This is a genomic window from Devosia sp. MC532, from assembly GCF_016461625.1.
In the GTDB taxonomy this organism is placed as follows: domain Bacteria; phylum Pseudomonadota; class Alphaproteobacteria; order Rhizobiales; family Devosiaceae; genus Devosia.
In genome coordinates, this window is the sequence record NZ_JAEMNZ010000009.1 from 111751 (window position 1) to 166564 (window position 54814).

Annotated in this window: 51 protein-coding genes, 1 rRNA gene and 2 pseudogenes (1 of these 54 cut by a window edge); 34 read left to right on the forward strand and 20 right to left on the reverse strand. The window is 58.5% G+C overall.

All coding sequences use genetic code 11. The features are described from left to right. The 5 genes and pseudogenes from JHC09_RS12470 to JHC09_RS12490 form a co-directional block, all read right to left on the reverse strand. Positions 1-299 carry the 5' end (the start) of a hypothetical protein gene (locus JHC09_RS12470; protein ID WP_199532183.1) on the reverse strand. Its footprint begins 415 nt before the window's first position, so 299 of the gene's 714 nt are visible here — the first part of the coding sequence; the start codon lies at positions 297-299; its stop codon lies beyond the left edge, outside the window. A 325-nt stretch (positions 300-624) separates the two neighbouring features. Continuing rightward, positions 625-1218 (reverse strand): annotated as a pseudogene (locus JHC09_RS16970) (murein L,D-transpeptidase family protein); the annotation flags it as partial. Positions 1219-1586: 368 nt separating this feature from the next. After that, positions 1587-2540 carry an acetyl-CoA carboxylase carboxyltransferase subunit alpha gene (locus JHC09_RS12480; RefSeq protein ID WP_199532223.1) on the reverse strand — a complete coding sequence of 318 codons (954 nt, stop codon included), beginning with the start codon at positions 2538-2540 and terminating at the stop codon, positions 1587-1589. Positions 2541-2682: 142 nt separating this feature from the next. Beyond that, on the reverse strand, positions 2683-3591 hold the full coding sequence (locus JHC09_RS12485; RefSeq protein ID WP_169195504.1) for a site-specific tyrosine recombinase XerD: 909 nt from the start codon (positions 3589-3591) through the stop codon (positions 2683-2685). Between the two features lie 101 nt (positions 3592-3692). Then, positions 3693-3815 (reverse strand): annotated as a pseudogene (locus tag JHC09_RS12490) (histidine kinase); the annotation flags it as partial. A gap of 169 nt (positions 3816-3984) precedes the next feature. On the opposite strand from JHC09_RS12490, the gene JHC09_RS12495 reads away from it, so the two are divergent. Continuing rightward, positions 3985-4572 (forward strand): shikimate kinase, encoded by a 588-nt coding sequence (locus JHC09_RS12495; protein ID WP_169195503.1) that lies wholly within the window; start codon positions 3985-3987, stop codon positions 4570-4572. Continuing rightward, positions 4572-5684, forward strand: coding sequence for a 3-dehydroquinate synthase (aroB, locus tag JHC09_RS12500; RefSeq protein WP_199532184.1), 1113 nt, complete (start codon positions 4572-4574; stop codon positions 5682-5684). Before JHC09_RS12495 ends, aroB begins: the two co-directional genes overlap by 1 nt. 3 nt (positions 5685-5687) lie before the next feature. On the opposite strand, the gene JHC09_RS12505 is transcribed toward aroB, so the two are convergent. Continuing rightward, positions 5688-5951 carry a BolA family protein gene (locus JHC09_RS12505; protein ID WP_169195501.1) on the reverse strand — a complete coding sequence of 88 codons (264 nt, stop codon included), beginning with the start codon at positions 5949-5951 and terminating at the stop codon, positions 5688-5690. 96 nt (positions 5952-6047) lie between these two features. Here JHC09_RS12505 and JHC09_RS12510 point away from each other — a divergent pair, with 96 nt between their 5' ends. The 4 genes from JHC09_RS12510 (at position 6048) to JHC09_RS12525 (ending at position 10773) form a co-directional block, all read left to right on the forward strand. Next, the gene (locus JHC09_RS12510) at positions 6048-6674 is read left to right on the forward strand and encodes a DnaJ domain-containing protein (RefSeq protein ID WP_169195500.1); all 627 of its coding nucleotides are present in this window, start codon (positions 6048-6050) and stop codon (positions 6672-6674) included. A gap of 105 nt (positions 6675-6779) precedes the next feature. Next, the gene (cobS, locus tag JHC09_RS12515) at positions 6780-7763 is read left to right on the forward strand and encodes a cobaltochelatase subunit CobS (RefSeq protein WP_169195499.1); all 984 of its coding nucleotides are present in this window, start codon (positions 6780-6782) and stop codon (positions 7761-7763) included. A 134-nt stretch (positions 7764-7897) separates the two neighbouring features. After that, positions 7898-9787 carry a cobaltochelatase subunit CobT gene (gene cobT / locus JHC09_RS12520; protein ID WP_169195498.1) on the forward strand — a complete coding sequence of 630 codons (1890 nt, stop codon included), beginning with the start codon at positions 7898-7900 and terminating at the stop codon, positions 9785-9787. After that, a complete protein-coding gene (locus JHC09_RS12525) occupies positions 9784-10773 on the forward strand; it encodes an esterase-like activity of phytase family protein (RefSeq protein WP_199532185.1) in 990 nt (329 codons plus the stop codon). Before cobT ends, JHC09_RS12525 begins: the two co-directional genes overlap by 4 nt. 38 nt (positions 10774-10811) lie before the next feature. Here the strand turns inward: JHC09_RS12525 and JHC09_RS12530 are convergent, their stop codons facing one another. Together JHC09_RS12530 and rpmB are read right to left on the reverse strand one after the other, a co-directional pair. Next, positions 10812-11447 carry a queuosine precursor transporter gene (locus JHC09_RS12530; protein ID WP_199532186.1) on the reverse strand — a complete coding sequence of 212 codons (636 nt, stop codon included), beginning with the start codon at positions 11445-11447 and terminating at the stop codon, positions 10812-10814. 110 nt (positions 11448-11557) lie between these two features. Beyond that, complete coding sequence (gene rpmB, locus JHC09_RS12535) at positions 11558-11842, reverse strand: 50S ribosomal protein L28 (RefSeq protein ID WP_169195495.1); 285 nt, start codon at positions 11840-11842, stop codon at positions 11558-11560. A gap of 235 nt (positions 11843-12077) precedes the next feature. Between rpmB and JHC09_RS12540 the strand changes: the two genes are divergently transcribed. Both JHC09_RS12540 and JHC09_RS12545 read left to right on the forward strand, forming a co-directional pair. Then, a complete protein-coding gene (locus JHC09_RS12540; RefSeq protein ID WP_199532187.1) occupies positions 12078-12860 on the forward strand; it encodes a DUF3108 domain-containing protein in 783 nt (260 codons plus the stop codon). 565 nt (positions 12861-13425) lie between these two features. Beyond that, on the forward strand, positions 13426-15648 hold the full coding sequence (locus JHC09_RS12545; RefSeq protein ID WP_199532188.1) for an EAL domain-containing protein: 2223 nt from the start codon (positions 13426-13428) through the stop codon (positions 15646-15648). Positions 15649-15853: 205 nt separating this feature from the next. Here JHC09_RS12545 and JHC09_RS12550 read toward each other — a convergent pair whose 3' ends face one another. Then, positions 15854-16270, reverse strand: coding sequence for a helix-turn-helix domain-containing protein (locus JHC09_RS12550; protein WP_199532189.1), 417 nt, complete (start codon positions 16268-16270; stop codon positions 15854-15856). Between the two features lie 53 nt (positions 16271-16323). Between JHC09_RS12550 and JHC09_RS12555 the strand changes: the two genes are divergently transcribed. Next, on the forward strand, positions 16324-16932 hold the full coding sequence (locus JHC09_RS12555; RefSeq protein ID WP_199532190.1) for an NAD(P)H-binding protein: 609 nt from the start codon (positions 16324-16326) through the stop codon (positions 16930-16932). Between the two features lie 141 nt (positions 16933-17073). Here the strand turns inward: JHC09_RS12555 and JHC09_RS12560 are convergent, their stop codons facing one another. Next, complete coding sequence (locus JHC09_RS12560; protein WP_199532191.1) at positions 17074-17718, reverse strand: glutathione S-transferase family protein; 645 nt, start codon at positions 17716-17718, stop codon at positions 17074-17076. Positions 17719-17913: 195 nt separating this feature from the next. Between JHC09_RS12560 and JHC09_RS12565 the strand changes: the two genes are divergently transcribed. Both JHC09_RS12565 and JHC09_RS12570 read left to right on the forward strand, forming a co-directional pair. Further along, positions 17914-18525, forward strand: coding sequence for a glutathione S-transferase family protein (locus JHC09_RS12565; RefSeq protein ID WP_199532192.1), 612 nt, complete (start codon positions 17914-17916; stop codon positions 18523-18525). 52 nt (positions 18526-18577) lie between these two features. Continuing rightward, positions 18578-19525, forward strand: a complete 948-nt coding sequence (locus tag JHC09_RS12570; RefSeq protein ID WP_248309009.1) for an esterase — start codon at positions 18578-18580, stop codon at positions 19523-19525. 78 nt (positions 19526-19603) lie between these two features. Here the strand turns inward: JHC09_RS12570 and JHC09_RS12575 are convergent, their stop codons facing one another. Together JHC09_RS12575 and JHC09_RS12580 are read right to left on the reverse strand one after the other, a co-directional pair. Beyond that, on the reverse strand, positions 19604-19858 hold the full coding sequence (locus JHC09_RS12575; RefSeq protein ID WP_199532193.1) for a hypothetical protein: 255 nt from the start codon (positions 19856-19858) through the stop codon (positions 19604-19606). A 228-nt stretch (positions 19859-20086) separates the two neighbouring features. After that, on the reverse strand, positions 20087-20302 hold the full coding sequence (locus JHC09_RS12580; RefSeq protein WP_169195487.1) for a cold-shock protein: 216 nt from the start codon (positions 20300-20302) through the stop codon (positions 20087-20089). Between the two features lie 436 nt (positions 20303-20738). On the opposite strand from JHC09_RS12580, the gene JHC09_RS12585 reads away from it, so the two are divergent. From JHC09_RS12585 to JHC09_RS12610, 6 genes are all read left to right on the forward strand, one after another. Beyond that, positions 20739-20882: a hypothetical protein gene (locus JHC09_RS12585; RefSeq protein ID WP_169195486.1), complete on the forward strand. Its 144-nt coding sequence runs from the start codon at positions 20739-20741 to the stop codon at positions 20880-20882. A 67-nt stretch (positions 20883-20949) separates the two neighbouring features. Continuing rightward, positions 20950-21921, forward strand: coding sequence for a ribosome small subunit-dependent GTPase A (rsgA, locus tag JHC09_RS12590; RefSeq protein WP_199532194.1), 972 nt, complete (start codon positions 20950-20952; stop codon positions 21919-21921). Positions 21922-22610: 689 nt separating this feature from the next. Continuing rightward, the gene (locus JHC09_RS12595; RefSeq protein WP_199532195.1) at positions 22611-25496 is read left to right on the forward strand and encodes a helicase-related protein; all 2886 of its coding nucleotides are present in this window, start codon (positions 22611-22613) and stop codon (positions 25494-25496) included. A 6-nt stretch (positions 25497-25502) separates the two neighbouring features. Then, positions 25503-25910 (forward strand): RNA-binding S4 domain-containing protein, encoded by a 408-nt coding sequence (locus tag JHC09_RS12600; protein ID WP_182394420.1) that lies wholly within the window; start codon positions 25503-25505, stop codon positions 25908-25910. A 152-nt stretch (positions 25911-26062) separates the two neighbouring features. Further along, complete coding sequence (gene fdxA / locus JHC09_RS12605) at positions 26063-26401, forward strand: ferredoxin FdxA (RefSeq protein ID WP_169195483.1); 339 nt, start codon at positions 26063-26065, stop codon at positions 26399-26401. Between the two features lie 361 nt (positions 26402-26762). After that, positions 26763-27332: a CarD family transcriptional regulator gene (locus JHC09_RS12610; RefSeq protein WP_169195482.1), complete on the forward strand. Its 570-nt coding sequence runs from the start codon at positions 26763-26765 to the stop codon at positions 27330-27332. Between the two features lie 299 nt (positions 27333-27631). Here JHC09_RS12610 and JHC09_RS12615 read toward each other — a convergent pair whose 3' ends face one another. After that, positions 27632-28462 (reverse strand): SAM-dependent methyltransferase, encoded by an 831-nt coding sequence (locus JHC09_RS12615; RefSeq protein WP_199532196.1) that lies wholly within the window; start codon positions 28460-28462, stop codon positions 27632-27634. Positions 28463-28506: 44 nt separating this feature from the next. Between JHC09_RS12615 and JHC09_RS12620 the strand changes: the two genes are divergently transcribed. The 8 genes from JHC09_RS12620 to JHC09_RS12655 all read left to right on the forward strand — a co-directional run bounded on the left by JHC09_RS12620 (position 28507) and on the right by JHC09_RS12655 (position 34561). Beyond that, complete coding sequence (locus JHC09_RS12620) at positions 28507-29298, forward strand: ComF family protein (protein WP_199532225.1); 792 nt, start codon at positions 28507-28509, stop codon at positions 29296-29298. A gap of 27 nt (positions 29299-29325) precedes the next feature. Continuing rightward, positions 29326-29580 carry a glutaredoxin 3 gene (gene grxC / locus JHC09_RS12625; protein ID WP_199532197.1) on the forward strand — a complete coding sequence of 85 codons (255 nt, stop codon included), beginning with the start codon at positions 29326-29328 and terminating at the stop codon, positions 29578-29580. A 35-nt stretch (positions 29581-29615) separates the two neighbouring features. Beyond that, positions 29616-30446 carry a carbon-nitrogen hydrolase family protein gene (locus tag JHC09_RS12630; protein WP_199532198.1) on the forward strand — a complete coding sequence of 277 codons (831 nt, stop codon included), beginning with the start codon at positions 29616-29618 and terminating at the stop codon, positions 30444-30446. 57 nt (positions 30447-30503) lie between these two features. After that, a complete protein-coding gene (locus JHC09_RS12635) occupies positions 30504-30926 on the forward strand; it encodes a DUF1178 family protein (protein WP_182394418.1) in 423 nt (140 codons plus the stop codon). Between the two features lie 169 nt (positions 30927-31095). Next, complete coding sequence (locus tag JHC09_RS12640; RefSeq protein WP_199532199.1) at positions 31096-32178, forward strand: efflux RND transporter periplasmic adaptor subunit; 1083 nt, start codon at positions 31096-31098, stop codon at positions 32176-32178. A gap of 4 nt (positions 32179-32182) precedes the next feature. After that, entirely contained in the window at positions 32183-33388 is a 1206-nt protein-coding gene (locus JHC09_RS12645) for an FtsX-like permease family protein (RefSeq protein WP_199532200.1), read from the forward strand. Beyond that, the gene (locus JHC09_RS12650; protein ID WP_169195475.1) at positions 33385-34065 is read left to right on the forward strand and encodes an ABC transporter ATP-binding protein; all 681 of its coding nucleotides are present in this window, start codon (positions 33385-33387) and stop codon (positions 34063-34065) included. The genes JHC09_RS12645 and JHC09_RS12650 overlap by 4 nt, the downstream gene beginning before the upstream one ends. Positions 34066-34192: 127 nt before the next feature. Continuing rightward, positions 34193-34561: an MmcQ/YjbR family DNA-binding protein gene (locus JHC09_RS12655; protein WP_199532201.1), complete on the forward strand. Its 369-nt coding sequence runs from the start codon at positions 34193-34195 to the stop codon at positions 34559-34561. Positions 34562-34648: 87 nt separating this feature from the next. Here the strand turns inward: JHC09_RS12655 and JHC09_RS12660 are convergent, their stop codons facing one another. The 5 genes from JHC09_RS12660 to JHC09_RS12680 form a co-directional block, all read right to left on the reverse strand. Further along, on the reverse strand, positions 34649-35479 hold the full coding sequence (locus JHC09_RS12660) for a glycosyltransferase family 25 protein (protein WP_199532202.1): 831 nt from the start codon (positions 35477-35479) through the stop codon (positions 34649-34651). Between the two features lie 17 nt (positions 35480-35496). Further along, complete coding sequence (locus JHC09_RS12665; protein WP_199532203.1) at positions 35497-36303, reverse strand: glycosyltransferase family 25 protein; 807 nt, start codon at positions 36301-36303, stop codon at positions 35497-35499. A gap of 152 nt (positions 36304-36455) precedes the next feature. Then, a complete protein-coding gene (ilvD, locus tag JHC09_RS12670) occupies positions 36456-38300 on the reverse strand; it encodes a dihydroxy-acid dehydratase (protein ID WP_199532204.1) in 1845 nt (614 codons plus the stop codon). Positions 38301-38494: 194 nt separating this feature from the next. Next, positions 38495-39820 carry a hemolysin family protein gene (locus JHC09_RS12675; protein ID WP_169195470.1) on the reverse strand — a complete coding sequence of 442 codons (1326 nt, stop codon included), beginning with the start codon at positions 39818-39820 and terminating at the stop codon, positions 38495-38497. A 145-nt stretch (positions 39821-39965) separates the two neighbouring features. Further along, a complete protein-coding gene (locus tag JHC09_RS12680; protein WP_199532205.1) occupies positions 39966-40565 on the reverse strand; it encodes a hypothetical protein in 600 nt (199 codons plus the stop codon). 275 nt (positions 40566-40840) lie between these two features. Here JHC09_RS12680 and JHC09_RS12685 point away from each other — a divergent pair, with 275 nt between their 5' ends. Further along, a complete protein-coding gene (locus tag JHC09_RS12685) occupies positions 40841-41116 on the forward strand; it encodes a hypothetical protein (RefSeq protein WP_169195468.1) in 276 nt (91 codons plus the stop codon). 17 nt (positions 41117-41133) lie between these two features. Here JHC09_RS12685 and ubiG read toward each other — a convergent pair whose 3' ends face one another. Further along, positions 41134-41871, reverse strand: a complete 738-nt coding sequence (gene ubiG / locus JHC09_RS12690; RefSeq protein WP_199532206.1) for a bifunctional 2-polyprenyl-6-hydroxyphenol methylase/3-demethylubiquinol 3-O-methyltransferase UbiG — start codon at positions 41869-41871, stop codon at positions 41134-41136. 188 nt (positions 41872-42059) lie between these two features. Between ubiG and JHC09_RS12695 the strand changes: the two genes are divergently transcribed. The 7 genes from JHC09_RS12695 to JHC09_RS12725 all read left to right on the forward strand — a co-directional run bounded on the left by JHC09_RS12695 (position 42060) and on the right by JHC09_RS12725 (position 52007). Then, the gene (locus JHC09_RS12695; RefSeq protein ID WP_199532207.1) at positions 42060-43325 is read left to right on the forward strand and encodes an aspartate kinase; all 1266 of its coding nucleotides are present in this window, start codon (positions 42060-42062) and stop codon (positions 43323-43325) included. A gap of 67 nt (positions 43326-43392) precedes the next feature. After that, complete coding sequence (ptsP, locus tag JHC09_RS12700; RefSeq protein WP_199532208.1) at positions 43393-45660, forward strand: phosphoenolpyruvate--protein phosphotransferase; 2268 nt, start codon at positions 43393-43395, stop codon at positions 45658-45660. Positions 45661-45795: 135 nt separating this feature from the next. Further along, positions 45796-46872, forward strand: coding sequence for a peptide chain release factor 1 (gene prfA / locus JHC09_RS12705; RefSeq protein ID WP_169195464.1), 1077 nt, complete (start codon positions 45796-45798; stop codon positions 46870-46872). Positions 46873-46886: 14 nt separating this feature from the next. Then, positions 46887-47735 (forward strand): peptide chain release factor N(5)-glutamine methyltransferase, encoded by an 849-nt coding sequence (prmC, locus tag JHC09_RS12710; protein ID WP_199532226.1) that lies wholly within the window; start codon positions 46887-46889, stop codon positions 47733-47735. A 343-nt stretch (positions 47736-48078) separates the two neighbouring features. Then, positions 48079-48702, forward strand: a complete 624-nt coding sequence (locus JHC09_RS12715; RefSeq protein WP_169195462.1) for a DUF4167 domain-containing protein — start codon at positions 48079-48081, stop codon at positions 48700-48702. Between the two features lie 258 nt (positions 48703-48960). Beyond that, entirely contained in the window at positions 48961-51558 is a 2598-nt protein-coding gene (gene clpB / locus JHC09_RS12720; RefSeq protein ID WP_199532209.1) for an ATP-dependent chaperone ClpB, read from the forward strand. Between the two features lie 110 nt (positions 51559-51668). Further along, positions 51669-52007, forward strand: coding sequence for a VOC family protein (locus JHC09_RS12725; RefSeq protein WP_199532210.1), 339 nt, complete (start codon positions 51669-51671; stop codon positions 52005-52007). A gap of 20 nt (positions 52008-52027) precedes the next feature. Here JHC09_RS12725 and JHC09_RS12730 read toward each other — a convergent pair whose 3' ends face one another. Continuing rightward, positions 52028-53998: a M23 family metallopeptidase gene (locus JHC09_RS12730; RefSeq protein WP_199532211.1), complete on the reverse strand. Its 1971-nt coding sequence runs from the start codon at positions 53996-53998 to the stop codon at positions 52028-52030. Positions 53999-54752: 754 nt separating this feature from the next. Here JHC09_RS12730 and JHC09_RS12735 point away from each other — a divergent pair. After that, positions 54753-54814: ribosomal RNA gene (locus JHC09_RS12735) — 16S ribosomal RNA — on the forward strand; the annotation flags it as partial.

The following is a 54814-nucleotide window of genomic DNA, read 5'->3' on the forward strand; positions in this document are numbered from 1 at the left end:
GCGTAAAGATCAAGGCTGACGCGGAGCTGCGCCAACTCGGTCGAGAGGCGCATAATCTCGTTTTGATTGGCGAGGTGCAGGGTCGCTGCCGCGCCGGCTACGCCAATGGCCACGATCATGCTGGCAATCGAGAGAACAATCGGAATTTTGGACGGCCGCGCCACAGGAGGCTGATGATCCTCGGAGGCAAAGTCTTCGGCTGGAACGATGGTTTCATCGATCAGTGTGGACGAAATATCGGGCTCAACACGGATGTCCTCGTCTCGGCGATCCGGCGTATCGGCTTTTTTCTCGTCCACGTCTGTCTCCTAAGGTCCCCTGCCATTGCAGCATAGTGGGGCCGGAATGCGGCACCAGCGCGTGTTATGGGCGCTGGGCTGCAGAGGTGGGCAGTGTAGCAGGCTTGCCGGTGAAGACCGGTGGAATGTTTGGGTTCTGGCCGGGGTTGCCAAGACCAATGGCGCTGCCGATGCCGGACACGAAGCCGGTGATGGCTTCGCTGCGCTGCTTGAGGGCGGCCTCGGTGGCTGCGGCGCGTTGGGCGGCGGTCATTTGAGCGTCCATCAACTTTTGCAGCGCGGCTTCGTCAGCGGCCACCTTCGACTTTACAGTGTCGCTCAAGCTTGTCGGCGGGCAGGCACCCATGGCGTCGAGTGGGCCCGAGCTTTTTGGGTTGAAGATGTAGCGACCTTCGCAAACGTCCCAAGTGGGTGGAACTTTGTTGATGTCGAAGGCTTCGTAGCCGACCTTGATGTTCTTCCAGAACTCAAGATGCGGGCTGGTGGCATGCTTGGCCATATTGGCCGTTGTCATGCGGAATGGATAGATTTGGAGCTGGAAGGTGGGGTTGCCACCCTTAAAGCTTTCGCGGGCCAGCGCATAAATTTCAGCGATGCCCTCGTCGGTCATGGCGTAGCAGCCGACAGATTTACAATCGCCATGGACCATCAGGTTCGAGCCGGTGCGGCCGTGGGCGCGGTCAAACTTGTTCGGGAAACCGGTGTTGAACGCGAGATAATAGTTGGACTTGGGATGCATCAGGCCAGGCGAGATGGTGTAAAAACCTTCCGGGCTCTGACGGTCACCTTCCTTGAATTTCGGGCCGAGATCGCCCGAATAGGAGCAGATCTCATAGGTCTTGAAGAGGCGATATGTGCCGTTGGCAGACTTCTTCCAAACCTCAAGAATTTCTTCTTCCTTGAAGATACGGATGACCATGCCGTCGCTGGGCGACGAGCTGATGTTGCGCAGCGCCTGGACCATTTCTCCGGTGAGCGGAATATTGTGGCGATTATCGCCACCTTTGACAAAGCTTGAGCACGCCGCCAGCGCTAAAGTCACAAGCGACAAGACAACGAAAGCGCCAAGACGGTTGAAGAAGGTGGACAATTGTCAGCTCTAGTTAGAAGCGCCGGAGACAGCGCACAAGGTTAGCGCATTATGACTTGTCGCGGTGAACGAAGCCTTATCAAGGCGCGCATTCTCCGCTCTTCGCTTTGGGCTCACGAGACTGTGTAGGAGGGGGCAGACACAAAAAAACGCCCCGGAAATCCGAGGCGTTTTTAGTTCGTGATGGGTGCCAGACCTTAGAGGTTGGTCCCAATGGCGAGGAATTTCTCGCGGCGGTGTTCGCGGGTTTCAAGGCGCGACTTGCCATCGAAATCCTTGAGGAAGGTCGCAATAGCGCGGCGGGTCGATTCCATGATCGCCGGATGGTGGCGATGGGCGCCGCCAGTGGGCTCGGTGATAATCCCGTCGATGACGCCAAAGCCCAGAAGGTCCTGTGCGGTGATCTTCTGTGCGGTTGCCATGTCCTGCGCGCGGGCTGCGTCGCGGAACAGAATCGATGCACCCGCTTCTGGCGAGATGACCGAGTAGATAGCGTTTTCGAGCATCAGCACGCGGTTGGCCGTGGCAATGGCGATAGCGCCACCTGAACCACCTTCGCCGATGATGATGGCAAGGTTTGGAACGCCCAGCTCAAGGCCCTTTTCGGTCGAACGGGCAATAGCTTCTGCCTGACCGCGCTCTTCAGCGCCGATGCCAGGATAGGCGCCTGCCGTGTCAACGAAGGACAGAACCGGAAGCGAGAACCGATCGGCCATGTCCATGATGCGAACGGCTTTACGATAGCCTTCCGGATTGGCCATGCCAAAATTGTGCTTGAGGCGAGTCTCGGTGGAGTTGCCCTTTTCCTGGCCAAGGATGGCCACGGGAACACCGTTGAAACGGCCGAAGCCTGCTTGCAAAGCTGCGTCTTCACCGAACTTGCGGTCGCCGGCGAGCGGGGTCCATTCGGTAATGAGGGTGCGCACATAGTCAGAAAAATGCGGACGCTGCGGGTGACGCGCGACCTGTGTCTTCTGCCAAGGGGTGAGCTTGCGATAAATCTCCACCAGCGCTTCGTCGGCGCGTTGGGAGAGTCGCGTCACTTCCTCATCAATGGAGACAGCCTGATCGGTCTGCGCCAAGGATTTGAGTTCAGCGATCTTTGCTTCCAGATCGGCGACTGGCTTTTCGAAATCGAGATAAGACTGCATCCCACCGCCCGTAGGGGTCATTGTTTAAACGCAAAAGCGCCTGCGCTGCTGTTGCGCCTTAAAGTGGCCGGAAAGTGGCGGCGACGCAACGCAGAGTCAAGCTTAGCGAGAGAATTGGTTCCAATTTCGTGAGGATGGAGCATCACGAGTTGGCCAAAGGGTGATGCGTTTCGACCAGATCGCGCAGTTTTTCGTCCAGAACGTGGGTGTAAATCTGGGTTGTCGAAATATCGGCGTGGCCAAGCAGCGTTTGGACAATGCGCAAATCTGCCCCACCGGCGAGCAGATGGCTGGCAAAGGCGTGGCGCAAAACGTGGGGTGCGACTCGGTTTGCGGAAATGCCGGACCGGGCCGCCAGCGCCTTTAAATCGCGGCCAAAGACCTGACGGGCCAAATAGCCATCCTCACCTTTGGCGGGAAAAAGCCAAGGACCGGGCGGCAGTTGCGTAAGCCAAGAGCGCACAGCATCTCGTGCACGGTCGTTCATAGGAACAACGCGCTCTTTTTTGCCTTTGCCCACGACGGTGATGTAGGCGGCTTCGCGCAGAACAGCTGCGCGGCGCAGACTGACCAGCTCAGAAACGCGCAGGCCGGTGGCATAAAGCAGTTCGAGCAGCACATAAAGGCGCTGGGCATTGAGCTGTTTTGCCGGCTCCTGGGAGGCGTTTGCTTCCTCTTCGGCGAGCGAGAGCAGTTTATCCACTTCTTCCACAGAGAGCACTTTGGGTAAGGCGCGCGCCGTGCGCGGAGAGGCGACAATGCGTGTAGGATTATCGCCGCGCAGATTGTCGGCGCAGAGGAATTTGTGGAACTGGCGAATGGCCGAGAGGCGGCGCGCGGCGGAGGAAGCTGACAGGCCCGTGGCATGCAGCCAATCGAGATAGGCCGTCACACTGTCGCGCGTGCAGGTGAGTAGGGTCTCGCTGCGGTCGGCAACGAAATCGGCATAGTCATTGAGATCGCGGCGGTAGGCATCGAGTGTATTGGCCGCCGCGCCGCGTTCGGCGCTCATCATTTCAAGAAAAGCGCCGACGAGATGGGTCCCACTCATTGGGCAGCTGGCTGGCTGGTAACATTGGGCTGCGGCAGCATCGACCCTGCGCCCGTGCCGCCGTTTGTGCCTGCGCCGGTTGGCCCGAGAAGGTCACGCGTCGGCACGCGCTGGCTAACCTCTTTCGGGGTTGGCTCGACAAAGCTGATGAGGGCGAACATGCCAGCATAGACCAAGCCGCCAAGGAAAATCAGCGTGATGAGCATCCGGAATAGTGTAGGCATTTTGGTCCTTCGCGCCGCGCGCCCGGCCTGATGAGTGCGCAAAATCTGCTGATGTGTTTCTGTGGTCAATCTGACCGATTTCACGCTGTTTAATCAACTGGTCCAAGGCTTCGCTTGACAGCTTGCGCGCTGATCGGTTGAAAGCGAGAGTGAATGCAGAGGGCCTCAGGTGAAAAACGGCGACGGCGGCGGTGCGAAGCAAGGCCGGGCGAAGGCCCTGGTGAACAGACTTGGGGGCAAGCCGATTGTGCTCGTGGGCATGATGGGCGCGGGCAAAACGACCGTTGGGCGGCGCTTGGCCAATCGCATGGGGCGCCTCTTTGTAGATAGCGACGAAGAGATCGAACGCGCGGCGCAAATGACCATTCCCGAGATTTTTGCTCAAAGGGGCGAAGTCGAATTTCGTGCTGGAGAGCTGCGCGTTATCTCGCGTCTTCTCAAAGAAAAAGACATTATCCTTGCGACCGGTGGCGGTGCTTTTGTGCAGCCAGAAACACGCGCCGCGATCAAGGACGAAGGTCTTTCTGTCTGGCTCAAGGCTGATGCGGATGTGTTGTTTGAGCGCGTCTCGCGCCGCTCCAATCGTCCGCTCTTGCAGACGCAGGACCCAAGAGGAACGCTTGAGAAGCTCATTGCTGAGCGCTACCCGATTTATGAAGCGGCAGATGTGACGGTGATGAGCCGTGATGTGCCGCAAGAAACTGTTGCGACAGACATTGTGTCGGCGGTTCTCGACTACCTCAGGACAAAGAAATAATGGCTCAAATCGACCACACCGTGCATGTCGCGCTGGGCGAGCGCGCCTATGACATCCTCATCGGGCCGGGCCTTCTGGATGATGCTGGTGCGATTCTGGCGGAAAAATTTCCGGGGCGTCGCTATGGCATCGTCACCGATGAAAACGTAGCGCGGGCGCAGCTGCCGCGTCTCGTCAAAAGCCTAGAAGACGCGGGCTTGTCGTACAGCACAGTGGTTGTTCCTGCTGGGGAAGCCAGCAAGTGCTATGCGGTGCTCGAAGATGTGGTCGAGGGATTGCTGTCGGCCAAGCTCGAGCGCGGCGACCTCGTCATTGCGCTCGGTGGCGGCGTGATTGGTGATCTGGCAGGCTTTGCGGCCTCGATCACCCGTCGCGGCATGGATTTCATCCAGATGCCGACATCGCTTCTGGCGCAGGTCGATTCTTCGGTGGGCGGTAAGACCGGGATCAACTCCCCGCACGGCAAAAACCTTGTCGGCGCTTTCCATCAGCCAAAGCTTGTACTCGCTGATCTCTCGACACTCGATACGCTTGATGCGCGCCAGTTCGCGGCGGGTTATGCCGAAGTGGTCAAATACGGCCTCATCGATGACCCTGAATTCTTCGACTGGTTGGACGCCAACCGGGTGGAGATTTTCAATGGCGGCGTCGCCCGTGGCGAAGCCATTGCGCGGTGCTGTGCGCATAAGGCGCGGGTCGTCATCGAAGACGAAAAAGAAATCGGCGTGCGCGCCTTGCTCAATCTTGGGCACACCTTTGGCCATGCGTTGGAAAAAGACACGGGCTATTCTGATCGGCTGCTGCATGGCGAAGGCGTTGCCATCGGCATGGTCTTGGCTCATGGGTTTTCGACCAAGCTCGGCTTGGCGCCGGGGCAGGACAAAACCCGGGTAGAGGCGCACTTGAAGGCCGTCGGCTTGCCCACCACATTGGCAGATATTCCCGGAACTCTCGGTTCGACCGAGACGTTGATGGCCGCCATCGCGCAGGACAAAAAAGTGAGCCGGGGTGCTCTGACATTCATTCTGACCCGCGGGATCGGACGCTCTTTCATCGAAAAGAATGTCGACCCCACGGTGGTCAGAGATTATCTCAACGAGATGCGCGCTTAGGCGTCACTCGGATTTCAGCACTTGGATGTTGAGCGCATGGATTTGCGTCTTCAACTCATCGTTAAGTGCTCCCATAACAGCGCGGTGTTGCGCAATCCGTGTCATCCCGTCAAAATTGCGGGTCGCGATTCTGACACGAAAATGAGTTTCACCGCCTTCGCGCCAGCCGGCGTGGCCCGCGTGGTGGTGAGATTCATCGATGACCTCAAGATGGGTGGGGTCGAATTGTTCTGTGAGCTTGGCTCGAATGGTGTCCACCATGGACATTGGGTCGGCTCCGCTTTGGTTTGAAGACGTAACTAGAGCATCGGGTTGAAAGAGGGAAACCGCTTTTCAACCGCTCCGATGCAACAAATGAGTGCAATGAAACCGCAATCTAAGCTCTTCGATAGTATCCGCATTAGTAAGCGTCAGGATGATAAGCCTGCCGCGATCGAGATCACGTGTGATTGGGAAGGCTGCCAAGAGGCCGGCGAATATAAGGCTCCTAAGGGCCCGCGCTCTGAAGGTCAGTACCATACCTTCTGTCTCGAACACGTCCGTCACTACAACAAGGCGTTCAACTATTTTGCTGGTATGAGCCCGGAAGAGCTCGACGAAGCGCTGCATACGCCGCCCAAGGCGGAAAGCCGTTCGACCTTTGCCACCGGCAATCCGGGGGCTGCACGCGCTGCGAGCACACAGATGCCGGGCCGCCCAGGCGACAAATATGGCGATCCGTTTGGTGTCTTCGCCCGCTACCGCTATCAGCAGAGCAAGAAGCCAGCCTCGGAACGCGTTAAGCCGCTGAGCGAGCTTGATCGTCGTGCGCTGGAAACCATGGGCTTTGCCGCCCGTGCAAGTTCTGACGAGATTAAGACCGCCTACAAGAACCTTGTAAAGCTGCACCACCCGGACGTTAACGGCGGCGACTCTTCGTCTGAAGAACGTCTTCGTGCGGTTATTGCAGCCTATTCTCAACTCAAGAAATCAGGTCTCGTGGTGCGCTAAGTCTAGGGGGAAATAGGGGTGATCGAACACCTACCCGCCTAGAGACGAAGCTGCTATAGACGCTGTGCCTAATTTGCCAGTTCAGATAATCGACGAGCCCAGACCATGACTGAATTTGCCAACCTGCCCGACACTGAATACAGCGCGCGGGAACTCTTCGGTATCGACACCGATATGAAGGTCATGGGCTATAAAGAGCGCACCGATCATGTGCCGCCGCTCGATCCCGATTATCTGTTCGACCGCAACACCACTCTGGCGATCCTTGCAGGCTTTGCCTACAACCGCCGCGTGATGGTGCAGGGCTATCACGGCACGGGTAAGTCGACCCACGTTGAGCAGGTTGCAGCGCGTCTGAATTGGCCGCTGGTGCGCGTTAACCTCGACAGCCACGTGTCGCGTATCGATCTCGTCGGTAAGGACGCGATTGTGCTCAAGGACGGCAAGCAGATCACCGAATTCCGCGACGGTATTTTGCCGTGGGCGGTGCAGAACAATGTGGCTCTGGTGTTCGACGAATATGATGCTGGTCGTCCGGACGTGATGTTCGTGATCCAGCGCGTTCTGGAACAATCGGGTCGTTTGACCCTACTCGACCAGAACCGCGTTATCGTTCCGCACCCTGCGTTCCGTCTGTTCTCGACCACCAATACCATTGGTCTGGGTGATACGTCGGGCCTTTATCACGGCACGCAGCAAATCAACCAAGGTCAGATGGACCGTTGGTCGATCGTCACTACGCTGAACTACCTGCCACACGACAAGGAAGTCGGCATCGTTCTGGCCAAGAACAAGGTCTATGCCGAAACTGAAAAGGGCAAGAAGACCGTGTCGAACATGGTTCGTCTGGCCGATTTGACCCGTTCCGGTTTCATCAATGGCGATATCTCGACCGTGATGAGCCCGCGTGGCGTGATCACCTGGGCTGAGAACGCGCAGATCTTTGGTGGCGATGTTGGCTTTGCCTTCCGTCTCACCTTCCTCAACAAGTGCGATGAGCTTGAACGCCCGGTTGTGGCGGAGTTCTATCAGCGCGTCTTCGGCGAAGATCTGCCGGAAAGCTCTGCCAATCTGGCAGTGTCGGCCTAATTTTTGAAACACCGCTCTTGGGGTTCTCCTCAAGAGCGGTGTTCTAAAAAGGTCATGGAACGAGGTTCTTGCCCACTGGCAGGAATGACGCCGGAATAGAACGGTGCGTCGGCGTCCGCACACCGGATGAAACCATGGCAACTCCTCCTCGCAGCAAAGCCAATAAGCCAGACCACACGCAGGTGTTCAAAAGCGCCATGGGCGCGACTGTGCGCGCCATTGCTGGCACTGCTGAGCTGGAAGTCACCTTCACCGCTGACCGTCCCCTTCTGACTTCGGATAAGGCGCGGATTGCCAATCTGCCGCGACTGCCGAGCAAGCGCGACATTGCTATTGCCCGTGGGCAGGGCGACGCCATGGCGATGCGTCTGGCCAGCCACAACCCCGAAACGCACCGCAAGCGCGTTCCCATGGACCCGCAGGCCCGCGCCGCTTTTGATGCGCTTGAACAAGCTCGCGTTGAATCTCTTGGCTGTATCCGCATGGAGGGGATGGGTCACAACATCCACGAAATGTTGGAAGACCGCCTGTTCCGTGCCAATTTTGCAGAAGTGTCCGAGCAAAGCGATGCGCCGCTCGCGGAGGCCCTTGGCCTGATGCTGCGTGAAAAGCTTGCTGGTGTGCCTGTGCCGCCGTCAGGCCATGCGCTGGTTGATCTCTGGCGCGGCGAGATCGAAGCCAAGGCCGGCACCTCTATTGAGGCGCTGCTGAACACCTACGAAGACCAAGACGCCTTCTCGAAAGCTGCGCGCTCGGTGCTGCGCGATCTCAACCTACTGGCCGAAGGCGAGCTGGACGATCCTTCGGAAAACGACGAGGATAATGCCGACGAGAACCAGCCCGAGCAGGCGCAGGGTTCTGACCAATCGCCAGAAGACGGCGAAGGGGAAAACGAAGAGCAGAATTCCGATCAGGATCAGCAGAGCGGGGAAAGCGAAGAGACCGGCGACGTTGAAGGCATGGAAGCCGATATGGCTGACGTGGACGAAGACGCCGAAGCGGAGTCGGGCGAAGACGCGCCGATGCCGCCGCCCGCTAAGGACGCTGACACCAAGCTCTCCAACACCTTCAATTATAAGGTGTTTACGACCAAGTATGACGAGATCGTCAAGGCGGCGGAACTGTGCCCGCCTGATGAACTTGATCAGCTACGGGCGCTGCTCGACAAGCAGCTTGAGAACCTTGCTGGTGCCGTTGCGCGCCTCGCCAACAAGCTCCAGCGTCGCCTCATGGCCAAGCAGAACCGCTCATGGCAATTTGACCTTGAAGAAGGCCTGCTTGATAGCGCGCGCCTGACCCGTGTTGTCACCGACCCGATGCAGGCGCTGAGCTTTAAGGTCGAAAACGACACCGACTTCCGCGATACGGTCGTGACGCTGCTCATCGACAATTCTGGCTCGATGCGCGGTCGCCCGATTACCATTGCGGCGATCTGTGGTGATATCTTAGCGCGGACGCTGGAGCGTTGCGGCGTCAAGGTTGAAATCCTTGGTTTCACCACCCGCGCCTGGAAGGGCGGCAAGAGCCGTGAGGCTTGGCTTGAGGCTAATCGTCCGCAGAACCCGGGTCGCGTCAACGACATCCGCCACATTATCTACAAGGCGGCCGATGAGCCGTGGCGTCACGCACGCCGCAACCTTGGCCTGATGATGCGCGAAGGCCTGCTCAAGGAAAATATCGACGGCGAAGCGCTGGAATGGGCCCGCAAGCGCCTGATGGCGCGCCCTGAACAGCGTCGCATTCTGATGGTGATCTCGGACGGTGCGCCGGTCGATGACTCCACCCAGTCGGTCAACGCTGGCAATTACCTCGAAGCGCATTTGCGCCAAGTGATTGAAGATATTGAAACACGCTCGCCAATTCAGCTGGTAGCGGTGGGGATCGGTCACGATGTGACCCGTTACTATCGCCGGGCGGTCACCCTGCTCGATGCTGAAGAGCTGGCAGGCGCGCTGACTGACGAATTGGCCTCGCTGTTTGATGAAGAGCTCCCCGCCCAAGCGCGGAGACGGACACGCCGATGATCCGAAGCCTAGGCGCTGCTGCTGTTATCCTTGCTTTGACCATGCCGGTCAACGCAGTGGATGTGACGGTTTCGGCAGCGCCGGTGTTGCGGTTCAAAGGGGTAGAAATTGACCAGAGGGTTGATGGGCTGATCTTTCGCGGCGGGGTAACGCTGCAAAGCCAAGACGACACTTTTGGCGGCCTATCGGGGCTGACGCTGACGGGCGCGAACCAGCGCGTTGCCTTCGTCTCAGACCGGGGCAATTTCGTTTCTGGTCAGCTGGCTTACGACCAAAGCAATCGTCTTTTTGGCTTTATTGGCGTGAGCATAGAGCCCATGCGCAACTCCAAAGGCGAGGTGCTGCCGCGCCAGTTTGCGCGCGATGCCGAAGGCGTCGACACGGTCTGGCGCGATGGTGTGCCATCGGCCGTTCGGGTGGGCTTTGAGAACCTGACGCGGGTCGCTGATTTTGCCATCACCGATGGCCGTCCGGGCGGGGCCGCACGGGAAGTGGCCGTTCCTGAGTGGGTCAGCCAAGCACGAACCAATCGGTCGCTGGAGGCCATCTGTGTGGCTCCTCCAGCCTCCCCGATTGGGGGCTCGACCCTGTTGCTGATGGAAGATGTTCTCGACGGCGACGGTAATCACCGTGGCACCATTTTGGGCAATCGCGACAAGGGTGATGTGAGCTATGTCAACTCGCCAGTCGTGAACCCAACCGATTGCAAATTCCTGCCCAATGGCGATTTGCTGGTGCTTGAGCGGGGTGTGCAATTGATCAGCTTTGTCATGCGCTTAACGCGTGTGAAAGCGGAGGATGTGCAGGCCGGAAATCTGATGGGGGGCGAGGTGTTGCTCTCGGCGCAGGGCGGCGAGATCGACAATATGGAGAGCTTGCTCGTCCATCAGGCCCCCAATGGGGAAACCCGAATTGTCATCGGCTCGGACAATAATTTCAACGATTGGCAGCGCACGCTGCTGTTGGAATTTGCTCTGCCGGAATGATCCCCGGCAGAAGCATTTTTACAAGAGATTAGCGCGCGTTAGGCAGCGGCCGGCATGCGGCGCAGGACGAGATCGCGGATCGCCTTGTAGGGGGCGAGGAGCAGTACAACCATCAATAGCTTGACGAGGAAGTCGCCCAAAGCCAGCGACTGCCAAAGCTCGACCTCGGAACCGACACCGAGGAGAGGAGCCGGGAAGGCGAGCGAGGAATCTTCCAACCCGAATAAGGCATCAATCCCGGCAAAGGCGGGGGCCATAGCAAGGGAAAAGAAGATGATCGTGTCGAGCGCCGAGCTGAAAAGCGATGAGAAAACAGGTGCTTTCCACCAAGCGCTATTGCGTAGGCGGTGGAAGATCGAGACGTCGAGCAATTGAGCGACGAGGAAGGCCGAGCCCGAGGCGATGGCGATGCGCGGGGTCGCGAGCCAGATGGAGAGAACAACCGCAACGCAGAAGCCGGCGACCACGACGAGCCGGGTTTTTTCGGGGCCAAAGGCGCGGTTGGACAGATCGGTAACGAGGAAGGCAATTGGGTAGGTGAAGGCACCCCATGTGAGGAGGTCACCCAAGTTTACATTGCCAATAGAGGCGTTTACCGGAAACTGGACGAGAATATTCGAGGCGGCCACACAGGCCACCATGGCGGCAATAGCCACCAAAAAGCGAGACAGCATCAGACTATCCTTATGTGATCCACTGATCGGCAATCGGCCGAGGCGGAATAAAAAACCGCGCGGAACTGGTTGAGCCCCACGCGGTCAAAACTTGTCAGAACAGAAACCGCTTAGCCAGCGAGAGTGGCGCGGATTTCCTTCTTGATGCCCAGAGCGAGTGGGGAGAGGTCAGCGTCAGCCTGCTTGAGCAGGAAGGCATCGAGACCACCGCGGTGCTCAACGGTACGGAGAGCTGCAGCAGAAATGCGCAGCTTAACCGGGCGGCTCAGCGCGTCGGAAAGCAGGGTCACGTTGACCAGGTTCGGGAGGAAACGACGACGGGTGCGGTTGAGAGCGTGCGAAACGCTGTTGCCAACCATAACGCCCTTACCGGTGAGTTCGCAGCGACGTGCCATATTCAATATCCTGTTTGTGTAAAGGTCCTTCGTGGCAGGCTTGCCTGCAACGGGCCTCGTTTGTGAAGAGATATAGCGCGGTCTTTAGACAAAGAGTCTGGCTGCGTCAAGGCGAGGCCGGGGTAAAGCGTCGTGAGCGCCTTGCTTAGGACTCATCGGAACGGCAGGTTGGGTGATATCCCTGATTCGTCCCGTCCGGCAGCTTTTCCGGCGGGTTAGTGTGGCCGAGAAACCCATGATCCGTCCTGCCTTTGCCCTGCTGGCTGCCCTTATCCCTATGACGGCACTGCCAATTTCCGCAGCGCCCGTCGAAGCCAAAGCCAATTATGTGATTACCGTTGGCGGGATCAATGTGGCCTTGCTCGACGTTAAACTCAAGGACGATGGCGCGCGCTATGACCTCGACCTGGCGGCAAATGTGACAGGGCTTGGCTCCGTTGTAGCCAGCGGTACGGCGACAGCTCAGTCGCGTGGTCCGTCCAATGGGCAGCGTCTGCTGAGCGATAATTTCCAGCTAGAGACCCGCGCCAATGGCGAGCGGTTTAATGTCAATGTGGACTATGCCAATCGCAATGTAACGGCCTTCACTGTCGAGCCACCTGTGCTCGATAGCTATGATCGCGTTGCTGTAGAGCGCCGCCATCTCACTGGTGTGCAAGACTTTCTGTCGTCGTTCGTGCTCAAGGGCACGGCGCTCGATCAATCCTTGTGCAACCAGACGCTCCCCATTTTTACCGGGGTTGAGCGTTTCAACATCAAGACCGGCTATCTCAAGCAGGATGAAGCGACCTCGCCACGCACTGGCTATCAGGGGCCGCTGGTGGCTTGCTCACTGGAATATCAGCCTGTGTCCGGCCATTTCACCAGCTCGGAAATGACGAGCTATTTGGCTGACAGCTCGCGCATCATCATCTGGTATGCGCCGCTGGCGGAAAGCGGGTACTTTATTCCCTATCGCGTAATCGTGGGGACCAGCATGGGCGATCTGTCGATGGTTCTGACCCAGATGCAGTCCTAATTGGACGCAAAGCTCACGGCATTGTGATCATCAAAATTATCGGGGCTTTGGCCCCGATTTTTTTATGGGCGCGGATTGGCTCATCTTGGGCATGACGCTGGCACTTTTGGGCGCGAGCGTGGGCCGGGGCGTGGCCTTTTGGCGCGCGAGGTCGTGACGCCAGGGCGAAAAACTTTGCACCATCAAAGGTGGGAGGCAAATTTTTGGGGGGCGAGAAGCGCGCACGGGCGTGGATGCTGAGATGATGCGGGAAGTTTCCCGTGCGGGGATTAGTGGCGGGTGCGGGGAGGGGACATTTGAGCAAGAGGCCGTGGCGCAAGACCTTAGTGGTGTTGACGAAAAATTGCATCAATGTGGCGCCAGTGCGCCTCGCCCTAGCGCGTTGATGGCCCTACGCAAACCAATGTCGCTCATAGATTTTGAGGACGTTGGGTCTGCTTGCACCTTCAGAAAGTGCTGGGCTTCTTAACTTCGATTTAGCGGGTGATTGGTTGTATATTGAGACCTGCCCCGAGAGCATGACCCCAACTGGCCGACTTAAGGCCTTGGTCGGAACCGAACGAACATGTCAGACCAGCATCGCCACACCAGTCAAGGGCTTCAACTGTCGGCCGACCACGGCAGGTATGAGCGATTGGAAGCGATGATCAACCAGTTTCCAGACTACATTTATATGAAAGATCTGGAGGGGCGCTTGATCTTTGCCAATGAGGCGATCGTTCGCTCGAATGGTCTGGACAGCATCGACCAAATCCTTGGGAAAACAGATTTTGATCTGCATCCCTACGCTGATGCAAAGAAAATTGCCGATGTTGAGAGCCGGGTGATCGCGACGGGAGTACCCGACCTCGGGATCGAGGAGATTTCTCTTGGCGGCAATGGCGACCGTTGGCTGATGATGTCGCGAGCCCCTTTGCGGGATAAGAACGGTCACACGGTCGGCGTCATTGGCATGTCGCGCGACATCACTTCTCGCAAAATGGCCGAGCAATTGGTGCAGGCGCAGGCGCGCCTCCTTGAACTCGTGGCGACAGGTGTTGAACTCGACAGAGTTCTCGACGAACTGATTTTGATGATCGAGACCCAGACCGTGAATGTCTCGGGCTCGGTGATGATCCGGTCGGAGGACGGGCAGAGCCTATTGCTGGCGTCAGGTCCGTCCATGCCGGAGATCTACAAGCAACGCATCCAAAGCGTGCCAATTGGCCCCGAGGTGGGCAGCTGTGGCACAGCGGCATGGTTCAATGAACAAGTTGTCGTCTCCGATATTGCCAGCGATTACCGGTGGAGCAACTTCCTCCATCTGGTTGAAGGCGTGAGTTACCAAGCCTGCTGGTCCACCCCAATCCGCTCCTCCCACGGGGAGGTTTTGGGGACCTTTGCCTTGTACTCGCCAGAACGCGGCCCCCCTGACGCCAAACTCAACGAATTGATCGGGATCGCGGCCCATCTTGCCGGTATCGCCATAGAACGCCGACAAACGGAAGAACGCGTACGCTTTCTGGCCACGCATGACGGATTGACCGGGCTATTGAACCGCGGCTCCATGGAGCTGGCCTTTGAGGTGACCCTCGCATCGGCAAAAGACGTCGGTGGTCAGCTCGCTTTGGCCTTCCTAGACCTCGACAATTTTAAGCACGTCAATGACACGCTTGGTCATGCCACGGGTGATGAGCTGCTCAAGGTTATCGCGATGCGGCTTGAGCGCGAAGTGGGGGAAGACGGCATCGTTGCCCGCGTTGGCGGCGACGAGTTTGTCATCCTGATGAGCAAGCTGAAAGAGAATGTGATCGGCCGGCTGGAAGCCTTGCGGGCGGCGGTCGCGGAGCCGATCCCCGTTCATGACATGATGCTCGAAATGACGTCCAGCGTGGGTGTCGCCATGCATCCGGAACACGGGTCTGACGCCACCACACTGTTGGCCCATGCTGATGCCGCGATGTATCACGCCAAGGAATCCGGTCGCGACAGCTTGATGGTGTTCTCCCAGGACATCCTGGATAGTAGTAAGCAAAAGCTCGCCAAAACCGAGGAACTGCGGCGTGCTTTGCGCGAAAACGAATTCGTTTTGCACTATCAGCCCCAGTTCAACCAGCGCACCGGACAGATCAATTGTGTCGAGGCTTTGGTGCGCTGGAACCACCCAGTGCACGGCTTGATCGCACCAGCGCATTTTATACCGCTTGCCGAAGACAATGGTTTGATCGTCGCGCTGGGGCGATGGGTGCTCGGCGAGGCGTGTCGCCAGTGTAAACAATGGGTCGATACGCTCGGGCCTGATTTTAAGGTCTGCGTGAATGTCTCTCCACGACAGTTCAAAGAGCGCACTGTCCTGAGTGACGTGCAAGACGCGCTCGCAGAGGCTGGTTTGAGCCCACAGAATCTCGAAGTCGAGATAACTGAAAGCCTGATGATGCCAGATTTGCCGCTGGCGCTTGAATTGATGCGGCAACTTGGGGCCATGGGTGTCACCTTGGCCATTGACGACTTCGGGACGGGCTATTCCGGCTTGACCGCGCTGAAACGCTTTCCTGTTTCCAAGCTTAAGATTGACCGGTCATTCATTGCTGACATCCCGCACGATAGTGATGGTGAGGCCTTAACTTCGGCGATCATCGCCATCGCCCATAAATTGGGCCTGCAGATTGTGGCAGAGGGCGTAGAGACAGAAGCGCAGATGAAGTTTTTGTTGGAGACAGGCTGCGAGACCATTCAGGGCTATTTCGTCTCCAAGCCGCTTCCCGCGAGCGAAGCATTTGCGTTCATCACACATACGGCTGCGGCGTGAGCCGTCGTCGGCTATAACCGCATGGCGTGATCCCACGGCACCGCACAGCGGCGACGGATTGGGTCGCACAGGTCTGCTCGAGGCGGCGTGTGGAGTGCTTTTGCCCGATGTAGGGGCTTGGTCGTCACCCCTCCCGTAATCCCTCCCCCTCAAGGGGAGGGAGGCGATGGGGCAGGGGCAGAGCGATTTTTGTAGCTTGGCGCTGTCAATCGGTGGCTAGGGCAGCGTCATGAAGGCGCTGGGCTTTTTCTACGTCCGGCAGCCGAACTTCGGCCCAATCAATCATGAAGCGCAATGCAGCCAGCAATTCGCGTCCTAGTGGCGTGATCGAATAGGTGACGGTGACCGCCGTCGTTGGCTCGACAGCGCGGGTGATAAGGCCGTCCCGCTTGAGAGACTGCAGCGTTTGGCTCAGCATTTTTTGCGAAATTCCGCCGATCTGACGCTTGAGATCATTAAAGCGTGTGTCCTCATCGCCGAGCACCAGAAGAATCAACACGCTCCATTTGTCGCCGATCCGATCGAGCAATTTGCGGGTCGGGCAATCACTGTCAAAGACGCGGCCGCGTGCGGGGCGGGTTCCCTCGGGGTAACCTGGTAGGGTGAAAGTGCCGTCTTGCATGCTTGGTTCCTATCGAGCACTAGGTCTCCCATAGAAACCATCGGAGATCAAATATGAAAGTTGCAATGTTGGGCGCGAGCGGCCGCGCTGGCTCGGAAATCACCAAAGAACTGGCCCGCCGGGGGCATGTTGTTCTGGCGGTCGACACAAATCCCGACACCGTCCCCACGGCGCCGGGCGTCACGCCGGTTAAGGGGGATGCATTCGACGCTGCGGCACTTTCCAAGCTGATTGAAGTCTGTGACGTGGTGATTAGCGCGTTACGCTTTGACGTGCCCGCAGCCACGCTGTTGGCGGCGGCCAAGCAGGCTGGTATAGGGCGGGTTCTGTTTACCGGTGGCGCGGGGAGCCTTGAGGTTGCGCCAGGGGTCCGGCTCATCGATGCCCCCGGCTTTCCTGATGAAGCCAGACCCTTTGTGCAGGGCGGGATTACCTTCCTTGAGGATCTTAAGGGGGAAACAGAGATCGACTGGATCTTCTTCTCCCCGGCGGCGGACTTTTTCGCCGGTCCGCGCCTCGGACACTACCGGCTGGGGGGCAATACGCTGGTCACGGATGAAGCAGGGGTGAGCAAGATCAGCTTTGCTGACTATGCCATTGCGATGGTCGATGAACTCGAACAGCACAAGCACAGCCGCGAGCGCTTCACCGCTGCTTACTAAGTGCGCTGCCGCATCGGGCGTTGGCTTCCTCATGTCCTATAGAGCGGCTTGTGGAGGGCTTTTCGCCTGATGCTTGGGGCTTGGTTGTAACCCCACCCTCAATCCCTCCCCTCAAGGTGAGGGAGGCGAAAAAGGGACCGGTTAATTGGATAGGCTGGCGAAAACTTCGTATTGGGCGGAGAAGGCGCGTTGGTAGGCCGGGCGGGATTTGGCGCGGGCGATGTAGGAAACCAGAGATGGGTGGTTTTCGAGCAGGCCCGAGCTGCCTAAGCGGCTAAGGGTATGCACCATTAAGATGTCGGCGGCGCTGAAAATGCCCATCAGCCACGGGGCATCGCCAAGAGCGGCGGCGAGCTGGGTAAGGCGCGTCGTGATGCGGGCGTCGATGAGCGCAAAATGTTCGACCTGCCAAGTTTTATCGGCCTCGAGGAATTTGGCGCTTTCCCGTTCGAGGATGGGTGGCTCGATGGTGCTGAGTGCCGCAAACATCCAGCTTATGGCCTTGGCGCGCTCGGCAGGGGTTTCGGGCAGCAGGCCGGGGTGATGCTGGGCGATGTGCAGAACAATCGCACCTGTTTCAAAAACGGCAATATCGCCGTCTTCAAAGCTCGGGATTTGCCCGAAGGGCTGCAAGGCGACGTGGGGCGCTTGTTTTAGTTCGGCGAAGGTTAGCAAGCGCACATCATAGCGCTGCCCGACCTCTTCGAGCGCCCAGCGCACCCGCATGTCCCGCGCCAAGCCTGCGCCTTTATCCGGAGAGCTTTTAAAGGCTGTGATGGTGGGCATAGGGCGCTCCTGCGCGGCAGTGAGACGGGCAGTCTATGCGCGGCGGCGGCAGGGTGAATAGGGGCTCGTGGTCAGTTTCGAAAGCTGTGGGGCCGTTGGCTCATCGCGCGGGTGGCCACGGGGCGTTGGGAAGCATTGTTTTGCTTTTCGTGGAAGATGGGGTGAGGATCGCCGGATAGTCCTTGGGAGGAGACGATGGCAGAGAGGGTTTTGTATTATACGCCGAATTTGAACCCGCGCGTGGCGGTGGCTGTCGCGCGGCATCTCAATGCACAGGTCCAATACAAGCGCTATGCGCCAATGGGGGCAGACAAAGACGCGTTTTTGGGGCTCAATCCCAATTCGCTCGCGCCGCTTTTGGTGGAAGATGGCGTGGCGCTGTGGGAGACGGACGCTATTGCGATGCGGCTGATTGAGCTGACCGGCAGCGATTTTTGGCCGGATGAACATCGGGTCGAGATGATGAAATGGGTGAGCTGGAGCGCGCACCATTTTACCAAAATCGCAGGCGATATCGTCTTTTACAATTATACGGCAGTGGCTTGGCAGGGGGAGCCTGACCCTAAGGTGGTCGAGGAGCTGGTCGTCGACTTTCATCGTTTTGCGTCGATTTTAGACGCCGAACTGAGCCAACGGGAATGGCTGGTGGGCGGACGTATGAGCTATGCCGATTTTCGCGTCGCTTCCGCGCTGCCTTTTGCGGTGCAGGGCAAGTTGCCGCTGGAAGACTATAGCCATATCCGGCGCTGGCATGATCAGCTGATGGATGTTCCAGCTTGGAAAGAGCCGTTTGCGGACTTGGCGTAAAGCGGCGCGGGCGGCTAGTCTTGGGTCACTTCGGGGGGGAGTTCAGAAGCACATGACGGAATCGTCACACGGAGACACGCAGAGCGAGCGCTTGCTTTATACGAGCATGGGGCCGATGCGGCGCGAGCAGTTGGGGATGATCTTGCCCCACGAACATGTCTTTGTTGATTTACGGACGCCTGATGAACCCGGCTATGCGCAGGCTGAGGCAGGTGATGTCGTTGCGGTGATGGCCCCGCATATTGAGGCCATCAAACAACGTGGCGTGACGGCATTGGTGGAATGTTCGACAACAGGGGTAGGGCGTCGCGCGGATTTGGATCTGGCGGTTTCACAGGCGACCCAATTTCCCATCGTGGTGCCGACAGGCAGTTATCGTGAGCCCTGGATTACGCCCTTTGTCGCCACGGCCGATGATGCGGCGCTGGAAGCATGGATGGTTGCGGAGCTGACCATTCGGCTGGAGGAAGCCGATTTCCGCGCCGGATGGATCAAGATCAGCGCGGGGGACGATGGGATTTCGCCACTCGAAGAGCGCATCTTGCGGGCCGCGGCGCGGGCAGGGGCGCGCACCGGGGCCGTTATTGGCAGCCACACTATTCGCGGGCGCGTGGCCCTGCGGCAGATCGATATTATCGAGGAGGAAGGGTATTCGGCCGATCGCTTTATCTGGATCCATACGCAGAGCGAGGCTGATCTCGGACTGCATGATGAAGCGGTCGCTCGCGGCGCTTGGATTGAATATGACCACGTCGGGCGTGAGCCGGACGATGCGGTGCGAGCGCTCATTTTGCGAGCCCACGAAAAGGGGCAATGGGACCAGCTTTTGGTCAGTCATGACCTTGGCTGGTATGACCCCGCCCAGCCGCGCGGGGGCAAGCAGCGGCCTTTTACGCATCTGAGCGATGTGATGATGCCGCAATTGCGCGAGCAGGGGGTGAGCGCGGAGGCGCTGCGGGCTCTGACGCACGATAATCCGTTTTACGCCTATGCGCGCTAGGCGGCGCGGCCCGTCGATCCGGTGAGAGCTCGGTCAGCTAGGCTTGGAGATAATTGCGCGGCTTTAGGCAGGTTCAGCTTAGCGCTTGGACACGGCAATGCTGAAGAAGCTCTCATTGGCTTGACGGAGGGACTTGGCGCTGTCGCTGGGGGACAGATCTGCCTCTTCCATCACGCGCTCGTTCCGCTCACTCACGGACTTCACCCGATACATGAGCGGCCCTTTTTCGTGGGGCAAGCATGTCAAGACTTCGCACGTTCCTGCGGGGCGATTGCTCCGGCGCAGATCGGTTCGCATATCGAGCAAATCGCCGACTTTATATCGGTGCAACATGGGAGATCTCCAAGAGTTTAAGGCAGTTATGGGCGTTACGCTTCGGCCTGGCGACGGGCGCCCGCGCTGCAGATCAGGTGACGGCGTTCGTCCACCATTGCACGCTATTGCTGTTCGCGAGAGGGGCCGCTTGCATCGGCAGACTGCTTGAGCCCGATGGTCAGCGCTGGTGTGGGCCAGATAAATAAAAAGGCCGCCCGTAGGCGACCCTCAAGTGCCGTATAAGGCTTACTTGTCCAGAACGAGATTGATCGCGGACTCGCGACCGTCACGGCCTGTTTCAGCTTCGTAGCTGACCTTGTCATTTTCATACAGACCATCAACGCCGGAGTTCTGAACTGCGGAGATATGTACGAAATGATCCTTGCCGCCATTGTCTGGCGTGATGAAGCCAAAGCCCTTGGTGGCGTTAAAGAATTTTACGGTACCGTTCAAACGGGTCATGGGAATATCCTTAGTGCTCGAGATCACTACAAAACGAGCTATTACCCCATCGCGACATGCAATGGAGTTGTAAACGTTCGCAAAGTTGATCAGAAAGCCAAGGCCCAGTTTACACCGGGGAACGGCAGCCGACTTGGGCTGAAAACGAGTAAATAGGTGTATATCAGATACGCCCAGAAAGCACAATGACGAATGTTTTTTTGGGATTTATTTCTAGCGTTTGTCGGATAATTCGGCGCCGAACGGACCAAATTTCATCAAGGCGACGAATTCTAAAACTATAATCGAAAGATTGCCCCGGGCGACCCGGCGCTGGGTAGGGAGAGAATTTGTCGGTCCAGTGCATGACGGCGCGCGTGGAGGAGAGATCGGCGCAGCGGCTTGCGTTTGAAGGCAAAAAGGATCAGGAACTTGGGTTCATATTAGACGAGGACCCATGGCCCGCACTCCAAACTACAATTTCGAACGTCAAGAACGCGACAGGCTCAAATCGCTTAAGAAGGCTGAAAAGGCGCAAGCCAAGCTCAAGCCTGTGGTCGAGGCCGACGAGACGGTGGCTTCCGACGAAGCGTCCGCTTGAGAGTGAAGGGCGTCGAAATCAGTATGTGCGCTGTTTTGGTGCTGTTTTGCCATTGGATGGGGCAATGATGAGCCAGATCGAAAACGATGGAGCTGAGGTCTTGAACCACTTGGGCTGGTCAGCGTTTTTCCAAGATCAGCTCGCGGGCGATGAGCATGACCTTGTGCCATTGCGGATCGATGGCGTGCATCGCCGGCGATTGACGGGACTGTCAGACGCCGGTCAGATCCAGCTTGAGCTGCCGCCGCACACCAATACTGGTGATTTTGCGGTGGGGGATTGGGTGTTGGCCGAGCCCATTACCTCTCTCCTCGTGCGCAGGCTCGATCGCAAAACCGTGCTGGAGCGCAGCGCTGAAGGGCGTAAGCCGATGCAGCTGGTGGCGGCCAATGTCGACACGATGCTCATCGTTGCCTCGTGCAATGCGGACTTTAACCTCGCGCGCCTCGAACGCTATCTGGCTTTTGCCAATGAGGCTGGCGCAGAACCTGTCGTCGTGCTGACCAAGGCCGATCTGGCAGAGGATGTCGCAGCACTGGAGCAGCAAGCCTCGGTGCTACAGCGCGGCCTAGCTGTCATCTCGCTCAATGCGCGCGAAGAAGACGCCGCGGCCAAGCTGCGCCCCTGGTGCGGACCGGGCGCAACCGTTGCGCTCGTCGGTTCGTCGGGGGTGGGCAAGTCTACTCTCGTGAATACCCTTGTTGGTTCTGACGGGGGACACCCCCAGCTAACCGGCGCCGTCCGGCAGGGCGATGATAAAGGCCGTCATACGACGACCTCGCGATCGCTCCATGCCATGGCAGGCGGTGGTTGGGTGATCGACACGCCGGGCGTCCGGAGCTTGCACCTCAAGGATGTGGCGCAGGGCCTCGATACGCTTTTTGCCGAGATCACTGAACTTGCGCCCTCGTGTAAATTCCGCAACTGCAGCCATGACCATGAGCCCGGATGCGCCGTGCGGGCGGCAGTCGCCGCTGGCGAGCTTGATCCAGAGCGCCTTGAACGCTGGAAGAAACTGCAGGCTGAAAGCCGGGGGTAAGTGGGGGTTTTGGCCGGTGGCTCCACTCAGCGGGCAATGACGCTGGCTTGGTGGAAGGCCCCCTCACCCGACGCTGCGCGTCGACCAAGCCATTCGAGCATAGCTCTCACGGCCTTCTCCGCTAGGATCGGTCCACTGGACCGATCCCTTCACGCTCCGAAGCCCCAAAGGGAGAGGTGAAGAGACTTGGGCTTGTTGCCCCCCACCCTCAGTCCCTCCCCTCCAGGGGGAGGGAGGAAGAGCGGTGTTGGTGGGGGCTGTGGAGAGGCGTCCCGTTTTGGAACGTCAATGGTCTGCTTTATCAATTTCAAACCTGAGACGCCTGCAATCCCTCGTTTGACGGTGTGAAGGGCTAAAATAGTTTGGCGACTGTGCAGTTTACCTCTTGGTCAGAAGTCTTACCAAACCCCAAAGATTAACGAAGTTTTCACCAAGCTGAACGGGTTTTGGGGATTGCGGGGAGATTGAGGGGCACTGTGGACAGGCGCTTGTGTGTTGTGGGGATAAAACCGCTATATATAGCCGTGAACAAAAGCGGATTTATGCGTTGGCGTCGATTCGGTTCTGCTTCGTTCCAATTTTGTTCTGAGCGTTAAAATGCCAGCGATCACAGGGAAGACAGTGTGCTTTTCCGAGACGCGTGCGGAAGGTACTCGCAACTGCCGCAAGGACGGACTACATAGGCCCTAATGAGTTTCCGTCCTAACGCCCCGGTCAAGGCAATCCTTGGCCCAACAAACACTGGCAAGACCTACTTCGCCATCGAACGCATGTTGGCCCATCCCACCGGGATGATTGGTCTGCCGCTGCGCTTGCTGGCGCGCGAGGTCTATCAGCGCGTGGTCGAGCGTGTGGGCGTGCAGGCGGTGGCGCTGGTGACGGGCGAAGAACGCATCGTGCCGGAAAAGCCGCGCTATTGGGTGGCGACGGTTGAAGCCATGCCCACCGATATTCACGTCGATTGCGTGTGTATCGACGAAATCCAAACCGCGATCGACTTTGACCGCGGACATGTGTTCACCGACCGCATTTTGCATACGCGCGGCTTGCAGGAAACCTTGCTGCTGGGGTCGCTGACCATGGCCGGGGTGATCTACAAGCTCGTGCCGCATGTTGAGATTATCGAGCGTCCGCGCTTTTCGCAGCTGACATATTCGGGCTCAAAGAAGATGAGCCGCTTGCCAGCGCGTTCGGCCATTGTCGCGTTTTCGGCGCGGCAGGTTTACGCCATTGCCGAATTGATGCGCCGCGAACGCGGTGGCGCGGCGGTGGTGATGGGGGCGCTATCGCCCCGCACGCGCAATGCACAGGTGGAGCTCTATCAAAACGGGGATGTGGATTTCCTCGTGGCGACTGACGCCATCGGCATGGGGCTCAATTTGGATATTGGGCACGTCGCTTTTGCCGACGATAGCAAATTTGATGGGCGGCAGAGCCGTCCATTGACGCCGTCCGAACTCGGGCAAATCGCGGGCCGCGCCGGTCGTCACAAGCGTGACGGCACGTTTGGCGTGACCGGTGGGACCGAGGGATTCGACGAAGAATTGGTTATTGCGCTCGAAACACACGACTTCGAGCCGATAAAAGTGGTGCAATGGCGCAACAGCGCGCTAGATTTTTCATCTCTAGAGCGTCTGCATGCATCACTAGAAAAAGCGCCTAGCGACAGAACTTTAACCAGAGTTCCTGTGGCTACAGACCAATTGGCGCTAGAATTTCTGGCCAGAAATGAGGCGGCAAGCCTCGTAAAAGGCCAGAATAGCGTCAAACTCCTCTGGGAATGTTGTCAGATACCTGATTATCAGGGCATCTCACCTGCTGCGCATGGTGAGATCGTAACGCGCATTTACTCGGACTTAAGGCGAAAAGGTTCTGTCAACGCAGACTGGATTGCCGAGCAGGTGCGCTTTTGCGACAATGCAGAGGGCGACATTGACACTCTGAGCAACCGGATTAAGCAAATCCGGACTTGGACCTTTGTCGCAAATCGTAAAAACTGGCTTGAAGACCCAATTCATTGGCGCGAAAAGACGCGAGACATAGAGGATCGACTGAGTGACGCTCTACATGAACGGCTCACACAGAGGTTCGTCGACAGGCGCACCAGCGTACTGCTCCGCCATCTGAAAGACAAACGTATGGTATCTCCCGAGATCAATGAACGTGGCGAAGTGCGGCTGGAAGGCCACCTCATCGGCACGCTCGAAGGCTTCCGCTTCACCCTTGCCCGAACAGAAGGCGACACTGACGCCAAGGGCGTTCGTACCGCGGCCGAGTCTGTGGTCGCGCCGGAGATTCACCACCGAGCCGACCGGCTCGCGGGTGCGCCGAACGAAGAATTTGTGCTGACGACCGATGGCCGTCTGCGCTGGCGCGGTGAAGTTGTGGCGGAACTAGCAGAAGGCGATAGCCTCTATCGTCCGCGTATCATCACTCTGGCTGACGAAAGCCTGACCGGTCCTGATTTGGACCGCGTGCAGGATCGTCTGTCGCTCTGGCTCCGCCACCACATCAACACCGTGCTTGAGCAGGTGATGAGCCTGGAAGCGCCGGCCGACGTCGAAGGCACCGCTCGCGGCATCGCCTATCGCCTGTTCGAAAACCTTGGCGTCATGCCACGCGCGGCTATGGCCGACGATGTAAAGGGTCTGGATCAGGACGAACGCGGCAAGCTGCGTAAGCTGGGCATCAAATTTGGTGCTTACCACATCTACCTGCCGCTATCGCTCAAGCCCGCGCCTCGCGAGCTGGCACTGATTCTCTTCGCTTTGAAGAACGGTGGCGTGCGTCAGGCAGGCGTGACCGATATTCCGCACATCGTGCTGTCGGGCCGCACCTCCTTCCTCGTCGATCCTGAAGTCGATACGCGCCTTTATGAGGTTGCAGGCTTTAAGGTTGCCGGTAAGCGCGCTGTGCGTATCGATATTCTCGAACGCCTTGCCGATATCATCCGTCCGCTGATCGCGCTCGATGCATCGCGCCCATACCAGGGTGAGCTGCCAGTGGGTGCTGCCGAAGCCAATGGCTTCCGCGTCACGGTCGAGATGACCTCGCTGCTGGGTTGCTCGGGCGAAGATTTCGCCTCGATTCTCTCTTCGCTGGGCTATCGCCTGCGCAAGACCGTAAAGGTTGCGGCGCCGGTTGAAGTCGTCGCGGATGCACCAGCGGCTGATGCTGCTGACGCGGTTGCAACCGAAGAGGCAGCGCCTGCTGCTGAAGCGGAAGTGGCTGCGCCGGCTGCCCCAGCAGAGCCTGAGTTTGACGAAGTGTGGTTCCCGGGTGGCCGTCGCCACAATGAGAACAACCAGAATCGTCGTCCTGAAGGCCGTGGCCGTCGCCCAGAAGGCGAAGGTGCGCAGCAGCAGGAACGTCGTCCAAACGAGCGTCCGCGCAATAAGGGCCCACGCCGTCCTGAAGTCGAAGAACGCAACACGCGTCCAGCTGGCAAGACCCGCCCAGAAAAGACCGAACGTCCGGAGAATCGCCGTCCTCCTCAGCGCGAAGAGCGCAAGGTGGCCTTCGATCCGAACAGCCCGTTCGCAAAGCTTGCCGCGCTGCGCGGCAAGTCCGAGTAAGACAAATTGGGACCGGGCGAGGTACCGCTCCGCAAGGAGCGGCTCGACCGGTTCCTCTTTTTCTCGCGTGCCGTAAAATCACGCACTCTGGCGCAAAAGATCATCGAAACCGGCGCCATCCGGGTAAATTCCGAAAAGACGGATAAAAGTGACCATAAGGTCGGCGCAGGCGATGTGCTGACGATGGCGCTGCACAATCGCGTGCTCGTCTGGCGCATTGTCGATCCGGGCGTGCGGCGGGGACCGGCAGCCGAAGCCCAAGGGCTTTACGAGGATCTATCACCCCCACCTCTGCCGAAATCCGAGAAAAGCCCCTATGAGGCGGCGATTGCCGAGCGGGCACCGGGGGCAGGGCGTCCGACGAAAAAAGAGCGGCGCGACACCGATCGTCTGCGCGATGGGTTCGAGGAATAGAATAACGTATTCACCAAGAGCTGTTCTGCGCCAAACAGTCTCCCTTGCTAGCCTTGCGGCCTCGGCAAAAACACGTTAGCACCAAACCCAGTTGAGATTGGCCCGGTCCTGCCCAAGGCTAGGGTCGCTTCCCCACGGGAAATCCTGCAAATATGACTTACATTGTCACCGACAACTGCATCTCCTGCAAGTACACCGACTGCGTTGAAGTTTGTCCTGTAGACTGCTTCTACGAAGGCGAGAACATGCTGGTCATTCACCCGGACGAGTGCATCGACTGCGGTGTGTGTGAACCAGAATGCCCGGCCGAAGCGATCAAGCCAGATACCGAGCCAGGCCTCGACTCATGGCTTGAACTGAATCGGAAGTATGCAGCCGCTTGGCCTAATTTGACCGAACGTCGCGATCCTTTGGCGGAAGCAAAGGAACGTGATGGCGAAGAAGGTAAGCTCGAAAAGTACTTCTCTGAGACGCCCGGCGAAGGCGACTAAAGCTACGTACACAACTTGCCGCCGCCGGTTTTTCTCGGCGGCGCAAGGGTTTGTTGGGAAAGGGCTAAACTGTGACGCGCGCGCGCTTGCGCAGTATTCGCGCTTTGATTAGTACCTTTTGATTCTGCCGAAATTTTATGCTATGGTACTCCCATAAGCAGTTGAGCCCGTCAGCACCGTGCCTTTAGGCACGATTTTTTTGACACACATCATCTGGTGAATGGCGCACGGAAAGCGGATCCGGGCGACCGTGAAGCTCTGCTGCCTGAAGCGCTTCGGCGTTTGAGTAATTGAGTATCTATGGCAGGTCCTTGCCGCAAGGAACCGGCCATTGTGGGGCGTCAACAAGGAGTTCCAGCATATGGTAGCCAAGAAGCAGCAGCAGCGGCTTGGGTTCAAGACGGGCGAATTTGTCGTCTACCCAGCACATGGCGTCGGCGTGATCGTGTCGATCGAAGAGCAGGAAGTCGCCGGGCTAACCCTTGAGCTGTTCGTTATCAGCTTTGAACAAGACAAGCTGACACTGCGCGTCCCTACAGCAAAGATCAAGTCTGTTGGCATGCGTAAGCTGGCCGAAGACGAAGAAGTGAAGAAGGCGCTCGACACCGTTACCGGTCGCGCTCGCGTCAAGCGCACCATGTGGTCGCGCCGCGCTCAGGAATATGAAGCCAAGATCAACTCGGGCGATCTGATCGCTATCTCGGAAGTTGTTCGTGACCTCTATCGTTCGGAAGAACAGCCAGAGCAGTCCTATTCGGAACGCCAGCTGTTTGAACAGGCAATGGATCGCATGAGCCGTGAAATCGGTTCGGTGCGTAAGCTGACCCTGACCGAAGCTGTGCAACTGATCGAAAAGCAGCTCGCCAAGAGCCCGAAGCGCACCAAGGCTGATGCCGCGGACGCTGATAGCGACGAAGAAGCTGCCGCGTAAGTTTCGACGACGCATTGAGATTAAAAGGGTCGGTGGCAACACCGGCCCTTTTTGTTTTTGGGATTTTGCTGTTTTGGCTTTGGGGATGTTGCCCCCATCCTCAATCCCTCGCCTCGAAGGGAGGGAGGCGGTCTAGTGTTTTGGGGGGGGGCTTGGGAGATGGACCCGGCCATCCAGAGGGATGACGGTGTGGGCAGGTATGGGGTGGTCGCATAAGCCCCCACCTAACCTCCCCCGGAAGCGGGGGAGGGATTGGGGCGGTGTGCTTAGGGGGCTTTGGGGAAGGAGCTTTTGGAGGATTAGGCCTTGTCGCCCAAAAGTTTGGTCATGGAGACAGTGGCGCTGCCGGGTTTTAGGGGTTTTTGTTGGCTTTCGTGGGGTACCCAGCCGGCGAGCCAGATGATTTCTAAAGTGGCGCGGATGCGGCCGTCGGGGTCGGCATCGCGGTTCGCATAGGCTTGCGCCGCCTCGGCGAGGAGCGTGCGAGTGGCAAAGCGTTTGGGGCGCTCGAGCAAGGGGTTGGATGCGCCCAAGGCTTTGACTTCGGCCATGAGGGCGAAGGGGGAGGAATAGCGGACGCGATGGGTTTCGACGTCGGCGACGGGCAGGGCAAAGCCAGCGCGTTGCAGAAGACCGCCCGCATCACGCACTTGCGCCATGGGGGCAACGCGCGGCGAGGAACCGCCGGAAATCGTGAGGTCGGCGGAGAGAAAAGCTTCGCGCAGCTCGGTGAGTGTATCGCCGCCCAAAAAGGCCGCCATGAAAAGACCATCGGGTTTGAGACGGCGGCGGAGACGAACCAGGTGCCCGGGGACATCGTCAATGGTGTGCAGATGGAGGAGCGAGATGATGAGGTCTTGCTCGCCTTCGGGCAGGTCGGGAAATTCGGCCCCAGAATAGGCTTCGATGAGCGTGACCGGGACGGGGCCATCGGCGGTGAAGAGGGTTGTCGGAAGCGTCGATGCGTCGGGCGCGATGATGATGGCGCGGGCAAAGCTGCGCTTATAGGCGCTGAGGCGTTCCGCCAAATCATCCAGCACCAGATCGCGGACGAAGTTTTCGCTCGTGGCGCGGCGCGCCAAATTGCGGGCGATCTGGGCGGCGTCGAAGAGGCGGGGCGGGGCAGACATAAGAGGGGCTTTCGCCAAATTGGGGCTGTGACAGAATGTCCCTTATGAAGAGGGGCGGAAGCGAAGTCAAAGCCGGAGCTTGGAGGCGTGTGCGCGGGGGGCTCGCGTGGGCGGGCGCTTCTTTGCTCGACCAGTTGTATCCGCCTTGTTGCGGCGGTTGCGGGGCGCCATTGGCCGAGGCTCAAGGGTTATGTGGGGCGTGTTTTGCAAAGCTGCGCCCGATCACCGTCCCGCTCTGTTCGGTAATGGGCATTCCGGTGGAAGCGGAAGGGGGAGACTTTCTGTCCGCTGAGGCGATCGCGGACCCGCCGCCCTTTGCGCGGGCCCGAGCAAGCGTTAACTACAATGAAATGGCGGGGGCGCTGGTCGCCAAGCTCAAATATGGCGACCGGCCGGAGCTGGCAAAACTATGCGCGCGGTTGATGGTTGGCGCGGGCAGAGAGTTTTGGAGCGCAAAACCGGTGTTGGTTCCGGTGCCACTTCATGCCAGCCGCTTGCGGTTTCGGCGCTATAATCAATCCATGATGCTGGCGCAGGAGATTGCGCGCTTGGTGGGGCTGGAGGTTGATGCGTTCGTCGTGAGGCGCAAACGCAAAACGGCGCAGCAAGTTGGGCTCAGTGGCGATCGGCGGCTCAAAAACGTGCAGGGGGCCTTTGCCGCCCATCCACACGCTTTGGAGCGCTTGAAAGGGCGCGGGGTGGTGATTGTTGACGATGTTTACACCACAGGCGCGACGGTTAAGGCGGTGACGCGGGTACTCAAGCGGGCGGGTGTTGAGAAGATTGAGGTGCTCAGCTTTGCCCGCGTTGTCATTGGCGACGACAACCCCATATAAGAGGCACAATAGTGACGGAGAATTCAAATGGCTAAGGTCGAAATCTATACGACCCCGACATGCCCCTACTGCCACGCCGCTAAGGCGCTGCTCACTGAAAAGGGCGTTGCCTTTGAGGAAATCAGTGTTGTGGACCCGGCGGTGCGCGAGCTGATGATGGAACGCGCTCATGGTCGTCGCACCGTGCCGCAAATCTTCATCGGCGAAACCCATGTCGGGGGCTATGACGATATGTCGGCGCTTGATCGCCAGGGTGGGCTCGACCTGCTGTTGGCGAACTAAGCAGACCCCAATTTAGCCGAGCTGAGCGTTTCACCATGAAGATCGCCGCCATTCAAATGTGTTCCGGGCTTGATCCGCAGGCCAATCTGGCCGCGCTGGAGCCCATGTTGGCGGAGGCTTCGGCCGCTGGGGTGCGGTATGCGCAGACCCCGGAGGTTGCATTGCTGTTCCCGGAAAACCGGGATCAGCTGCGCTCGGTGGCGGCGAATTTTGAAGGGCACCCACAACTCCAGCGCGTCGGGGAATTGGCCAAGCAGCACAGCATGTATGTGCATATCGGTTCGCTGCCGATCCCGCTTGAGGATGGGCGCTTTGCCAATCGCTCAGTCCTGTTTGGGCCCGACGGGCAGCAGGTGAAAATCTACGATAAGATCCACCTGTTCGATGCCGATATTGCCGGGCTCAACGCCTATCGCGAGAGCGCCACCTATAAGGCGGGCGAAGAGGCTGTGGTGGCGCAGGTGGATGCGTTCACCCTTGGCTTTGCCATTTGCTACGACATGCGCTTCCCAAAACTGTTCAACACGCTGGCTAATGCCGGAGCGCAGCTGATGGCGGTGCCAGCGGCGTTTACGGTGCCGACAGGGCAGGCGCATTGGCATGTGCTTTTGCGCGCGCGGGCGATTGAAACAGGCTCGTATGTGATTGCGGCGGCGCAAGGCGGGCATCACCCCAATGGCCGCGCCACTTATGGGCATTCGCTGATTATTGACCCTTGGGGGAAAGTAATTGCGGAGTTGGACCATGATCGGCCCGGCGTGTTGATCGCTGATGTTGATTTGGCGGCGGTGGGCGAGGCGCGCCAACGTGTGCCGGCCTTGGCCAATGCCCGCAGCTTTGCCGCTCCGGCTTTGCATGAGGGGTAAAACCCCCTATATGACCGGGATGGCACCAAAACTGCCCCTGCAAGAACGATTTGAACCGTGATCCAGTATTCATTGCATTGTGCCGAAGGGCATAGCTACGACGCTTGGTTTAAGAGCGCAGCGGCTTATGACGAGCAGAAGGCGCGTGGCATTGTGCTGTGCGCGATCTGTGGCGGACGCTCCGTAGAAAAAGCGATGATGGCGCCCGCTGTGGCGCGCAAGGACAGTGAACGTGTGTCGCTGTCGGCTGCTCATCCGGAAGCGGCCAAGGTTCGTGAATTTTTGCGCCAGTACCGCCAGAAGGTGGTCAACGAAGCGGACTATGTTGGCGATAAATTTGCCGAGGAAGCGCGCAAAATCCATTTCGAGGAAGTTGCACCGCGCGGCATTTATGGCGAAGCGACCAAGGATGAGGTTGCAGCGCTGGTCGACGAGGGTGTTGAGTTTCTGCCCCTGCCTGATGTGGGCGAGGAGAACTGAGGCTTTCCGCTTCAGCGTGTTGAATTTTTCAAAGGCCGCCAGTGATCTGCTGGTGGCCTTTTATCGTAATATCAAGGTTAAATAGCGCGTTTGAATTTATGCTCGCGTTTATTTGAACTCTTTCCGCCTCTGCCGGCGTTTAGGCAGAAACCGCATTAGGATGAGACCAGTGGCCAAGCCCAACCCGGAACAGAAGACGAAGCGGAAGCGTCCCAAGGGGATGCTGATTTTCGGTTTGGTGGCGCTGGTAGGGCTTGGGGCTTATGGAGCCATTGCTCGCCCCTGGGAGCCAAAGCGGGTGCAAGTGGCGCTGGAAACCATCGCGCCGCAGGATATTTCGCAAGTGTTGGCGGTCAACGGGCGCATCGCGGCAAAAAACTCGGTGACGGTGCGCGCGGCGGTTTCGGCTAAGGCGCTGACTGTGGCGGCGGACACCGGCGATACGGTGGAAAAGGGCCAGGTGCTGGTCGAACTCGATAAGGCACTGGCCGATGCGCAGTGGCAGCAGGCGCGGGCTGCGCTCAATGCGCAAAAGGTGAAAGAAAGCCAATCCAAGGCGACCGCTGAGCGGGCTCAGGCCTTGGGCGAAAACGCTTCGCGCTCGACGCGCGAAGACGCCGAACTTTCATTGTCGGCAGCAATTGCTGAGACGGCGCGCCTGCAGGCAGCGCTGGAGCAGGCCGATGCGCAGCTCAAGCAATATACGATTACTGCGCCGATCTCGGGCGTAGTGCTGAGCCGTGGTGTTGATTTGGGGCAGTTGGTGGATACGCAAGGCGAGCTCTTCAGCATCGCCGATCTCTCCGACCTCGTGGTTGAGACCGATGTTGACGAGCTCTATTCCTCGCGCGTTGCCGAGGGGCTGAAGGTTCTGCTCAAGCCTGTGGGCGCGAGCGTCGCCCAGCATGGCACTGTCACCTTTGCAGCGCCGACCGTGGATGCATCTACCGGTGGTCGGGCGATCAAGATTGGCTTTGATGAGGCGGTGGACCTGCCCGTTGGGCTGACGGTCAATGCCAATGTGATTGTTGAAGAGGTGAGTGGCGCGCTTTCTGTGCCGCGCCGCGCGATTATCACGGAAGGCGCGCAGAGCCATGTGATGCTGGCCAATGCTGGCGTCGCAGAGGCCCGGCCCATTGAGTTCAATGATTGGCCAGCGGAGCGCGTGATTGTGACCAGCGGGCTTAACCAGGACGATGTGGTGATCCTCGATCCGGCCAAGGTTGAGGCTGGCACATTGGTCGCGGAATAGCGCCATGGTTTATGGCTTTAAAATTGCCTGGCGCTATCTGACCTCTAACAAAACCCAGACGGGGTTGCTGATCGCCGGTGTGGCGGTTGGCGTGTTCGTGTTTATCTTTATGAGTGCGCTGATCGGTGGGCTCGGGAGCTATCTGGTGCAGCGGACAGTGGGCAATATCGCCCATGTGACGCTGGAAGTGCCAAGCCGCGACGCGGGGCTTCTACTGCCGGAAGACGCGCAAGCCCAGGTCGTGCAGCAAAAGGCGACGGGGCAGCGCGAGACCTTGCGCACCGCTGACGCGTTCATGCCCTCCATTGAGGCCATGCCGGGTGTGCGCGCGGTGTCGCCGCAGATCGTGGGCAATGGCTTTGTCATTCGGGGGCAATCGCGTGCGCCGGTTTCTATCACTGGGCTGGATGCGGACAAGGTGTCCTCGATCGCCGATATTGAGTCGGCACTGGTGGCGGGGACGACGCTTTTGTCCAACGCCAGCGTATTGGTGGGACGAACCCTCGCCAACGACCTCGGAGTGAGTGTGGGGCAAGTGATCCGGCTGCAATCGGACCGCAATGTTGAACGCTCGCTGGTGATCGGCGGGATTTTCGAGCTTGGCGTTGAGGCGATTGATGCGCGGGCGGCTTATGTGAGCACTGCGACGGCGCGGGTGTTGATGGAGCTGCCGCAGGGGGTGAGCAAGGTTGAGGTCAAGCTTTTCGATCTCAATCAAGCGGACGCCTATGCCCGCCAATTGGGTGCGGACACTGGACTTAAGGCGACGTCTTGGACGGAGGGGAATGCCAGCTTGCTCGATGGGCTTAAGGCGCAGGCCAATTCGGGCAATCTGATTAAGGGCTTTGCTCTGGTGACGATCGTTATTGGGGTGGCATCGGCGCTGTTGCTCTCGACCTATCGTCGCCGTCCGGAGATCGGGATTATGCGGGCCTTTGGCGCGAGCCGCGGCTTTGTGGTGGCGGTGTTTGTTATTCAGGGCACGCTGATTGGTGTGCTCGGTGCGTTGATCGGGGCTGGGCTGGGGTATTTGACGCTATCGCCCTTCCCTGTTCCGGAAGAGGCCACCTCGGGCGGTCTGCCGATTGACGTGCGGCAGGGGGCCTATGGGCTTGCCATCGCGCTGACGGCGCTGGGGGCGATTTTGGCGTCCATTCTGCCGGCGCGAGCAGCGGCGAAGGTGGACCCTGTTTCGGTGATTGGCCAATGAGTGCGCTGGTTGAAATTCGCAATCTGATCAAGACCTATGGCGAGGGCGAGGCGGAAACGCGCGTGCTCAAGGGGCTCAATATGGAGCTTGCCGAAGGGGATCTGGCGGCGCTGCTAGGCCCATCGGGGTCGGGCAAGAGCACGCTTCTTACCATTTTGGGCACGCTGATGCAGCCGACGAGTGGCGAGCATTTTATGCTTGGGGAGAACCTCAGTACGGCCAAGGATGCGGAACTCACTGAGTTTCGTAACAAGCACATCGGTTTTGTGTTTCAGTTCCACCATTTGCTGCCCGATTTCACGGCGCTGGAGAATGTGGTGTTCCCGGCGGCGCTTGGCGCGGGGCGGGAAACAGCTAAGGACAAAAAACGCGCAGCAGAGCTGCTGGAACGCGTGGGTCTCGGCCATCGCATGGATTTTCGGGCCACCCAGCTTTCGGGCGGGCAGAAGCAGCGTGTGGCGATTGCGCGGGCGCTGATGAACCAGCCGGAGCTTATTCTCGCTGACGAACCGACCGGGAATTTGGATCGGGAATCGGCAAGTCAGGTGATGGAGCTGATCCACGAGATCAATGAGAATGAGAAGACGACCTTCCTCATCTCAACCCATGACGAAAAGATTGCTGCCTCGTGCAAACGCCAGATCAAGGTGGTGGACGGCAAGACCGTGGCAGACTGAGGGGCCGTTTTAGTCGCTGCGTTCAAGGCGCTAGAAAGTGCTGCTGCCTGCCGCGCTGAAGCGGGGGTGTCGCTGCTGACAGATTTTGGCCCAGTCTGTGCTAAGGCTTGTCTGAGTGAGGGCAGGCATGACCATGTTTCAGCGCGAAAAATTCGATGAGCTATTGGGCTCTTGGCCGGGCGTGACTTTTGTCGATCAGTGGGACAGTCACATCGCTAAGGTGGGCGGCAAGGTGTTTTGCCTTTTGAGCGATGGCTCGCCGCGGATCGTGTTCAAAGTGACAGAAATGAGCTTTGAGATGCTGACCGGCCTAGAGGGGATCAGCCAAGCGCCGTATTTCGCCAAACGCGCCTGGGTGCAGGTCTTTGACATAGCGCCGTTGAGCGAAGACGATCTGCTCGCTTATGCGCGCCAATCCTACACGCTAGTCGCCAAAGGGCTGACCAAGAAGCTACGCTTGGAGCTGGGCATTACCGACGATGTTGGGAAGGTTTAGGTCGGTCCGATAGGGAGGGTGGAATCCCCGCTATCGAACCTAACCAAACAACAACCTTGGCAGGCCGTTGAGTAGCTGAATGTGGGTCTAAGCCTTGTTGCTCTCCGGCGCAACCCCTGAACCGGCGAAAGGCACAATTGTACGGTGCGACAGTTTGAGCGTGCGGTGGATAAGGGCCGGAAGGGCGACTTTGACCTCATAGCGCCAGAAGCGGCGGAGTTCGTAAGCGAGCGAGCGCTTTTGCGTGTGAATATGTTGGGCGGCATGCGCGCGTTCGCCGTGGAGGTCTGACCCCACACGCAAGGTCGGATTGAGACGATCTTCCTGGACGACAAGCGCGGGAACGAGCTGGCGTATGGTCAAATTGGTGGTGTCAGGCAGGTCACGCCAAATCACCCGGTCAACGATGGTGTGATGCAGTGTGTGGTTGGCAAGGTAGCGCTCGGCGGCTTTGCGGGTGAGGACATAGCCTGCCGCCCCCCAGGTAAAGTGCTGCATGTCGTGCAGAGTGTATCCGCCGAGGGAGCCAACTGGCGTAACCGAAATCTGGCTTTTTGGGTCGAGGAAGGTTTCCAAGCGCAGCAGATCGCAAGGCAGGCCATTGGCGTCGATGTGCTCGAACAGCGCGCTCAGTTGCGGCGCCAGAATGGCGTCGTCTTCGAAAATGGCGGCGACAGGGGCGTCGGACGCCAGAAAGGCGCGCATGGCCCGGAAGTGGCTTGAGGTGCAGGCCAATTCAACGCGCAACATGGGCTCGAACAGATGGGGTGCGCAATATTTTGCGTCCAGTTCTGGAGTGATGTCGTCAAGCGTGAAGGCGGAGATGCGGGTTGCGTTGAGCTTTAGATCAGCAAAACGTTTTTCCATCGCCTCGCGCCGGTCGGTGCGGCGGTCGAGGTTAATGTAGTAGATGTTCATCTGTCCCCCGGCAGTTTTTAGTCGTTCTTTTGGCGCGCCAAAAGCGCATCCGGTTCGACAAAGGCACGACGTGTTTTACCCCATAGACGTCGCCAGAATTTAATGAGGTTGATCTGCGCATCGCTGAGCCAGAAGTAAGCGATCGCGTGCGGCACTGCGAGGTGACGGGGCTTCATGCCCATCTTGCCTGTCCTCAACTGGACATCGCCCTCATAAGGCGTGCCAAAGAAGCGATCTTCTTGGATAGCGAGCGCGGGCACCAGTTGCATGGCACGCAGCGCGGTACCGGGTTTGCGGAATGGGAAGAACAGCACAAAATCATAAGGGCGCGACAGCGCCGAGCGCTCTGCCAAAATTGCCCTGGCGGCATCGCGATTGACGATGTAGGCGGCCGCGCCTGCGCAGCGGCTGGCGATTTCGTGGGCCTCGAACGCGCCTAATTGGAGCGGTTTTGTGCTGAAGAAGTGCTGCGGATCCAAATAGGTTTCAAGTCGCAGTATGTCGAAACCGGAGAGGGGCGTTTGCAGCAGATCGGCGACTGCGTTTGAGAGCAACACGTCATCTTCGAGGATGAGCGCGTAGGTGTCATTGGTCGCCAAAAACGCTTCCAGCGCGCGATGGTGGCTGAGCGCGCAGGCCAGCTCGGTAATGCGTACGTGCTCTACATTGGCTAGATTCGTGTGGCCGACAACTAGGTCAGCCGCGATGCCTGCGGGTGTAACCGCTTGGATGCGAGTGGCTGGTAGGCCAAGAGCGGCAAGTTTGCGCTCCATCGCCTCGCGCCGATCTGTACGATGATCAAGATTAATGTAGTAGATTTTCACGCGAACACTGCCAGTAGCTGATGCGGGAACGTCGTCTCCAACGGATTATTTGCTGTACGTCGAATTGCTAGACACAGCTTTTATCTTGCTCAGAGGCATAAAAAAAGCCCCGGTGGTGAGACCGGGGCTTTGTAACTCTGTGGCGCGGAGGCTTAGTCTTCGAGCTTGCTGACGTCTCGGACGGCGCCGGTGGAGGCGGAGGTGACGAGCATGGCGTAGGCCTTGAGGGCTGTCGTGACCTTGCGCTTGCGCTTTTCAGCAGGCTTCCAGCCGAGCTTGTCCTGTTCGACGCGACGGGCAGCCATTTCGGCATCGTTGACCAGCACGTTGACGGTGCGGTTCGGGATGTCGATCTCGATGATGTCGCCTTCGCGCACCAAGCCGATAGCGCCGCCTTCGGCCGCTTCTGGCGAGGCGTGGCCGATGGAAAGGCCTGAGGTGCCGCCCGAGAAGCGACCGTCGGTGAGGAGAGCGCAGGATTTACCGAGGCCCTTGGACTTGAGGTAGCTCGTTGGGTAGAGCATTTCCTGCATGCCCGGACCGCCGCGGGGACCTTCGTAACGAATGACAATAACGTCCCCAGCCTTAATCTCGTTGGACAGAATAGCCTTAACGGTCGCATCCTGGCTTTCAAAGACGCGGGCTGGGCCGCTGAATTTCAGGATCGACTCGTCAACGCCGGCGGTTTTGACGATGCAACCGTCGAGCGCGATGTTGCCCTTGAGAACGGCGAGGCCACCATCCTTGGAGAACGGCGTCTCGGCCGAACGGATGACGCCGTTCTGACGGTCGAGGTCGAGCTCGTTCCAGCGGTTGGACTGGGAGAAGGCCTGTGTGGTGCGGACGCCGCCCGGCGCTGCCTTGAAGAACTCGCGTACTTCTTCGGAATTGGTGCGGGAGATGTCCCACTTGTCGAGCGCATGCGCCATGGATGGGGCGTGGATGGTGGGCTCGTCGCGGTTGATCAGGCCGGCGCGGTCGAGTTGTCCCAGGATCGCCATGATGCCGCCGGCACGGTGAACGTCTTCCATATGGACGTCGTTCTTGGCTGGGGCGACCTTGGACAGAACTGGAACGCGTCGGGAGAGCGCGTCGATATCGTCCATGGTGAAATCGACGCCGCCTTCATGGGCAGCGGCAAGAATATGCAGAACCGTGTTGGTCGAGCCGCCCATGGCGATGTCGAGTGCCATGGCGTTCTCGAATGCCGCCTTGGTGGCGATGGAGCGCGGAAGAACGCTTTCGTCTTCCTGTTCGTAATAGCGACGGCAGAGGTCAACAACGACATGACCGGCCTGCTCAAAGAGGCGCTGGCGATCGGAGTGGGTGGCAAGGGTCGAGCCATTGCCCGGCAGGGATAGGCCGAGGGCTTCGGTGAGGCAGTTCATCGAATTGGCGGTGAACATGCCCGAGCACGAGCCACAGGTTGGGCAGGCGTTCTGCTCAACCAGTTCGACTTCTTCGTCGGTGTAATTGTCGTCAGCGGCCATAACCATGGCGTCGACGAGATCGAGCGCCTGCAACTGACCCTTGATCATGGCCTTACCAGCTTCCATCGGGCCGCCGGAGACGAAGACCACTGGAATGTTGAGACGCATCGCAGCGTTCAGCATGCCGGGGGTGATCTTATCGCAGTTGGAAATGCAGACCATGGCGTCGGCGCAGTGGGCGTTGACCATGTACTCGACCGAGTCAGCGATGATGTCGCGACTTGGAAGCGAATAGAGCATGCCGTCGTGGCCCATGGCGATGCCATCGTCCACGGCAATGGTGTTGAACTCCTTGGCGACGCCGCCAGCCTTTTCGATCTCGCGCGCGACGAGCTGGCCGAGGTCTTTAAGGTGCACGTGGCCAGGCACGAACTGGGTGAAGGAGTTGACGACCGCGATGATCGGCTTGCCGAAGTCACCGTCTTTCATACCGGTGGCGCGCCAGAGGCCGCGCGCGCCGGCCATGTTACGGCCATGGGTACTGGTACGGGAACGATAGGCAGGCATTTGGCACATCCTCGAACAGGGAAGCCGGTTGGGGCCGGTTTGATATCTCCCCTGTCAATAAACCCATTAGCGGCGGCCGACAACTAGAAACCGTACCGATGGGTACGGTTGCGGCGCAGATTTTTGTCTTGGGTTTCTTGCTTGCTAGCTTGCTTGGTGGAAAACCATAGACTGGCAGGCGTTTGCGCGGAGGATTAGGCGTCTGTTGGGGTTTTGGAGCTCGTGTGCGCTTTGGCAGCAGGGATTTTAGTCACCAGCAATTGGTTGAGCCGCATCTTGTCGGCGTCCACGACTTCAAAGCGGTAGCCTTCGGCCTCAACGCGATCCCCCTTGCGGGCGGCGCGGCGCAGGCGATGGACGACGAAGCCGCCGATGGTTTCAAACGAGCCTTCAAAGCCGATGTGATGAAGGCTCAGCGCCGACATAACGTCAACAATTGGAGTGACGCCATCGACCAGCCAAGACTGGTCATCGCGTTGCATGATTTGGCGTTCTTCAAAGGGATTGGCGAGGCCCAAAACCAGAGGGGCCATGAGGTCTTTGAAGGTCACGATGCCGACAACATTGGCGTATTCGGAAACCACCAACGCCACGCCGGTGTCCTGTGCCTGGAATTCGGCCAGAACTTCCCAGACGTTGAGACTGTCTGGGACGGAGGCCATTTCGCGGCGGATTTTCTTGAGTTCGAGCTCGCTGGCGGTATCGAAAGCGTCGGCAAGGACGTCTTCGGCACGCACGCTGCCAATGACATTGTCGAGACCACCATCGCATAGTGGATAGCGCGAAAACGGATGGTACTTGACCTTCTCGCGCTGCGTCTCGCGGCTGTCGTTGATGTCGAGAAAGACGATGTCATCACGCACGGTCATGACTGAGGTGACGGAGCGCAGCTCTAGGGCCAGAACATTGTTGATGAGCTGATGCTCACGCTTCATCAAAGCGCCCGAGGCTTCGCCACCGGCTAGGATCATGCGGAAATCTTCGGTCGTGATCTCGTCACTGCGATCAGGCTCGATGCGCAGCAAAGAAATGATCCATTCCGAAATGCTCGAAAACACCATGACGATGGGGCGCAGGAGGCGGATTTGCATTTCGACAAAGCCGACGACCAAAAGCGCTGAGCGCTCGGGGATCATCATGGCGACACGGCGCGGCACGAGATCGCCGAACATGACGAAGGCCGAGGTGATGATAATAAAGGCGACGATGTCAGCGGTGATGGTGGCGACGTCGGTGGGCAGGACTGTGCTCAAACCCGAGGCGATGAGAGGGCCGAGGGCGCCAGAGCCGACGATACCGGCAAGGATGGAGACAGCGTTGGTGCTGATCTGGAGCGCCGTGATCACTGTTCCGGATTTGGCTCGTAAGTTAATAAAGCGAAGGGCGCGCTTATCGCCAGCCTCGGCTAGGGCGCGGATGCGGATCTCACGGGCGGCAGCAAAGGCAATTTCCGACAGAGCGATGTAGACGCTGATAGCGATGAGCAGAAGGATAAGGATTAGGCCGAAAATTAAGCTCATTGCGTCTCGCTGGATCGGAAAAGGATTGGCGTGACAGTGCCAGTGCGTGTGCGGAGGAAGGCCCCGCAAATGATAGAAATACTCTTACACGCGCTTGGTTGCACATAGCGAGGCATTCCGCACAGAATGCCGCGATGAAAGGCGATTAGAAGCGATAGCGGATGCCGAGGACCGCAGCGTTTGAGCCATCGAGATGGGCAATCGTGCCGAAGCCGCCAGAGCGGTGGTGGATCCGCCCAAAAACTTCAATCTCGGGCGCGTTGTCGTGGGAGACGGCAATCTCGGGGGACAGGTAGTAGAGGAAATAGGGCGAGGCGTTATTCTCGCGCGCCCGGACGGCTTCTACCCCAATTGGATCAGTGACGACCGAAAACCCTGCGGTCAGCGATGGCGTAATGTTGAGGGGGCCAACTTCGAAGGTCGTGAGGCGCGCAACACCACCGGCCCAGATTTCTCCGGATGTGCTTTCGCCAGTTCTGAGGGCAGCGCCAACTTCGACGCCGAGGCCGAAACTGCCATAAGAATAAAAGAAGTTTTGGTAGCCCGCGCCAATCGCAACATTGGCTTCATAGGGGCCGTTCCAAAACTCTAAGCTGTCGCTGAAATGGCCCGCGTGCATGACGCCGGCAAAAGCGAAGACTGTTTGATCGGGTACCGGCGAGAGAGCTGCAGTTTCGGCAGCATCGAGCGGCGACGCGGTGATCATAATCACGGCGGTGACGGGCAGGACGGTACGCAGACGCATTATAGCACTTCCTTGCGCGTCGGCTTGGAGCTAACGCGCATTGCTTCAGTTCATCAATTCATTGGCGGTCGTTGGGAGAACGACACCGGATCAATGAACAGCGAAGTCTGAAGTTGCAGTGGACCACGAATGCGTGATCGTTAGGGCGACAGTGCGTGGTAGAGGAAGAGTTAAGCATAGGGCCGAGATTGTATCCGGTCGCCCAGGGGAGCCCGGGAACCTCTGTGCTGGCTCCCGCGTATAATTACCTAGTGGTTTCTTAGGTGATTTTCAGAATGACCGAATATGTTCAAGTCAGTGAGACCCGCTTGCCAGCCGGACACGCTGCGTTGCTCCTCTTCGTTCAAGATGGAAATTTGTGCGCGGGCACACTGACCCGCCGACATGATGGGCGGATGGAGCGCAGTGTTTCGCCCCGTCCGGACCCCAATGACTTAATGCGGGTTATAGTGCGGCTGATGGGCGTTAAGCCGGTGCCTGAAACACTTTATGTGGTGCTAGAACGTGGGGCGCACTGGCCCGAGCAATTCCCCAAATTGCGCGTTCACTGAAACCGAAATAGTGGCCACTATTTCTGACGTTCAGCGACAACCATGTAGTTGACGGCCATGTCGCGCGACAGACGCCACTCGCCGCTCAATGGATTGTAGCTGACCCCTGATTGGTCGGTGACATTGAGGCCGTTGCGGCGCAGCTCGGCGATGATTTCCTCGGGCGTAAGGAACTTGTTCCAATCATGGGTGCCGCGCGGCAACCAGCGCAGCACGTATTCTGCGCCAATGACGGCGAGCGCCAGCGCGCGGGCAGTGCGGTTGAGCGTTGCGGTGAACATCAGACCGCCCGGCGCGACGAGATCGGCGCAGCTCTTCATATAGAGCGGGACGTTATCGACGTGCTCGACAACTTCCATATTGAGGACCACGTCATAGCTTTCGCCGGCGGCAACCAGCGCTTCCGATGTGGTCGCGCGGTAATCGATGTCGAGGCCGCCTTGCTCGGCGTGGATCTTGGCAATGGCAATGTTGCGCTCGGCCGCGTCGACCCCGGTTACGGTGGCGCCGAGCCGAGTGAGCGGTTCGCACAACAGGCCGCCACCACAGCCGACATCGAGAATGCGGATGCCTTCAAACGGACGGATGGAATTTGCATGGCGGCCAAAGCGGGCGACCAGCTTGTCGCGAATATAGGAGAGGCGCACAGGATTGAATTTGTGCAGCGGCTTAAACTTGCCCGTTGGGTCCCACCATTCTTCCGCCATGGCCGTGAATTTTGCGATTTCAGCATCGTTGACGGTGGTGTTGGTCATATCGGGCACTCCATTACAGCACCTATGCAACAGAGAGGGCCGTGTGGGCAAGGTGAAGCAGTACGGACACTCAGCCTCGGCTTTGGGTAGGGCCTGGGTCTTTCCCATTGATCCGCAGCGTAGTTTGTGGCATTTCCGGGCCAATCATTAAGCGTACCGCCGGGTTCGGCGGATGACCGGGGAAGCAATTGGCCCGCATCGTCGTTAAATTTGGTGGCACCTCCGTCGCGACCGTAGAACGCATCCGTAACGCCGCACTGCATGTGAAGCGTGAAGTGGAAGCAGGGAACGAAGTCGCTGTTGTCGTGTCCGCTATGTCTGGCAAGACCAATGAATTGGTCGGCTGGGTGAATGAAGCCTCAAAATTCCATGACGCGCGTGAATACGACGCTGTTGTGGCGTCTGGTGAGCAGGTGACCGCTGGCCTGATGGCTGTCGTGCTTTCGGAAATGGGTATTCAGTCGCGCTCTTACGCCGGCTGGCAGGTGCCAATCCGCACCGATGATTCCCATGCGGCGGCGCGTATTGTCGAAATCGACCCGACCGAGCTCAATGAGCGCATGTCCAACGGCTGGGTTCCGGTGATCACGGGTTTCCAGGGCATCTCGCCCCATAACCGCATCACCACGCTTGGTCGCGGTGGCTCGGACACATCGGCAGTGGCCGTTGCGGCCGCTGTTGGCGCCGACCGTTGCGATATCTACACCGACGTTGACGGTGTTTACACAACCGATCCGCGCATCGTGCCAAAGGCGCAGCGCCTGACCAAGATTTCTTTCGAAGAAATGCTGGAAATGGCTTCGCTCGGTGCCAAGGTGCTGATGATCCGTTCGGTTGAAATGGCGATGGCGCATAAGGTGCGCCTGACCGTTCGTTCTAGTTTTGATGACCCGAATGCGCCCCAGATCGCGCCTGACGGTTCTGTCGGTGTACCCGGCACGCTCGTATGCGATGAGGATGAGATCATGGAAAAGCAGATCGTTTCGGGCGTGACGCTCGCTAAGGCAGAAGCCAAGATCACGTTGCGCAAGGTCAAGGACAACCCAGGCGTTGCCGCTTCGATCTTTGGCACGCTGGCCGACGAAGGCATTATCGTCGACATGATCGTGCAGAACATCGCCGATGATGGCGCGACCACCGACATCACCTTCACCGTTCCCGACAGCGAATATGATAAGGCTGTTAAGGCGCTGGAAAATAACGGCGGTCGCTTTGAATATGACCGTCTTTCCGGCTCGAAGGGCGGGGCAAAGGTCTCGGTCGTGGGCGTAGGCATGCGTAGCCACGCAGGCGTTGCATCCTCCATGTTTAAGGCTCTTGCTGACAAGGGCATCAACATCCAGCTGATCACCACTTCAGAAATCAAGACTTCGGTTCTGATCGATGAAGAGTATGCCGAGCTTGCGGTTCGCGCTCTGCACACCTATTACGGTTTGGACAAGAAGGAAGCCTGATCGCTTTGTCCTGAAGCTTCGGGCTCCTCCATGCAGGGGGGTAGCCCGGGGCTATCCAGGTGAGGCAATGGTTACGATCTCAAGCAGCGCACGTGGGCTGCTGCGGCAGTTGCGCGAAACAATGGCGGAGCCGCTGGCTTCGCAAGATCGCTTAGACAAAATCGTATCCCTCATCGCCGACAATATGCAGGCCGACGTCTGCTCGTTTTACGTTTTGCGCGACGACGGCGCGCTCGAACTTTTCGCCACCCATGGCCTGAAAGCCGAATCGGTCCACATGACCACGCTTCGGCTCGGCGAAGGCCTTGTTGGCCTGATCGCTGCGGAAGCTGTTCCGCTGAGCCTAGAAGACGCGCCCAGCCATCCCTCTTTCGCTTATCGTCCGGAAACGGGCGAAGAGCGCTATAGCTCGTTTCTTGGGGTGCCGGTGTTGCGCTCGGGCCAGACGCTGGGCGTCTTGGTTGTGCAAAACGCCAATCACCGCCACTACGGGGAAGATGAAATCGAGGCGATGCTGACCACTGCCACGATTTTGGCCGAGATGGTGGCTACCTCCGATTTCGACAATCTGATCAAGCCTGGATCGGATATCGATCTGCGGCGGCCGCGTATGTTTTCTGGTGTCAGTCTTTCCGACGGTATCGCTTTAGGGACTGTGGTGCTCCACGATCCGCGCGTCGTCGTGAGCAATTTTATAGCTGAAGACACTGAGGTGGAAAAGGCGCGTCTGGACACGGCGCTGGCTAGCATGCGCGTGTCTATCGACGCCATGCTCGACCGGGGCGACATGCTCACCGGGTCGGATCATCGCGAAATTCTCGAAACCTACCGCATGTTCGCCAACGACCGTGGTTGGGTGAACCGGATGACCGAGGCCATCGACAATGGTCTTTCGGCGGAAGCGGCGGTGGAGCGGGTTCAGAACGACACCCGCGCGCGCATGATGCGCCAGACCGACCCCTATATTCGTGATCGTCTGCATGATCTCGATGATCTGGCGAACCGGTTGTTGCGGGTGCTAACCAATTCGGGCCTCCATGCGCAGCGTGACTTGCCGGACAATGCCGTGCTCGTGGCGCGCAATATGGGTCCGGCCGAACTCTTGGAATATGACCGCAACAAGCTGCGCGGCATTGTTCTCGAAGAAGGCGGCGCGACAGCGCACGTCGCCATCGTGGCGCGCTCGCTCGGGATCGTGGCTGTCGGCCAGGCGGAATCCATCGCCTCGATGTGCGAAACCGGCGACGACATCATTATAGATGGTCCCGCTGGGCAGGTGCATTTGCGCCCCACGCCCGAAGTCGAGCAGACCTATATCGACAAGGTCCGGGTTTCGGCGCGGCGTCGCGCGCACTATGCGGCTCTGCGCAACAAGCCCAGTGTGACCAAGGACGGGGTGGAAATCACCCTGCTGCATAATTCGGGGCTGGTGGCTGATCTGCCGATGCTCGACGACACGGGGGCCAGTGGCGTTGGTCTCTTCCGGACCGAGCTGCAGTTTATGATTGCGAGCCGCTTGCCGCGTTTGTCTGAGCAAATTGAGCTTTACGCAGAGGCCATGGCCATTGCGGGCGAGCGACCCATCGTATTCCGCCTGCTCGACATCGGTGGCGACAAGGTCGTGCCCTATCTACGCTCAAGCGTGGAAGAGAACCCGGCCATGGGCTATCGCTCCATTCGATTGGGGCTGGATCGTCCAGGATTGTTGCGCACGCAAGTTCGCGCGCTGTTGCAGGCGGCCAATGGGCGGCCACTCAAAATCCTTGTGCCAATGGTGACAGAGACGTTTGAGTTTTTGCAGACCAAGCGGGTGATCGCCAAGGAAATCGACCGCGTAAAGCGGGCCGGTATTCCGGTGTCGACACAGATCGAAGTGGGCGCGATGGTGGAAGTGCCATCGCTGCTGTTCGAACTTGACCAGCTCTTGCCGGAAGCCGATTTCGTCTCCATTGGTTCGAACGATCTGGTGCAGTTCCTGACCGCAGCGGACCGCGCCAACCCGCGTGTCTCGAAGGCTTACGATCCAATTGCGCTGCCGCGATTGCGCGCTATTCGCCTTGTGGTGGAAGCGGGTAAGCGTCATGGCAAGCCGGTGACTATGTGTGGGGAGTTGGCGGGCAAGCCGATTGAAGCGCTGGCCTTGATGGCGGTCGGGATGGATCGTTTGTCGATGGGCCCGGCCTCGATCGGGCCGATCAAAGAGATGATCCTCAATCTAGATCTCAAGCCTATTCAGGACGAGATCGCAGAGGCGCTCAGTGTCGGTGCGAACGGGCTGACCGTGCGTCAGCTTTTGACCGCCTGGGTCGAGAGACAAAACATCCCAGTGGGCTAAGTCTGGACGGATCGGGGCGGGCAGGGTGTGCGTTTCCTTGCCACATTTGCGCTTGGCTCTTGCCGAAAACCCCATTCAACAGGTACGGCAGGGCACCAATGATTGTCTGCACCGACCATACGGAAGACCTTGCCCATGCCATCTTTGCCCCAGGATAAGCTCGACGTTCTGGAAACGCGGTTTCAATATATTGAAGCTGCGCTCTCCGGAGGAGCGAGCCCTGACGAGTTGGCTAAGCTCTCGAAAGAGCACTTCGATCTCGCGCCCATCGTTGGCGAGATCACGGCTTATAAAAAAGCGCTGCGCGACCGAGCCGAAGCTCAAACGCTGCTGAAAAGCGGCGACAAGGAAATGGCCGAAATGGCGGAGATGGAAATCTCCGAGCTGGACGAAAAGATCGAAGCCTATGAGCAGTCGATCCGTATCCTGCTGCTGCCCAAGGACGAGGCCGACGAAAAGTCGATTATTCTGGAAATCCGTGGCGGTACGGGGGGCGACGAAGCTGCCCTCTTCGCGGGTGACCTTTTCCGCATGTATGAACGCTATGCCGCGAATCGGGGCTGGAAAGTCACGGTGATGGAAGAAAGCCCCGGCGAAATGGGCGGCTTTAAAGAAATCATCGCCAATGTTTCGGGCAAGGGCGCCTATGCGCGCATGAAGTATGAGTCCGGCGTGCACCGCGTTCAACGTGTGCCGGCGACCGAAGGTTCGGGTCGTATCCACACGTCGGCGGCGACAGTTGCGGTGCTGCCTGAAGTGGAAGACATCGATATTGAAATCCGCAATGAGGATATTCGTATCGACACCATGCGCGCCTCGGGCGCGGGTGGTCAGCACGTCAATACGACCGACTCGGCGGTGCGTATTACCCATATTCCAAGCGGGCTGGTGGTGACGTCAGCGATGAAGTCGCAGCACCAGAACCGCGCGCAGGCTATGATTGTTCTGCGCTCGCGCCTTTATGAAATGCAGCGCGAAGAGCGCGACAGCGCCCGTTCGGCAGAGCGTAAGGGGCAGGTGGGATCGGGCGATCGTTCTGAACGCATCCGCACCTATAACTTCCCCCAGGGCCGCGTGACCGATCACCGGATCAATCTGACGCTTTATAAGCTCGACAAGGTGATCTCCGGGGAAGCTGTGGATGAGCTGATCGATGCGCTGATCACCGAAAATCAGGCGGCACAGCTGGCGGCAATGGAGCAGTCGAACTGACAGCGCCGCTCTCCATCGGCGCTGTTTGGCGCGCTTGCCGTGACGTACTGGCCAAGCATGATGTGGCCACAGCAACGCTCGACGCCAAATTGCTTGTGGGGCACGCGCTGGGGCTTGATGCGCTCGGGCTGATGACGCGCGAAATGGACGGTGTGAGCGAGGCGCAGCGCGAGGCGATTAACGCAACGATCTCGCGTCGATTGACCGGGGAATCTGTTGCGCGGATTATCGGCTATCGCGAGTTTTATGGGCTGAATTTCAAGCTGAGCGCGGCCACGCTTGAGCCGCGCCCGGACACTGAACTGCTTGTTGATCTGGCGATCAAAGCGCTGCCGAAGGGCGGGCGCCTGCTCGATTTGGGGACGGGCACGGGCTGCATCCCAATCTCCATTCTCGCCAATCGACCAGACGGGCGTGGGCATGCCTCCGACATCAATCCTGAGGCCTTGGCGATGGCGCAAGAGAATGCGCGTGCCAATGGCGTTTCGGAGCGGCTGAGCTTTTCGGCTGGGAGCTGGTTTGAGGCGCTTGAGGGGGTGGATCGCGCGGCGCGATTTGACCTCATTGTTTCCAATCCGCCCTATATTGTGAGCGAAGTTATCAACACGCTTGCGGACGAAGTGAAGAATTTTGACCCGATGTTAGCGCTCGATGGGGGCCCTGATGGGGTTGCGCCTTATCGTATTCTTGCGGCGCAGGCGGGCGGTTATCTGAAGGCAGATGGTGTGGTTCTGGTCGAGATCGGCTACGACCAAGCCAATGAAGTGTCCGCACTTTTTGCCAATGTAGGGTTCTCTCAGGTGCGGGTCCACAAGGACTATGGTGGGCTGGATCGTGTTGTGGAAGCGCATCATAAAGCCTGAACAAGCAGGCGCTTTGGGCATGAGATGCGATTTTCTGCTGGCCAAAGCGCCGGGAACCGGATAGTTTGAGCGTGCTGTCAATGGCGCATCATGGGCGCCGCAGCGATCTCAAAAGTTCCAAAACGCGAAGCTGTCTTAAGACAGCGCGGCTCTGGTGATCAGAGCGACGCGAGGGAGTTTTACGGATTTCCGTTGGATCGTTGCCGAAAGCGCCCGGTCTTCATGAAGCCAGTTTTGATCCCGTTCGGTGCGCTATTTGTCACCGTGGGGTAGGGGCCAGAGCGGTTAGCCAATCCGCCCCATGATGTGACGCTTAACTTTTAGAGTTAGACATAGCGACCCGATGAGACCTAACAACCAGAACAACAAGAACCGGCAGCGTGGCCGTAACGGCGGACGCAAGCACGTTAATCCGCTCTCGCGCAATTACGAAAGCACCGGTCCGGACGTTAAGGTGCGCGGTAACGCCGCCCATATCGCCGAAAAGTATCTGCAGTTGGCCCGCGATGCGCAGTCCTCCGGTGACTCCGTCATGGCTGAAAATTACCTGCAGCATGCTGAGCACTATTTCCGCATCGTTTCTTCTGCACAGCAGGCCCTGCAGGGCACGCGTGACGGGCAGAACGGCGACTATAACGACTACGACGATGACGTCAGCGAATTGAATTCGCGCTTCGCCTCGCCGCAGCCGGTTCAGCCCGTGCATCAGCCAGAAAGCGAAGCTGAAGCTGTTGCTGACACCTCGAGCGAACAGCCTCGTGGCGACGCTGGTTCTGCACCCGCGGAAGCGGCGGCAGCTCCAGTTGAGCAGGACGGGGAAGCCGCACAGCGCAAGCCGCGTGAGCGTCGCCCACGTCGCCGTCGTCCGGTTGCCGGTGAAGGTGATGCTGCGCCGAAGGATGCAGGCGTTGCCGATGGTAGTGAACTGCCAGCCTTTCTGACTGGCGCACCAGCCAGCGCTGAATAAGCTTCGGCTCTCAGCAGAATAGAGTTTTGAAATGCCGGGCCGATGGTCCGGCATTTTTCGTTTGGTGCGCGCCAGGCCCAATATCCGTGGTTTGATGGTTGGCTAAAAATATTGCGTATCAGTCCCTTTTGATCGGATCAAAACACCCTACATCTCCATTCGAAGGATGCGCCGCTTATGGGCATCCAACAAAACGACGCTTCCTCCGTAGCTGCGGTGCCAATTGGGCCGGGGTGCGGGTGAGAACAGGAGAGTTGAATGAATATTGAAAAATATACCGAGCGTGCGCGCGGCTTCATTCAGAGTGCGCAGACTGGCGCGCTGGGCATGGGCCATCAGCAGTTTTCGCCGCTCCACCTGCTCAAAGTTCTGCTCGATGATGACCAGGGCATGGCCAATGGCCTGATCGAACGCGCCGGGGGCAACCCTAAGCAAGCGCGCGCAGGCGTTGAAGCTGCTCTCAAAAAGATCCCGGTCGTTTCGGGCGACAATGGTCAGCTCTACATGGGCCGCGAACTGGCGCGCGTCTTTGAAACCGCTGAACAGGCGGCGACCAAGGCTGGCGATAGTTTCGTCACCGTGGAACGACTGCTGTTGGCACTGGTGATCGAAAAAGACACCGATGCGGGCAAGGTGCTGTCGGCTGCCGGCGTCACCGCTTCTGGCATGAACCAAGCTATCGAAGACATTCGAAAGGGTCGCACGGCAGACAGCGCCTCGGCTGAAAACGCCTATGATGCGCTCAAGAAATATGCGCGCGATCTGACCGCCGATGTACGCGAAGGTAAGCTTGACCCGGTCATCGGTCGTGACGAAGAAATTCGCCGCACGATCCAAGTGCTGAGCCGCCGCACCAAGAACAATCCGGTGCTGATCGGTGAGCCTGGCGTGGGTAAAACCGCGATCGCCGAAGGCTTGGCTATTCGCATCGTCAATGGCGATGTGCCGGAAAGCCTCAAGAACAAGAGCCTTCTGGCGTTGGACATGGGTTCGTTGATCGCGGGCGCGAAATATCGTGGTGAGTTTGAAGAGCGCCTCAAAGGCGTGCTCAACGAAGTGACGGCGGCTGATGGGCAGATCATTTTGTTCATCGACGAAATGCACACGCTTGTCGGCGCGGGTAAGGGCGAAGGCGCAATGGACGCGTCCAACTTGCTCAAGCCCGCCTTGGCGCGCGGTGAGCTGCATTGCGTTGGCGCGACGACGCTCGACGAGTATCGTAAGCACGTGGAAAAGGACCCCGCGCTCGCCCGTCGTTTCCAGCCAGTGTTCGTCTCCGAGCCGACCGTCGAAGATACGATTTCGATCCTGCGCGGGCTCAAGGAGAAATACGAGCTGCATCATGGCATCCGCATTTCGGACTCGGCTCTTGTGAGCGCGGCAACGCTGTCGAACCGCTATATTACCGACCGCTTTCTGCCCGATAAGGCCATCGATCTGATGGACGAGGCGGCGGCGCGCCTGCGTATGGCTGTCGACAGCAAGCCCGAGGCGCTCGATGAGCTGGATCGCAAGATCATGCAGCTCAAGATTGAACGCGAAGCGCTCAAGAAGGAAACCGACGACGGCTCGAAGACCCGCCTTGTGCGGCTTGAGCAGGATTTGGCTGGGCTGGAAGAAGAAGCGCAAACACTGTCGGCCAAGTGGCTGGCGGAAAAAGAGCGTTTGCAGGGGTCGACCAAGCTCAAGGAAGCGCTCGATACCGCACGCGGTCAGCTGGAAATTGCGCAGCGGCAGGGCGATCTCGCCAAAGCGGGCGAGCTTGCCTATGGCGTTATTCCGGATCTCGAAAAGCGCCTTGGCGCTGCCGAGGCTGGCGATGGCGGCGCTGCGCCCTTGATGGCGAAGGAAACCGTGGACGCGAGCGACATTGCTGGCGTGGTGAGCCGCTGGACCGGCATTCCTGTTGATCGCATGCTCGAGGGCGAAAAGGAAAAACTGCTGCACATGGAGGCCTCGCTGGGTGGACGTGTGATCGGGCAGGCCGAAGCTGTGCGGGCGGTTTCCAAAGCCGTACGGCGGTCGCGTGCTGGTCTGCAGGATCCGCACCGTCCGATTGGCTCGTTCATGTTCCTCGGGCCAACCGGCGTGGGCAAGACCGAGCTGACCAAAGCTTTGGCGCAATTCCTCTTCGACGATGAGACAGCAATGGTCCGCCTCGACATGTCGGAGTTCATGGAAAAGCACTCGGTCGCTCGTTTGATCGGCGCGCCTCCGGGCTATGTCGGCTACGATGAAGGCGGCGTGCTCACCGAAGCTGTGCGGCGTCGGCCCTATCAGGTGATCCTTTTCGACGAAATCGAAAAGGCGCATCCCGATGTCTTCAACGTGCTGTTGCAGGTGCTCGACGATGGGCGTTTGACCGATGGCCAGGGGCGTACGGTTGATTTCCGCAATACGGTGATCATCCTGACCTCCAATATTGGGGCTGAGTTCCTGGTTGAACTGAAGGACGGCGAGTCTGTCGAATTGGCGCGGGGCAAGGTTCTGGACATGGTGAAGTCTGCCTTCCGTCCAGAATTCCTCAACCGCATCGACGAGATTTTGCTGTTCCATCGCCTTGGTCGTGAGCACATGGGCGCCATTGTCGACATTCAGTTCGGACGCTTGGAAAAGCTTCTTACTGACCGCGACATTACTCTCGAGCTGACTGATGCCGCTCGGGCGTGGTTGGCGAACGAAGGCTATGACCCTGCCTATGGTGCGCGTCCACTCAAGCGCGTCATTCAGCGTGCGGTTCAGGATGAGCTGGCTGACGCCATTCTCACTGGAGCCGTCAGCGACGGGGCGCGCGTGTTGATTGACGCGAACGACACCGGCATTGTCATCACCCCCAATGGGGGTTCGGTGCACTAAAAACGCCGATCGAGAGACGATAAAAGGCCAGTCCGCAGGGGCTGGCCTTTTTTCTGTCTTGCGCAACCGCACACTTCCGCCCGACATGGGCTTGAGAGTGGGAGGCGAGAATGCCGGACAAAATTACCTACATCGAATTTCCAAGCGCCGACCGCGACGCGAGCGGGGCGTTCTTTGAACAGGCGTTTGGCTGGGGGCGGATCAATTATGGCCCTTCCTACGAAGGGCTTGATCAGGCCGGGATCGACACTGGGATCGATGCTTCGAGCGAGCGCGTATCAGCGCCGCTGGCGATTGTTCAAACCGACGATCTGGATGCCGCTCAGGCGCGCGTTTTGGCTGCGGGTGGCACTATCACCAGACCGCAATTTGATTTTCCGGGCGGGCGACGGTTTCATTTTCGGGAGCCGGGCGGATGCGAATTGGCGGTGTTTGTTGAGCGCCTCTGAACGGCGCTCAACACCAAAGCCTATTGGGCTTGCGCCACTGACACAGCCGCCGGTTGGCGCTGCATCAGCTCATTGATTTGAGCAATGGTCTGCTCAAAGTCCGGCTTGTTGCGTTCTGGCAGGACATTGTCCTTAGGCAATTTCACGCTTAGAGGATCGACAAGATTGCCGTTGATCGAGATTTCGTAGTGCAGGTGTGGCCCAGTCGACTGACCGGTTGAGCCAACATAGCCAATGACCTGCCCCTGACGCACCTTGCTGCCGGCACTAAGCCCATCGACAAAGCGCGAAAGGTGGCCGTAAGCGGTCTCATAGCCGTTAACGTGCTGAATTTCGATCTTATTGCCGTAGCCGGACTGCCATTTGTAATAGGTGATGACGCCGTCGCCACCGGCATAAATCGGCGTACCCGTCCGCGCGGCGAGGTCAACGCCGGTGTGCAGACGGCGGGTCTTAAAGATAGGGTGGATACGATAGCCAAAGCGCGAACGTAGCGTGCCGCCGCCTTCGAGCGGACGGCGATTGAGGAAGCGCTTACCCGTTTCGCCATTGGGATCGTAGAAATCATTGGCGCCTTCTGGCGAGGTGAAGCGATAGAATTCGCGCTTGCTGCCCCCCAAATTCAGCGCCACATACAGCAGCTCTGGCTTGGTTTCGGCGGTTTCCCCGGTTTTGAGGATTTCAATCGTATCGCCGGCCGTGATGCGACGGGTCATATCGATATCATAGGCATACATGCCGATGATGCGTTCGATGGTTTCGTCGTCCAAATCGTGTTTGCGGCCGGTTTCCCAAATAGAGCGATAAACGGTGGGCAGATTGCCCACGTTGATCTGCTCGACGTCTTCCTTGGGGAATTCGACCCAGTCAGGCTGCAGGCCGACCACATATTTGCCGTTGTCCGACAGCGCTACGGTGGCGACGTGTCGGTCACCCGGCGCACCATCCGGCATATAGATGGACATGCGATAGGGCACGAGGCTGGAAGCTTCGTTGGACAATGGGCCATAAAGAATGCGCAGGCGAATGCCTGCCGGAAGGCCACTCGAGGGAATGAGATTGGCGACGGTTTGCTCAACCATGGCCACTTGGCTGCGGGTGAAACCATTGCGCACAAGCGTGTCTGCCAATGGACCCACGGCGCGCACGGTCAAGAAACGCTCGGTACGGCCCGCTTCGCTGTCACTGCCCAGAGTGGTCTTGGGCACAGCGGTGACGTTTTCGGCAATGCCGGTGACGATGTTTTCGGAGGTCGCGCCGGGCGTTGCCAAGCTCTGCACCGATGGAGCGATGGAGGCATAGGCGAGGGCGGGAAGAAAGTCGTCGCCGCTAACGCTCATCTGGGTGATGCCGCGCACGAAATCGGCGGCCAGTTCATCGCTGATGGCGGGTGCGGGGACCAGATTGTCGGGTAGGGCGGCCTGTTGGACCGCGACTTCGCCTTCAATATCGGTGCCGTAGATGTCCTTAGCCAAATCGAGAACGGCGGTCTGCAGGGGCTGGGTCTTATTGAGAATAGCCACTGGATCATAATCGGGGACACCGGCAGACAGCTGCGTGGCTGTCGTGGCCAAGGTCGCGCGAATGCGAATGAACGGCTGGTTGCGGATCACCTCACGGCCGTCCACCACTTGGCGGGTAGAGGCTTCAATGACTTCTTTATCCGAACGCGTCGCAGCCACGGGGCGCTGTCGCGAGGTTTTGGAAACGAAATCGGTCGCGACCGGCTGATTAATGCGTGGTGCTGCGAGTTTCAGCGCGGCATAGGCCGTCGAGAATGTGTCTTGTCCTTGGAAGGAGACGAACAAAGCCGCACCCATGACGAGGACGCTGGTCAGGCCAGTCAGCACGGTGCCGCTCAGCCAAGCAAAGCTGAGTTCACGTCCTTGCGGAATGTCGCCGTCGGTCGATTGTACCGTTAAGGCCGGGCTGTCTTCAAAGCCAGCGGAGCGGAGAAGCGAAACCTGACGTCGTCTTTGCGCTGCGTTCAACGCACCATCCTTAGTTTATTCAAACGCGTGGGGAGTGCCGTGCCCAAAGAGCCGACATTTGCATTCCCTAACGCGCGTTAACCTAGTCAGAGCTTGCCCTGAGATCAATGCTTGAGCACTCATCATGTCTAAATGCGGCCAAACTAGGAGTATTTCACCCCGGAAAGCGCCTGCGCAGTGGTGGTTGCGGCGGTCTCAAAGAAAAATTAACCATAAGGTCTTGCGTGCCGCGCGGAATCTCCTATTTATCCCTCATAGCCGCGAGCCCTTATGCGCCGCGGGTTTGACGGGAGTAATCCACAACGGGTTCTCACGGCTGTGATTTTTCTGCCGAAATTTCCGTAGACCCTGTTGACGGGAAAAGGGGCTGCCCCTATAACCCGGTCATCGCTGCAGAGCACAGCGCCTTCCGGCACTGAGTTCTAGCGGCACAGAAATCTGAAAGATCAGGCAGTTTGGCCGGTAACGGCGCGAAAAGCTTTGTCTCTAAGAACTCAGGAAGCTCTGCTTCCAAAGTGACGTGTCCGGTTTGCGCCGATGGGTCAGCTCTTTGACATTGTGAAGACAAGAAGAAAGAGAAACGTGGACGGCGAGGTTCTTGCGAACTGATCCGGGGTTTACTCCGGTGGAAGTTATACAAGACTTCGATGGGTGCACGTTTCTAGAGGTACACTCTTTTAGCGCTTTAATAGCGCAATTTGATGTGTGTCCTCGTCAAAACGCAAACGTGCATCTAGCGACAATAGTCATGATTAAACTTGAGAGTTTGATCCTGGCTCAGAACGAACGCTGGCGGCAGGCTTAACACATGCAAGT

Coding starts and splice junctions, on each gene's coding strand:
- JHC09_RS12615 (WP_199532196.1), bottom strand. CDS start 28,462: ATGTCTGCCCCGCCCCGCCTCTTCGACGCCGCCCAGATCGCCCGCAAT.
- rsgA (WP_199532194.1), top strand. CDS start 20,950: ATGAGCCAGATCGAAAACGATGGAGCTGAGGTCTTGAACCACTTGGGC.
- cobS (WP_169195499.1), top strand. CDS start 6,780: ATGACTGAATTTGCCAACCTGCCCGACACTGAATACAGCGCGCGGGAA.
- grxC (WP_199532197.1), top strand. CDS start 29,326: ATGGCTAAGGTCGAAATCTATACGACCCCGACATGCCCCTACTGCCAC.
- JHC09_RS12545 (WP_199532188.1), top strand. CDS start 13,426: ATGTCAGACCAGCATCGCCACACCAGTCAAGGGCTTCAACTGTCGGCC.
- JHC09_RS12480 (WP_199532223.1), bottom strand. CDS start 2,540: ATGCAGTCTTATCTCGATTTCGAAAAGCCAGTCGCCGATCTGGAAGCA.
- JHC09_RS12630 (WP_199532198.1), top strand. CDS start 29,616: ATGAAGATCGCCGCCATTCAAATGTGTTCCGGGCTTGATCCGCAGGCC.
- JHC09_RS12485 (WP_169195504.1), bottom strand. CDS start 3,591: ATGAGTGGGACCCATCTCGTCGGCGCTTTTCTTGAAATGATGAGCGCC.
- JHC09_RS12715 (WP_169195462.1), top strand. CDS start 48,079: ATGAGACCTAACAACCAGAACAACAAGAACCGGCAGCGTGGCCGTAAC.
- JHC09_RS12725 (WP_199532210.1), top strand. CDS start 51,669: ATGCCGGACAAAATTACCTACATCGAATTTCCAAGCGCCGACCGCGAC.
- rpmB (WP_169195495.1), bottom strand. CDS start 11,842: ATGGCACGTCGCTGCGAACTCACCGGTAAGGGCGTTATGGTTGGCAAC.
- fdxA (WP_169195483.1), top strand. CDS start 26,063: ATGACTTACATTGTCACCGACAACTGCATCTCCTGCAAGTACACCGAC.
- JHC09_RS12645 (WP_199532200.1), top strand. CDS start 32,183: ATGGTTTATGGCTTTAAAATTGCCTGGCGCTATCTGACCTCTAACAAA.
- JHC09_RS12680 (WP_199532205.1), bottom strand. CDS start 40,565: ATGCGTCTGCGTACCGTCCTGCCCGTCACCGCCGTGATTATGATCACC.
- JHC09_RS12585 (WP_169195486.1), top strand. CDS start 20,739: ATGGCCCGCACTCCAAACTACAATTTCGAACGTCAAGAACGCGACAGG.
- JHC09_RS12650 (WP_169195475.1), top strand. CDS start 33,385: ATGAGTGCGCTGGTTGAAATTCGCAATCTGATCAAGACCTATGGCGAG.
- JHC09_RS12580 (WP_169195487.1), bottom strand. CDS start 20,302: ATGACCCGTTTGAACGGTACCGTAAAATTCTTTAACGCCACCAAGGGC.
- JHC09_RS12570 (WP_248309009.1), top strand. CDS start 18,578: ATGACGGAATCGTCACACGGAGACACGCAGAGCGAGCGCTTGCTTTAT.
- ptsP (WP_199532208.1), top strand. CDS start 43,393: ATGGTTACGATCTCAAGCAGCGCACGTGGGCTGCTGCGGCAGTTGCGC.
- JHC09_RS12660 (WP_199532202.1), bottom strand. CDS start 35,479: ATGAACATCTACTACATTAACCTCGACCGCCGCACCGACCGGCGCGAG.
- JHC09_RS12655 (WP_199532201.1), top strand. CDS start 34,193: ATGACCATGTTTCAGCGCGAAAAATTCGATGAGCTATTGGGCTCTTGG.
- JHC09_RS12550 (WP_199532189.1), bottom strand. CDS start 16,270: ATGCAAGACGGCACTTTCACCCTACCAGGTTACCCCGAGGGAACCCGC.
- prfA (WP_169195464.1), top strand. CDS start 45,796: ATGCCATCTTTGCCCCAGGATAAGCTCGACGTTCTGGAAACGCGGTTT.
- cobT (WP_169195498.1), top strand. CDS start 7,898: ATGGCAACTCCTCCTCGCAGCAAAGCCAATAAGCCAGACCACACGCAG.
- JHC09_RS12565 (WP_199532192.1), top strand. CDS start 17,914: ATGGCAGAGAGGGTTTTGTATTATACGCCGAATTTGAACCCGCGCGTG.
- JHC09_RS12525 (WP_199532185.1), top strand. CDS start 9,784: ATGATCCGAAGCCTAGGCGCTGCTGCTGTTATCCTTGCTTTGACCATG.
- JHC09_RS12685 (WP_169195468.1), top strand. CDS start 40,841: ATGACCGAATATGTTCAAGTCAGTGAGACCCGCTTGCCAGCCGGACAC.
- JHC09_RS12530 (WP_199532186.1), bottom strand. CDS start 11,447: ATGCTGTCTCGCTTTTTGGTGGCTATTGCCGCCATGGTGGCCTGTGTG.
- clpB (WP_199532209.1), top strand. CDS start 48,961: ATGAATATTGAAAAATATACCGAGCGTGCGCGCGGCTTCATTCAGAGT.
- JHC09_RS12575 (WP_199532193.1), bottom strand. CDS start 19,858: ATGTTGCACCGATATAAAGTCGGCGATTTGCTCGATATGCGAACCGAT.
- JHC09_RS12675 (WP_169195470.1), bottom strand. CDS start 39,820: ATGAGCTTAATTTTCGGCCTAATCCTTATCCTTCTGCTCATCGCTATC.
- JHC09_RS12620 (WP_199532225.1), top strand. CDS start 28,507: ATGAAGAGGGGCGGAAGCGAAGTCAAAGCCGGAGCTTGGAGGCGTGTG.
- JHC09_RS12560 (WP_199532191.1), bottom strand. CDS start 17,718: ATGCCCACCATCACAGCCTTTAAAAGCTCTCCGGATAAAGGCGCAGGC.
- aroB (WP_199532184.1), top strand. CDS start 4,572: ATGGCTCAAATCGACCACACCGTGCATGTCGCGCTGGGCGAGCGCGCC.
- JHC09_RS12610 (WP_169195482.1), top strand. CDS start 26,763: ATGGTAGCCAAGAAGCAGCAGCAGCGGCTTGGGTTCAAGACGGGCGAA.
- JHC09_RS12505 (WP_169195501.1), bottom strand. CDS start 5,951: ATGTCCATGGTGGACACCATTCGAGCCAAGCTCACAGAACAATTCGAC.
- JHC09_RS12555 (WP_199532190.1), top strand. CDS start 16,324: ATGAAAGTTGCAATGTTGGGCGCGAGCGGCCGCGCTGGCTCGGAAATC.
- JHC09_RS12595 (WP_199532195.1), top strand. CDS start 22,611: ATGAGTTTCCGTCCTAACGCCCCGGTCAAGGCAATCCTTGGCCCAACA.
- ilvD (WP_199532204.1), bottom strand. CDS start 38,300: ATGCCTGCCTATCGTTCCCGTACCAGTACCCATGGCCGTAACATGGCC.
- ubiG (WP_199532206.1), bottom strand. CDS start 41,871: ATGACCAACACCACCGTCAACGATGCTGAAATCGCAAAATTCACGGCC.
- JHC09_RS12510 (WP_169195500.1), top strand. CDS start 6,048: ATGAAACCGCAATCTAAGCTCTTCGATAGTATCCGCATTAGTAAGCGT.
- JHC09_RS12540 (WP_199532187.1), top strand. CDS start 12,078: ATGATCCGTCCTGCCTTTGCCCTGCTGGCTGCCCTTATCCCTATGACG.